Origin of the sequence: Limnobacter sp. UBA7229 (genome assembly GCF_002473065.1) — a bacterium.
Classification (GTDB): domain Bacteria; phylum Pseudomonadota; class Gammaproteobacteria; order Burkholderiales; family Burkholderiaceae_B; genus Limnobacter; species Limnobacter profundi.
Genome location: NZ_DKTN01000022.1, coordinates 459,737 through 517,407, shown reverse-complemented (window position 1 = coordinate 517,407; position 57,671 = coordinate 459,737). Strand labels below are relative to the sequence as shown.

Genomic DNA, 57,671 nt, shown 5'->3' with positions numbered 1-57,671 from the left:
GCATGAACATATCGGCCCGCCGATAACCATGCGCTGCCATCCAGGGCAGCACTACACGCCGGGCCGAATCAGCGCGCGCGTTGAACGCAGGGCCTGCATCGTAAATCAGCAGATGGTTTTGGGTTTGAATGCTGATGGCCGTACCTTGACCGACGTCCATCAAGGTCATCCAGAAATCATGGTGTTCGGGCCTTGGCGGTGGAAGTAGAAGCAGGGCAATCAGCGTGATTCCTGTCCACCTCGGAACCAACCCCGCCGGCAGAATCAAAATCAAGCAACCCAAGCCCACCAAGCCATTGACCCACCATGGCTGGTTGTGTATCGGCAAAGTGGCCCAACTCAATTCATTGAAGAACACAAGCCACTCGCGTTGCAGCGAAAGACTGTTGCCCGCAAGCCAAAGCAACACGGGCTGCTGTGTAAGCCCACCGAGCAGAGCCAGTGGCGTGCTCACGAAACTCATCCATGGAATGGACAGGGCATTGGCCAAGGGGCTGATCAGCGACTGCTGGTTAAACAGCATCGCGCAGGGCAGTACCAATCCGATGGTCACCGTGTATTGGGCTTTCACTGCGTTGGCGATGAATTCATGCTTCGGTTTGATGAAGTGGTAGTGTCCCTGTGTCACGAAAATAAGGACTGCCACGGCACCGAAAGAGAGAATGAAGCCCGCATCCAGCACAGCCCAGTTGTCAAAGGCAAGGGTTAAAAACAAGGCGAGAAAAAAGGTGTCCCAACTGCTTTGCATGCCACCACGTACTTGCCCAACAAACAACGCAAACAACATGAACACCGTGCGTTGGGCTGGCACTCCCCAGCCTGCAACCAGGCCGTACAACACTGCAAACAGCAATCCAAATGCGCTACCTGCCAAAGGGGCCGGTACGCGAAGGCACAACCGGGTTGATCGACGCCAAAGCGCGCCGAAAAGTTTGCCTGCAAGCATGGCGAACAGGGTAATGTGCAAACCGGAAATGGCAACCAAATGTGCAATGCCAGTGGCGCTGAACATTTCCCGATCCTCTGGGCTGATCAGGCCTTGATCACCCACCACCATTGCTAGCACCAAGGCTTGCTCAGGGTGGCTTTGTAAAGCAGTGACGATCGTGCCTGCAATCTGTAGGCGTGCCCGTTCCATCCAGACCAGCGGGTTCAATGTGGTTTGTTCAGGCAGTTGTTCAAGCTTGCTTTTGAATTGAGCTGTGCCCGCAATTCGGTTGGCAAACCAGTGGCGATGAACATCAAAACCTTCCAGTTGCAAAGGCGCCTTGGGCGATTTGATGCGAACGGTTGCCCGAAAATACTCGCCTGGCTGAAGCGCTCGATACGTAGATACCGTTTCGACAAAAGTTTGCAAGCGTGCACCTGTGACCAGGCATTGTGTCGCAACCGCATGGTCTCGCGGCGTGTGTTCGATCAACCAGGTTTGTGCGTTGTTGTCGCGAAACGCTTTTTCAAGAAGCCGAAATTCAGATTGAATGGTTTGCTTGTTGCAGGCCAGGGGCACTTGCGCTTGTTGATGTGCGGCGGCCTGAATGCCTGTACAAAGCTGCGCCATCGCAAAACCCAGAATGAACCAGCCTAGTTTTTCAGTGGCTTGTCGACTGACTCCGCCCCGAATACCCAACAACAGGAAAACTGCCGACCAAGCGAATAAAATGACGCTTTTTTCGCCGAAAGTGTCAAAGGCCATGCTCCAAATCCATGGCAGCGTGGCTTGGCCGTGAAACAGCAAAAGGCTAAGCAGGTAGGCTGTGGTGAACAGCGGCAGGGAAGGCACAACTTGAATTTGATGTGGACGCAGTTTTGCAAGCGTGCACCAATGCGCGTACGTTCACCAATGATGAACACGACCGGGTGATGCCTTTGGTTAGCCATGAAGGGCCAGGGCGGGCAAAACCCGCTGCGCGTTCAATTGTGTTTGCCTGGAGAGTACTTCCACGCTTGACTGACGCAGTTCAGCGATTGTTTCTGCAATTCTTGGCAAATGTTCGGGCGCATTGCGTTGTTTGTTGATCCACTCCGGCGCAATGTCTGGCCCATCAGTTTCAAGTACCATGGCGTCTTCTGGCAGTTTGGCGGCCAATCTACGCAACTGTAGTGCCCGAGTAAAGGTACTGGCACCGCCAAATCCAAGACACATGTTCAAGTTCAGAAAATGATCCGCTTGCTGAAAGCTGCCGTTGAATGCGTGGGCAATGCCGCTGCGTGGTTTGTAAATTCGAAGGCCTTTTAAAACGGGGTCTTGCGCTTTGCGAACATGCATCACTACCGGCACATCGAAATCACGGGCCAATTTGAGCTGTGCATGAAAAAATTGAACCTGTTTGTCCCAGTTCAAGCCAGGCACAAAGCCATCGAGTCCTATCTCTCCCAAACCCGCGAATTTTGAGTCGTCGATCGAGGCCTGAATTTTTTGCTTTAAAGTCAGCAGGTCTTCTTCTTTGGCTTTGTCGACAAACATGGGGTGTATACCTAGGCAATACACTGCACCCGGGATGCTGTGAGCCAGGCTTTTTACCTCATCAAAATTGAAAGCGCCCACGGCGGGCAATACAAACCGGGTAACATGCAATTCACGCGCACGTTGAACCACCGCGAGGCGATCGCTGTCGTATTCAGAAGCATCAAGATGAAGGTGCGTGTCGGTCCACATACTTTAAAGTTTGCCATGTTTCGTCGGAAAATTCGCAAGTACCTTCCCACTGTCGACCACTTCGAGCGTTTGCCTTGGGCTCGGCCGTTCAAGCGCTTCCTCGGGCATCCCAATATTTGGGCGTTGAATCGAAAAAGCATTGCGGGCGGGGTGGCTGCGGGTTTGTTCTGTGGGCTAATTCCCGGACCCTTTCAAATTTTTGGCTCTCTCATTTGGGTGTTGGTTGCCAAAGTCAATTTGCCGGTGGCCTTTGCGGTTACCTTGTACACCAACCCGCTCACCATTGTGCCGCTGTATTTGATCGCTGTTGCTTACGGACAGTTTTTATTAGGGGAAATTGGCGAGGCCAATATGCAGCCCTTGCCGCAATGGAACTGGTCAGCGTGGGGTGATTCCACCCACGCGATGGTGGACTGGATGTTGTCTATGGGCCCTTCGCTGGCGGTTGGTTTGCCCGCACTGATGGTGACTTTGTCGATACTCGGATATTTCAGTGTGCGTTTGGCCTGGAACATTGGTGTTCGAATTGCTGTGGTTCGCAGGCGCAGGCGGAATCTCTCCGCCATTCGCTAACCCAGCTAATTCATTCCGCTTTCAGTTCACCTTTCTCAAGACGCAACACCTTGCTGCATTTGCGGGCCAGTTCCATGGAATGCGTCACGATAATCAAGGCTGATTTGTTGGCCGCCTTGCTGTGAATCAGGCTTTCAAACACTTGGTCGGCGGTGTCCTGGTCCAGATTACCCGTGGGTTCGTCGGCCAAAATGGCTTTCGGATTGGTCACCATGGCGCGGGCAATCGCCACGCGTTGGCGTTCACCACCGGACAATTCCGCGGGGCGATGGTTCAGCCTGTGCTCCAAGCCAAATTGTTTCAGCAGCACCGCACTTTTTTCACGGGCCACCTGTTTGTTCTCACCGCCAATGCGAAGGGCCATGGCCACATTGTCCAGCGCATGGAATTCGGGCAGCAAATGGTGAAACTGGTAAATGAAGCCCAGGGTTTTATTGCGTTCCATGCCCAGTTTGCGAACAGACCATGGCTCGATGGCCTGGCCCGCCCAAAGCACTGAACCGCTGTCGGCTTTTTCAAGACCACCCAGCACATGCAGCAAGGTACTTTTACCCGCACCAGAGGCACCCACAATCGCGACGGTTTCGCCAGCCTGCACTTGAAAGTTCAGGTTTTTGATGACCTGCGTGGCTTGGTCATTCGCAGTGATCCCCTTGAATGCCTTGCTGAGGTTTTTGGTTTCCAGAACAACATTACTCATAACGCAGGGCCTCCGCAGGTTCGGCACGCGATGCACGCCAGCTTGGGTAAATGGTGCTGAGCACGCTGAGTACCAAGGCCACGGTTACGATGGTGACCACATCGCTTGCGCGAGGGTCGGAAGGCAACTGGCTGATGAAGTAAATTGATTTTGGCAAAAACTCAACGCTGAGCGCCCGTTCAATGGCGGGCACAATTGTGCCCAAATTAATGGCAAGCAACCAACCTGCTGTTACACCCAAGAAAGTACCGATCCAGCCGACCAGTGCACCTTGCAACATGAAAATTCGCTGAATGGCAAACGGACTGGCGCCCAAGGTACGCAGAATGGCGATTTCCCCGCGCTTGTCTTTCACGGTCATGACCAGCATTGACACAAGGTTAAATGCGGCTACCGCAATAATCAGGGTCAAGATAATGAACATCATGCGTTTTTCGGTTTGTACCGCGGCAAACCAGGTGCGGTTTTGCACCGACCAATCGCGAACCCACACCGTGGGTGGCAATTGGCGTTCAATGTCGCGGGCGACAAACGGCGCTGCATCCATGTCGTTCAACTTCACGCGAATACCGGTTGGTCCAAGGCTGCGGTAAAAGCGGGCAGCGTCGTCGAGGTTCATCAACACCAGGCCGCTGTCGTACTCATAGTGGCCGGTGCTCACCAATGCGGTAATTTCGAATGCTTTCAGGCGCGGAATCATGCCGGCGGGCGTCATTTGGCCGGAAGGAGCAATCAGCGTGATGCGGTCACCCACGCTGACTCCAATTTGTTTGGCCAACTCGATCCCCAGCACCACGCGGAATTCGCCTGCTTGCAAGTTGCTCAGGCTTCCGGAAATGACTTCTTTGAAATCAGATACTTCGCGTTCCTGGGCAGGGTCGATGCCACGAACAATGGCAGGGCGCAGAAGATCGCCGTGCGCCAGCATGCTTTCGCCAGCGACATAGGGCGCAGCACCAATCACTTTGGGGTTGGCCGCCTTGATTGCACCGACCAAGGCCTCGGGGTTGTCAAAGCCCTCTTGGGGCGCCAGTACCTCGATGTGTGCAATCACCGACAGCATGCGATCGCGCACCTCTTTTTGAAAGCCGTTCATGACGGACAACACCACGATCAGCGCTGCGACACCAAGCCCAATGCCAGCCATGGACAATCCGGAAATAAAGGAAATGAATTTGTCACGGCTTCTATGGCCACCACCGCGCACATAGCGCAGTGCAATTTCAACATCAAAGGGTAAACTAATCACAAATTGTCCCGAATTGTTCAAATGCGCTCTTGAAGTTTCAAGGCGCTCTCATTGTAGTGTGAATAAAACCGTGTCCAAACCTAGCAATGCGCCTTTGTGGGTGTTCGTTCCCAACATTCTTGTGCCCGAAATGGCGCTGGAACGCCTGTCTGCCAATTCGCGGGCCCAGTCTTTTGCGGGCCTGCCAGCCGGTTTGTTACAAACCATGGCCCGAAACGCTGCGCCTGAATATCAAAATGCCGATGGGCTGGACCGTATCGAAGCCTGGCTGATGCGCTACTTGGATTCCCAAGCGCAAGCAAAGTTCGACCAGTACCCGGCCTGGGCCATGCTTGAAATGCCCAAGCTTGAGGCCGACGCAGCGCAAGTAACGCCTTTCACCCGGTTTTGGAGCACGGTTGGGTGTCTTGAAATTGAGCGGGATGGTGTGCGTTTTTCGCCGCCCGAGGTATTGCTGGTGGGCCAGTCTGACCTGGATGCCTTCTGGAACGTGGTGATGCCCCTGTTGCAGCAACACGGTTGGACATTCAACACACCGGCAGGTTTTCACAGCCTGCTCAGCAACCCGACGCCAGTGCCTATGGAACAGGCGTCGCCCTGGTCGGTGCAGGGTATTCGATTGACGGACTACCTGCCCATGAACCATGAATGCAGCGACTGGCGGCGCATGTGGCTGAATATGCAGGTGGAGTTGCACAACGCCGAATTCAACAAGGTTCGCGAAGCCAAGGGTTTGAAGCCCCTGAATGCGTTGTGGTTTTGGGGTGGCGGTGAGGCTTGGCAAACCGATGTCGCCTTGCCACGTGTGAAATCCGTTTCCGAAGACGGTGTATTTGATGCCGTAAAAATGACCGATGGCGCAGATGAGGCCGTGAATCGATTTGTGTTCTGGACCCAACTGTTAAGTCAGCTTGGTACGGGCACGGATGTAAAACCCGACCATGTCTACTGCGTGAACTTTCAAGGTTGGGGCGGCAATATTGGCGTGTTCAAACTGCTGGAAAGCGAGGTGCTGCAACCCATGCGCCTGGCCGGTCTGGCCTTCAACTGGGTGCTGTTGGGCAACAATGGCTGGAAAACTTTAAAAAGCAACTGGATGAATCGATTCAAGTTTTGGCAAAACAAACCCGATTGGGCCTTACTGGGCGAGCCTGAAATGCAGGAAGGTCCTTCCGAGGAAGACCTTCAAGCCGCTTGGCAACAGGGTCAGCGAGACCAAGACAGCATTCAGGCTGAATGGGAGGGCCGGTAATGAATACCAATATAGTTCAGCACCGGGTTAGAACCCCTCGCCCTCAAGTTGAAGCAGTACTTCGCAGCCAGGGCATGCACCCCTTGATGGCACGCCTCATGGCAGCGCGGGGCGTGGATTCTCAGGCCGAAGCTGAAACCCGGCTGGCCGATTTGATTCCACCGGCTCAGCTCAAGGGCATTGAGCAGGCCGCAGAAATTCTGGCAGACGCGCTGGAAGCTGGAGCCCGCATTGTGGTGGTGGGTGATTACGATTGCGATGGCGCCACAGCCACGGCGGTGGGTGTTCGTGGTTTGCGCATGTTGCTGCAAAGCCTGGGTGCTGACGAAGAAGCCGCCAAGTACCACATCGATTTTTTGGTGCCCAACCGGTTTGAATACGGTTACGGCCTGAGTCCTGAAATTGTTCAACTTGCTGCTCAGCAGTTTGAGCCCGATTTGCTGGTGACCGTGGACAACGGCATTGCCAGTGTGGAAGGCGTGAACGAAGCCAATGAACTGGGCATTGGTGTCATTGTGACCGATCACCATTTGCCCGGCGACCAGTTGCCCCAAGCACTGGCCATTGTGAACCCCAACCAGTCTGGTTGTGAATTTCCGAGCAAGTCGATTGCCGGGGTGGGGGTGATGTTTTATGTGTTGTTGGCCACCCGTGCAGTGTTGCGTGAGCGTGGCGTTTTTGATGCGGCCACTCAGCCCCGTATCGATTCTCTGCTTGATTTGGTGGCTTTGGGCACTGTGGCTGATGTGGTGAAACTGGACGCCAACAACCGCCGTTTGGTGGCGCATGGTTTGCAGCGCATTCGCGCGGGCCGTGCCCAGCCTGGCATGTTGGCCTTGTTTCACGAGGCTGGCCGTGACCCCCGCAAGGCCACAGCCGCTGACATGGGCTTTGCCCTGGGCCCGCGCTTAAATGCAGCTGGCCGTTTGGCCGACATGGCCATTGGTATCCGTACCCTGTTGGCCGACGACGCAGGCGAGGCCGGCGCTTTGGCTGCCCAGCTTGGGAAAATGAACGAAGAACGCAAGCGCATTGAAGCCGACATGAAACGCGATGCCTTGGAAGACATCGAAAAATTCATTAGTCAGGACGAACCTGCAGCCGGCATTGTGGTGGCGCACAGCACCTGGCACCAGGGGGTAATCGGTATTTTGGCCTCACGAATCAAAGAGCGCCTATACCGCCCCACCATTGCACTGGCCCCGGGCGATGACGGTTTCTGGAAGGGCAGTGGTCGCTCCGTGCAGGGTGTTCATTTGCGCGACGTACTGGATTTGGTGTGCAAGCGACTGCCTGAAGGCAGCATGCCCAAGTTTGGTGGCCACGCCATGGCGGCGGGTTTAACCATTGCGGAAGGCGCGATTGAACAGTTCAAAATTGAATTTGCCAAAGCCATTCTGGATTTAAGCGATCCCAGCGCGCTGACGCAGGTGGTAGAAACCGATGGTTCAATTCCCGCCGACTACATAGCAGCAAGTGCGGCCGATTTGCTGGAAACCCAGGTGTGGGGGCAGGGCTTCCCGGCACCCTTGTTCTGTGACGAATTTGAAGTGCTTGAACACCGTTTGCTGAAGAATGCACACAGCAAATTCACCTTGCGCCGCGAGGGTAAAACCTTTGTGGCCTTGCGTTGGCGTGCTGTAGAAGCGTTGCCGGCCAAAGTAAAGCTGGCTTACCGGTTTGAACGGGACACGTTCACGGGTGGTGATGCGGTACAAATCATTGTGGAACACGTGTTGTAGGGCGGCTTGCGTTACAATATCGGGTTACGCACATTGAATTTGTTAGAGAAACATGGAAGCCGAACGCCTGAATGCCATCATCAACGCCCTGACTGACCTTGCCGACCGCGCTGGCCAGTTGCGGAGGTATCTTTGACGTCGACCGCAAGGCCGAACGACTCACGGTAGTTGACGCCGAACTGGAAGATCCCAACGTTTGGAACGACCCCAAACATGCGCAGGAACTGGGCAAAGAAAAAAAGATGCTCGATGGCGTGGTAGTCACCATGAACACTGTGCAAGCCAACATTAGCGACGCGCAAGAACTGGTTGAAATGGCGCAAGCCGAAAGCGACTTCGACACGCTTGAAGCAATTGAAAGCGATGTGGCCGAATATGAAAAGATCATTGCCGATCTGGAATTCCGCCGCATGTTCAGCAACCCGGCCGACCCGGCCAATTGCTTTATCGACATCACCGCAGGTGCGGGTGGCACCGAAGCCCAAGACTGGGCTAGCATTTTGTTGCGCCAGTACTTACGCTACTGCGAACGCAAAGGCTTCAAAGTCGAGGTGATGGAACAATCCGACGGCGATGTGGCGGGTATCAAATCGGCCACAGTCAAAGTGGAGGGTGAATATGCTTTCGGCTATTTGCGCACCGAAACGGGTGTGCACCGCCTGGTTCGCAAATCACCTTTCGATTCCTCCGGTGGTCGCCATACCTCTTTCGCATCGCTGTTTGTGTACCCGGAAGTGGACGATTCCTTTGAAATCGAAATCAACCCAGCCGATGTTCGCACCGACACCTACCGTGCCAGTGGTGCAGGTGGCCAGCACATTAACAAAACCGATTCTGCGGTTCGCTTAACCCACATTCCAACCGGTATTGTGGTGCAGTGCCAGAACGACCGTTCCCAGCACCGCAACCGCGATGAAGCCTGGGGCATGTTGAAAGCCAAGCTGTACGAGTTTGAAATGCGCAAGCGCATGGCCGAGCAACAGGCCTTGGAAGACACCAAAACCGATGTGGGCTGGGGCCATCAAATTCGCAGCTATGTGCTGGACAACAGCCGCATCAAAGACCTGCGAACAGGTGTGGAAATTTCCAACACCCAGCGCGTACTCGATGGCGACCTCGACCCATTCATTGAAGCCAGCTTGAAGCAAGGTATCTAAACCATGAACGACAAAATACAAGCCGCTGGTGACGAACAGCCAGTTGACGAGAATCAGATTATTGCCGAGCGCCGTGGCAAGCTGGCCAAATTGCGTGAGAAAGGCCAGCCTTTCCCCAACAGCTTCAAACCTGAGCACCGCGCTGCCGATTTGCATGCCAAATATGGCTTGCTGGACAAAGAAACCCTCGATCCGCAGGGCATGGAAGTGTCTGTTTCTGGTCGCATGATGTTAAAGCGCGTGATGGGCAAGGCCAGTTTTGCAACCGTGCAAGATGGCACCGGCCGCATTCAGTTTTACATCAACAACGAAGGCGTTGGCGAAGACGTTCACGGTGAATTCAAGCACTGGGATTTGGGCGATATTATTGCGGCCAAAGGCAAGCTGTTTAAAACCAACAAGGGCGAGTTGAGCGTGCACTGCACGGAAATTCACTTGCTGGCGAAAAGCCTGCGCCCGCTGCCCGACAAGTTTCATGGCTTGGCCGATCAGGAAATCAAGTACCGCCAGCGTTACGTGGACTTGATCGTTTCCGAGCAAACACGTGACACCTTTGTTGCGCGTTCACGGGCCATGTCGTCTGTTCGCAATTTCATGGCAAACCACGGCTTTCTGGAAGTGGAAACACCCATGTTGCACCCCATTCCTGGCGGTGCATCGGCGAAGCCTTTCATTACCCACCACAATGCGCTGGACATGGAAATGTACCTGCGCATTGCACCTGAGCTGTATTTGAAGCGCCTGATTGTGGGTGGTTTCGAGCGTGTGTTCGAGATTAACCGCAATTTCCGCAATGAGGGTGTCAGCCCACGCCACAACCCGGAATTCACGATGATGGAATTCTATGCGGCGTACTGGAACTATCGCGACTTGATGGACTTCACCGAGCAGGTGATTCAGCATGCGGCCACCACTGCAACCGGTAGTGCGAAGTTGACTTATCAGGGCCGTGAACTGGATTTGTCCAAGCCTTTTGCGCGCCTGACGATTGTTGAAGCCATTCAAAAGTACTTCCCGGAATATGGCACAGAAGATTTGCAAAACATCGACTACCTGAAAAAGGCCCTGGCCAAGAAAGGTGTACATGTGGACAAAGAACCCGCGTTGAAAAACGCAGGTATTGGTGCCTTGCAGTTGGCCTTGTTTGAAGAAACGTCTGAAAGCCTGTTGTGGGAACCCACTTTCATCGTGGACTACCCGGTTGAAGTGTCGCCCTTGGCGCGTGCCTCGGACGCCAATTCACAAATTACTGAACGGTTTGAATTGTTCATCACTGGCCGTGAAATTGCCAACGGTTTTTCTGAGTTGAACGATCCAGAAGACCAAGCCGACCGGTTCAAAAAGCAGGTTGAAGCCAAAGAAGCGGGCGACGACGAAGCCATGTTCTTTGACGCCGACTTCATTCGTGCACTTGAATACGGCATGCCGCCCACCGGTGGTTGCGGCATTGGTATCGACCGTTTGATGATGCTGATCACCGATAGCCCCAACATTCGCGATGTGATTTTGTTTCCGCATCTAAGGCGCGAAGACTAATCAAGTTTGACTCACCGTGCATGCGTGTTCACACCACCGTGCGCGGTTTGTATTCGATGTACTTGTTGGTTCTCCCCACTTGTAAGTTCACCACACGTGTCGCACCGTTCCGCCTTGGCGGGCTTTATCCCTTCTTGATTGCTGGCTCGGTTCATGCGAAACGCAAAAGCGTGTTCGCATCGATTGCTTTCGCAATCGCCCCTCGCTGCGCATCAAGCGGGAAGCCCACCTGAAGTCGGCAGAACGGCGCGACACATGCGGTGAACCTTTGTCTGGTGACACAGAACTGAGCATTTAATTTGCTTACTGCGGTCATGCCAGTACACTGAGCACCCAGAATATTTCCCGGCTCACTATGCGTCGTTCAGCCTTTGTTGTATTCCTTGCTTCCCTTCCGATTGTTTCTGCATGTTCCGCGTCAGATCAACGACTTTCAACTCAACTGTTTGTGCATTCGAAAACAACATGCGAGTTGACATTCAAATCTCATGAAATGCTAATCATCGAGAATTTTTGGGACACTGATCAGAGACCAATCTTAATCAAGACGGCTGATCACGAAATCAGGTCTGACTGGATCGATGAACGGACTAGCCGCTTTCTCTTTCAGGAAGGTTGCGCCAGTTCAGATGAATGTTTCTATGAGTTGAGTACAAACGAAGCCGGGGTGCGTGGCCGCTTCTCATATCGAATCAACATGACTGAAGGTGAATACAGCTTTGAGGTAGGCGCATCTGGGCAACCGAAGGTGTTGTCCGAGTCATCGAAGGACAGCGCATCCTGAATCTAAAGGTCTATGCGCTTTGTTGCATTCATCTCGCCGAGTTCAGGTGGGCTGCCCGCTTGATGCACAGCGAGGGGCGCTTCCGCCAGGAAGCGATGCGAACACGCTTTTGCGTTTCGCATGAACCGAGCCAGCAATCAAGAAGGGATAAAAGCCCGCCAAGGCGGGATGAAGCGACATGCGCAGAGGCCGTCAAGAAACCGGCGGGATTATGCAACATACGCAGAGGCCATCAAGAAACTGGCGGGATGAAGCGACATACGCAGAGGCCATCAAAAAACTGGCGGGATGAAGCAACATGCGCAGAGGCCATCAAGAAACTGGCGATGCCTAGAACACCGTCACCGCCACCTTCAAGGTATGTTCTCCGCCCCCATGGACCACACCCCGCATCGGCGGCACATCCGCGTAGTCTCGCCCAACTGCCACGGTCACATACCTGGTATCAGGCAACTGGTTGTTGGTCGGGTCGAAGTCTACCCACCCCACATCAGGACCACACCACAGCGAAACCCAGGCATGGCTTGCATCTGCGCCCAACAGCTTGGGTTGACCGGGCGGTGGTTCCGTCAGCATGTAGCCACTCACGTAGCGAGCTGAAAGGCCCAGCGAGCGTAGCACCCCCAACATCACATGCGCGAAGTCCTGGCAAACGCCCTCGCGGCTTTGCATCACTTCTTCCACAGTGGTGTGGATGGTGGTGGAACCACTTTGGTAGCTGAATTCCCGAAAAATACGCTGCATCAAAGCCTGCCCGGCGTGCACAACCTGGCGCCCGGGCCAGAAATCGAGACTGCCGTAATCGCGCAGCGAATCGAGCAAGGGCACATGCTTGGATTCAAACCTGAACTGGTAATCGTCGGAAATGGCCTGGCCTGCCTGGTAACGCAGTTGGTCCACCAACTCATTCCAGCTTGGGCTGATCAAATCGTCAATTGGCCCTTTGTGCAAAAAGCTGCTCACCTCGACTTCGCTCTCGCTATGCACTTCGAGGTGATCGTGCGGGTAATTCATCTCGAAGTGGTGAACCACATTGCCGAAGGAATCGGTATTGCTTTGCACGGTCGACGGGTTCGGGCGAATTTTTAGCGTATGCGAAATCAGCCTTTGGCCCTTGCGCAATGGGCCCGCTTCCATGCCTTCGCCTTCTTGCGGTTGCAAAATGCAAATTTGCTGCGAGCATTCCGCAGGTTGTTGATAGTCGTAGTCGGTGACATGGGTCACCTTTCTTCTTTCCGAGAAGGGCATTGATTTATCTTCCCTGAATGACTTGGTCGGGCAACTCTGCCAGTCTGAAATATTGGGCACCTACCAGGTCTGAAACCTTGTAAGCCGTGTCGAGTAATTCTTGCAGCCAGGCGCGCAATTTGCGCCCGGTATCGGCCGGGAAGGGCGGTTGAAGTCCTTCCAGGCTAAGACCATCCGGCATGTCGCCATTGCGGTACACGCTGTCGAACAGTTGTCGAATCTGGCTGGTGTCGCCAGGCAAACGATCAATCACAATGTCCAGCTTATACAGAATTCGGCGAATGGCATAGGGCGCATCTTCGTCAAATATCAACAGGTCAAGCGTGGGCAACCATTCAAACCGGTGCTGGTAGCGCGATCGGTAAGTAATGGTGCTGTCCGCCAGTGCAATGGCCAAAGCAAGGCCATGTTCACCGGCACGCCCGGGCATGCTGGTTAGTGACAGCAAACAATCACAGGCACCGCACAGGCGTTCAAGCTGGCGGCCCAGTTGCAAAAAGCGCCAGCCGTTGTCGCGCGTCATGTGATCGCTTTGCTCGCCATGCATGGCCAGCAAATACAACTGTACCTGCTCAAGCGAGGCGGTGGGCAGCGTGCGTTGAAAACGAACCCACTCGGGTTCGATCAGCACTTTGGCGCAGTCATTCAACAGTCGCCAGTGGCCGCTGCTAAGCCGTTCACGCAATTGGCCAGCCACATTCGCCAAGCCATTCAGTTGCCCCGCCAGGCCCACCGCAGCGGATTCGTCCACACCGGTTTTGTACCAAAGGCGTTCAAGAATATTCGCCTCTAGTTCATCTTGGGTCAGTGGTTCGGCTGGGTCAAACTCGGTGCTCAATCCCTGCTTTCCACACAATTCATGCAACAAACCCAGGGTGGTGGTGTCCAGGTATTCCTCTTCGTTCAGCAGCAATTGCGCACGCATCAACAGGCGCAATGAAAAACTGGCGCGCTCGGTGTAACGCCCAAGCCAAAACAAATGCTCGGCAGCCCGGCTAGACACGGGCCTGCGCAGCGCCTGCAAATCTTTGGCTTGCAGTTTCTCTTTCAGGTTAGTTGTGCGTTCAACAGGTTCGCCACTGCGCACCCAGGTGTCCAGGCTGGTGCCACCCTTTTGCATGCTCACAATGCCGTGCTGGTCACCGGCCACACGGGTCAGCCCACCCGGCATCACCGTGTAGTTGCCTTGCCCGTCGGTTACAGCAAACAGACGCAGCATCATGGCGCGTTCTTCAATACCGCCCGCACCGGTCCAAATGGGCACGCGCGAGAGCGGTATCAATTCTTGCAAGGTGTATTGTGATGGCCTTTGGCTGATCTTGGATAACCAGGCGCGCTTTTCAATTTCATCCAGTTCAGACCCCATGATGGAATCCATGGTGCGCCCGCGGCGGTTTGGCCCGGTCGATTTGATCACCAGATTGTTCAGCCGCTCGCTGGCTTGTGCCCAGGCAGGCGACTCACCGCACCACCAACTGGGCACGCTGGGCAACAGCAAATCTTCTTGAAGGTAATGTTGTCCAAGCCCCGGCATGAAGCCATGAATGGCCGGGCTTTCCAGCCAGCCCGAGCCTGGCATGTTCGCCATGACAACGCCACCTGTGCGGATGGCTTGCAATAAGCCAGGCACGCCCAGTTGGGAGTCCTCGCGCAGTTCAAGCGGATCTAGCCATTGGTCGTCTGTTCGGCGAATCAAACCGTCAATTGGCTCAAGTCCGTTGACTGTTTTCAGAAACACACTGTTGTTGCGCACGGTGAGGTCGCTGCCTTCAACCAGCGAAATACCCAGGTAACGCGCAAGGTAGGTGTGTTCAAAGTAAGTTTCGTTGTATGGCCCCGGAGTCAGCAGGGCAATGCGCGCGCTGTCTCCCTTGGGCGAAAGCCTGCGTATGCCATCGATGTAGTCGCGGTAAAAACCGGCCAAATGCTGAATGTGCATTTCACGAAAACCGCGCGTGAAGCTGCGCGAAATACTCAGGCGGTTTTCAAGGGCATAGCCAAGGCCCGAGGGTGCCTGCATGCGATGGGTGATTACCCACCATTTGCCATCTGGGCTGCGGCCAAGGTCGAACGCTACCATGTGCAGCCACACCTTGTTAGGTGGTTCCGTGCCTTGCATTTGCGGCAAGTAGCCAGAATGCCCATAGACCAGGTCTGCGGGCAGCAGGCCTTTGGAAAGCAATTCGCGCTTGCCATACACATCGGCCATCATGGCATTCAACAGGCGCGCGCGCTGGGCAATGCCGGTTTGCAGCACCGCCCAATCAGCCTGGTCAATGATGAAAGGCAGCAAGTCGAGCGACCAGGGGCGTGAAGTGCCCTGTGCGTGGTCAGCGTACACATTGTAGGTAATGCCGTTGTCGCGAATTTGCTTGGCCAGGGCATTGAGCTTGCTGTCCAGGTGATCGCTAAGCCCAGTGGTGGGCAATCGGCTGAGAAAATCTGCCCAGGCTGGGCGCAGAACACCTTTGACCGCCAGCTCGCTGTAGTACGCGCTGGTGCCTTGAAGGATGCTCTGCTGCCAGGGCACCTCGACATTTGCTAGGGTGGTGTTCGGGTTCGCGCTCAAAGCGGTCACTGCCTAAAGTTCGGTGCCCTATTGTAAATGCCTAACACCATCTTAGGTCCAGTGTGATGGGGAACTCGGGTCTTCCACTTGGGCTTTTTACACTAACCTTGCCATGGGTATGGCCCATGCGGAAGAAGCGGGTTAGGCGTCGGCTTTCTGCTTCGAAGGCATTCACCGGAAATAGGTCATAATTGCGCCCGCCCGGGTGGGCCACATGGTACTGGCAACCGCCCAGGCTGCGGCCATTCCATGTGTCGATCAAATCGAACACCAAGGGGGTGTGTACGCCAATGGTGGGGTGCAGGGCATTGGGTGGTTGCCAGGCCCTGTAGCGCACGCCAGCCACGTATTCGCCCTCGGTGCCAGTGCTGTGCAGGGGCACTTTCACACCATTGCAGGTCAGGGTGTAGCGTTCATCTACAAAGTTTTTTACTTTCACTTCCAGGCGTTCAAGTGAAGAATCGACATACCGCACAGTGCCACCGGGTGCGCCTTCCTCGCCCAATACGTGCCAGGGCTCCAGCGCGCTGAATAGCTCCACTTCAACACCACGGCTGGAAAAGTCGCCCATCTTCGGAAAACGGAATGCAAAGTGCGGTGCAAACCAGTCCATCTGGAACGGGAAACCGGCAGCATTCAGATCGGCCACAACATCTGCGATGTCGTTTTTGACGAAGGTGGAGAGCATGAACTGGTCGTGCAGGCGGGTACCCCATTTCACAAGCCTCGCCGTGTAGGGCGTTTTCCAGAATTTCGCAATCAGGGTGCGCAGCAGCAGTTGCTGTGCCAGGCTCATTTGCGCATTGGGTGGCATCTCGAACGCACGCAACTCAAGCAGGCCCAGGCGGCCTGTGGAGGTGTCGGGGCTGTACAGCTTGTCGATACAAAATTCGCTGCGGTGGGTGTTGCCAGTCGAATCGATCAAAATGTTGCGCAAAAGGCGATCGATAATCCACGGCGGCGGGTTGCCTCCATGCTTTTGCATTTGCCGATCCAGCTCAGTGAGTGCAAGTTCAAGTTCGTGAACCTGATCGCTGCGTGCTTCGTCTACGCGCGGGGCCTGGCTGGTGGGGCCAATAAACAGGCCTGAGAACAAATAGGATAAGCCTGGGTGGTTGTGCCAGTAACGCAGCAGGCTGCCCAGCAAATCAGGGCGACGCAAAAAAGGGCTGTGTTCGGGTGTTTCACCGCCCATCACGAAATGGTTGCCTCCACCCGTTCCACTGTGCCTGCCATCCAGCATGAATTTTTCGGTAGAAAGGCCAATCAGTCGTGCTTCTTCATACAAATTCGTGGTCAGGTGCAGCAGTTCACCCCAGTTTTTGCTGGGTTGAACATTCACCTCGAGCACGCCGGGGTCGGGTGTGACCTGCAGCATGGTCATGCGCTTGTCGCGTGGGGGCGGGTACCCTTCCAGCACCACAGGCTGGTTCATTGCCTCGGCGGTGTCCTCGATGCGGGCCACCAGTTCCAGGTAATCGTCCAGTACTTCCAAGGGTGGCATGAACACGTACAAGTGCCCGTTTCGGGCTTGAACGCACATTGCAGTGCGCACAATGTGCGTGGCCGATTCTTTCAATACCGGGGCTTTGTCATCGGCTACACTTGCTTTGGCCCCGGGCTTTTGCAGGGCCACGCGTGAAGGTGCTTCTGGTGCAAAAGGGTCGGCAGGAATTGTGTAGGGAAAATCTTTCTTGGCCACCCACGGTTGAGAATCCAGTGGCAGGCGGTAACCCATGGCTGAATCGCCCGGCACCAGATACATGCGTTCATCGCGCAAAAACCATTGCCCTGTGCGCCATTGACCTTTCGCCGATTGAATGGGCAGGCAATAGCCCACTTCCTCGGTCAGCCCTTGGGTAAACACCTTGTTCAGGCGTTTGCGTTCAAGTGGGTCGTCCAGCCTTGAGTCGAATGGATCGACGTTCACAGGCAGTTTGCGCTCTCGCCACATGTAGTACCAGGCATCTTCGAAACCGGGCATGACATAGCGTGGGTGAAGCCCCAAGCGGCTGCACAACCCTTCGATGAATTGTTTGGCAGTGGCATTGCCGACTTTGCCATGCGCTTGTTCATGGCTGAGCAGTTTCGGATTCTTCCAGATGGCTTCGCCACTTTTCAGCCAGTACATCGACAGCGCCCAACGCGGCAGTTGCTCGCCGGGGTACCACTTGCCTTGCCCAAAGTGATACAGGCCTCCCTTGCCGTAATACTTGGCCAGCTTGTTCAGCATCTTGATGCCGTATTCGCGTTTGGTGGGGCCCAGCGCGTCGATATTCCACTCGGCAGCACCTCGATCAGTGTTGGCCACAAAAGTGGGTTCGCCACCCATGGTCAGGCGCACGTCGAGCGAGTCCAGTGCCTTGTCCACTTCGAAGCCCAGCGCCTCAATGCCTTTCCATTGTTCTTCGTTGTAGGGCTTGCTGGTGCGCGGCGACTCATACACCCGCTGCACGCTCATTTCATGTTCAAATTCAACTTCACATTCATCCAGCGTGCCAGTGATGGGGGCTGCACTGCCAGGCTCGGGAGTGCACGCCAAGGGTATGTGCCCTTCGCCAGCCAGCAAACCAGAAGTGGGGTCCAGCCCTATCCAGCCGGCACCGGGCAAATACACCTCGCACCAGGCATGCAGGTCGGTGAAATCTTTCTCCGGGCCATCAGGGCCGTCGATGGCTTTGACATCGCTTGTGAGTTGGATCAGGTAGCCCGAGGCAAACCTTGCCGCCATGCCCAGCCGGCGGAATATTTGTACCATGAGCCATGCCGTGTCACGGCAGGAACCCGACCCACTGTTCAGTGTTTCATCCGGCGTTTGCACGCCCGGTTCCATGCGGATCAGGTACTTGATTCGTTTCGCCAAATCCTGATTCAGGGCCACCAGAAAGTCGATGGTTTTAACCCGGCTCAGGTTCATCTCGGCCATGTAGGCGTTGAATGCCTTGCCCGTGTGGCAGGGCACCAGATAAGGTGCAAGTTCCTGGTCCAGTGATTCGTCGTATTTGAAGGGGAAGAATTCGGCCGCTTCTTCGAGGAAAAAATCGAAGGGATTCAGCACCGACATTTCAGCCACAAGATCCACCGCGATTTCCAGCATCTCGGTGCGCTCTGGAAATATCAAGCGCCCCATGTAATTGCTTTGCGGGTCTTGTTGCCAATTGATGAAGTGGGTTTGCGGCAACACCTTCATGCTGTATGAAAGGATGCGCGTGCGGCAGTGCGGGGCTGGGCGTAAACGCACCACTTGGGGGCCCAGGTTGATCAGGCGATCGTAGCGGTAGCGTGTAATATGGCGCAGAGCAACGTGAATAGACACTGTGTAATCCCAAAAATGAAGCCGAACAAACAAAACCTGTTTACGGCATGGAGAGAAGCATGAACCATGCCGAAGAAATCTGGAAAACTTTGGTGCGCGCCACGGTGGACAAAAAACACCCTTGGCGTGTCGTGGGTTTCAGCACGGCAGGCCCGAAAGGCCCCCAAGTACGCTCGGTCATCTTGAGGGCCGTCAACACTGACAGTCATCAACTGGTGTTTTACACCGATCGCCGAAGCCAGAAAATGGCCGATATTGCCCACGATTCACGTGTGGCGCTTTTGTTTTGGAACCCACGAAGCAACACCCAGCTTCGAGTATGTGGCATTGCAGCGCCGCAGACCAGTGAATTGATTGTGAACAGTCTTTGGGCACGTATCCCCGAATACGCCCGAAAAGACTACGCAACCCTGAGCGCCCCCGGTGACGCACTCACAGGGGGAGATCTGGTTTACGACCTTGATAGAGCGCGTGCCAACTTTGTGGTGTTGAACGTGAAAGTATTGAGTCTTGAACTGCTGGAATTGAAACGGGAAGGGCATGTCAGGTTTCGTTGCGATCTTGACGAAACTGGACACTGGGTTCATCAAAACATGATCCCCTAAGGGTATCCTGAACCTTGAGTTTTTTTGAGTAGTCAGCAAAGTGAGGTTTTAGCCATGAGCGACACGAAATATACACCACCCAAAGTTTGGGTTTGGGACAAGGAAAGCGGCGGCAAGTTTGCCAATATCAATCGCCCGATTGCCGGTGCTACACACAACAAAGAATTGCCTGTGGGCGAGCATCCCTTGCAGCTTTATTCACTGGCCACGCCCAACGGCGTGAAGGTCACAGTGATGCTGGAAGAATTGCTCGCTCTTGGCCACACAGGTGCTGAATACGACGCCTGGTTGATCAATATTTCCAACGGCGACCAGTTCAGCAGTGGCTTCGTGGACGTGAACCCCAACAGTAAAATTCCAGCCCTGCTGGACCGCAGTACGAACCCGGCGACGCGGGTTTTTGAGTCGGGCTCAATCCTGTTGTACCTCGCCGAAAAGTTCAAGGCATTCTTGCCCACTGACCCAGCCAAGCGAACAGAAACCTTGTCTTGGTTGTTCTGGCAAATGGGCAGTGCGCCGATGCTGGGTGGTGGTTTTGGGCACTTTTACGCCTATGCACCCGAGAAGTATGAGTACCCAATCAACCGCTACGCAATGGAAGTGAAACGCCAGCTTGATGTGCTGGATCGTCAGCTGGCCAACCACGAGTACATTTCTGGCAGCGAATACACGATTGCGGACATGGCCATTTGGCCTTGGTACGGTGCATTGGTCACCAACAAGGTGTACGAGGCTGCCGAGTTTCTGGAGGCCCACACTTACACCAATGTGCTGCGCTGGACCCATGAAATTGCCAAACGCCCAGCGGTTATTCGCGGGCGAATGGTGAATCGCGCTTGGGGTGAACCCAATGAGCAGGTGCTTGAGCGGCACAGTGCCAGCGATTTCGACGGCAAAGCCATTTAACGGCCGCCGGCTGGGGCACAATGTGCCCTTTCTTTGATTGGCAGTGGAGTTTTATTGTGTACAAACTTGCGTTTGCATTGGTAGTGGCTGGTTTGGCGGGTTGCGCGTCAACCCATGACTTGTCCAAAGGCAGCAACATGCTGGGTGGTGGTTACAAACAAGAGGAAATGGGCTCAGGCTTGTTTTACATTTATGCGCGTTCTAATCACGCCCCTTGGACCAATCTTGAAGCCGCCCGAACAACTTGGCGTACCGGAGCGGAGCGGGCTTGCGCGTCTGCTGAATACGATGAACTCGCCATTGAAGAAAACGAGAAAGACACCGGTCTGCAAAACAGCAGTGGCGTGCGTTACCTGGTCACTGAGCGAACCGGGTATGCCAAATGCGATTCATCGACGTTAAGCAGCGCAGAGATCAATCAGATTATCGGAAAGGACTCCGCAGTTCGATAATCACCGGGGAGAGTGAATGCGTTTGTTCAGCGCAGTTTTCGTTGTGTGCTTCATGTTAGTAAGCACCGTGCATAGCGCATCCACACCCGTGGTGCATGAACGACAGGACTGGAAAACATTTTTCGATCAGCACGATGCCGTGGGCACGCTCGTCGTGTTGGACCAACGCAGCGCCAATGCTGTTTTCCAGGTTTACAACTCCAAGCGAGCCAGCACCCCTTACCTGCCAGCCTCCACTTACAAAATTCCTCATGCCTTGTTTGCACTGGAACATGGTGTGGTGAAAGACGAGTTTCAGGTTTTTAAGTGGGATGGAAAAAAGCGCGATTTCGACGTGTGGAATTCTGATCACAACTTGCGCTCGTCCATGCGTGGCTCTGTGGTGTGGGTGTATCAGTGGATGGCGCAACAAATTGGTGAACAAGCCGCCAAAACCTATCTTGAAAAAGCAGACTACGGCAACGCAGACCCCAGTGGTGGAAAAGACGGTTACTGGCTGGATGGAAACATTCGAATCAATGCTTTTGAGCAAATCAGTTTTCTACAAAAACTGTATGCGAACAGTTTGCCTTTCAGGGTAGAGCATCAGCGCCTTGTGAAAGACATCATTGTTGTCGAGGCGGGACGAGACTGGATACTGCGCGCAAAAACAGGCTGGGAGGGCAGCTTTGGCTGGTGGGTCGGTTACGTTGAATGGCCTAACGGCCCGGTATTTTTTGCTTTGAACATCGACACACCCAACCGTATAGGCGACCTGCCCAAGCGAGAAGCGATTACCCGGGCAGTGCTGCAGTCGATGCAGGCCTTGCCTGCAACAGACCGGTAAGTGTCGAATCAGCCCAACTCAGGGTTGATCAGTCCTGTTCTTCAATCCAGGTCATCTGGATTGCTTCCAGAATTTTCTCATTCGATTTTTCTGGATCATCGTTGAAGCCTGGCAGGGCGCATACCCACTTGTGCAAATCCGTGAAGCGAATGTACTGCGGGTCAACATCAGGATGAGCGTCAATCAGCTCCAGCGCAATGTCCAGCGTGTCGGTCCATTTCATGTTGCTGCCTCCTTGATCAGTGATTCTCACGTGCGTGGTTGATCGTGTACTTCGGCAATTCAACCACCAGGTTTTTGTCAGCCACTTTCACCTGGCAAGACAAACGGCTTTGAGGTGTCAGGCCCCAGGCCATGTCCAGCAAATCATCTTCGTCATCATCGCTTTCGTTCAGGCTGTTGAAGCCCTCCTTGATCACCACATGGCAGGTGGTGCAGGCACAGCTCATTTCGCAGGCATGTTCCAGTGCAATGTCGTTTTTCAGAATGGCTTCGCAAAGCTGTGCGCCCACCGGCACTTCAAATGTTTTGCCTTCCGGGCACAAACTTTCATGGGGCAAAATTTTAATAATCGGCATTTCTCAATCTCTCGTGTTCTGTTGTGTTGCGTTTATTTCGCAGCGCCACCCAGGGTGGTGCTCACAGTGTCAATGGTTTTACCTGTCAATGCTTTGCGTATACCAGCGTCCATGCGGCGCGCTGCAAAGTCCTCTGTCAGATGGCTCAAGTCTTCAATGCCCTTTTCAATGGCGCGTAAATCGTCTGTTTGCGCCAATTCACGCAATGCATTCACACTGGCGTTGATCGTTTCAAGCTCGCTGGCGTCAAGCAGTTCACTGTCCTTGCCAATCGCAGCTTCAACCGATTCCACCAAGCGCATGGCCTCAACTTGTTGCTCGCGAAGCTGACGTGCATTCATGTCGGCTTCGGCGAATTCAAAGCTGTTTTTCAGCATGCCTGCGATTTGATCGTCGTCCAACCCGTAGGAAGGTTTCACGGTGATGTTGGCTGAAACACCTGAACCGGTTTCCATGGCATTCACAGCCAGCAAGCCGTCGGCATCCACCTGGAAGGTGACGCGAATGCGCGCAGCACCGGCCACCATGGGTGGAATACCCCGCAATTCGAACCTTGCAAGTGAACGATTTTCAGACACAAGCTCGCGTTCGCCCTGAACCACGTGAATGGCCATGGCAGTTTGACCGTCTTTGAAGGTGGTGAATTCTTGCGCACGCGCCACAGGAATGGTGCTGTTGCGGTTGATCACGCGCTCGGTTAAACCACCCATGGTTTCAAGGCCAAGGCTTAAGGGTATTACGTCAAGCAACAGCAGCTCATCGTCGCTGCGGTTGCCCGCCAAGGTGTCTGCTTGAATGGCAGCACCAATGGCCACAACCTCATCCGGGTTCAAATTCACCAGCGGGTCTTTGCCAAAAAATGCTTTCACTGCTTTGCGAATGACTGGCATACGGGTAGAACCGCCCACCATGACCACACCATCAATTTCCTCGGTACTTAAGCCAGCATCTCGAAGGGTTTTGCGTGCGGCCTGAATGGTGCGTTTCACCAGCGGTTCAACAATGGTCTCGAATTGCTCGGCGGTCACTGTTTCAGCGATGGTTTCGCCGCTTTTGAATTCAACACTGAGAAAGGCAGTGTGCTCATGCGAAATTTGTTCCTTCACTCGGCGGCAAGCCATCACAAGGCGCGAACGTTGTTGTGGGTTCAGTTCCTGAAACCCGTGCGTGGCAATAAAGTGATCAGCCATTGCGCGATCGAAATCATCGCCACCCAAGGCAGAATCGCCACCCGTGGCCAGCACCTCAAATACACCACCTTGCAATCGCAAAATGGATACATCAAATGTGCCGCCACCCAAATCGAACACCACAAATTGCCCTTGCGCTTTTTGATCAAGGCCATAAGCCACAGCGGCGGCGGTGGGTTCGTTGATTAGTCGCAGTACGTTCAAGCCGGCCAGTTGAGCAGCGTCTTTGGTGGCCTGGCGTTGGGCGTCGTCAAAGTAAGCGGGCACAGTTATCACAGCGCCCACCAGCTCACCACCCAAGGTGGCCTCTGCACGTTTGCGCAAGTTGCGCAGAATATCGGCAGACACTTCAACCGGGCTCTTGGTGCCGTAATCAGTTTCAATTTCAACCATGCCGCCTGAATCTTTGACACGGTAGGGCAGGTTCAAGCCTTCTACGTCCTTGAAGCCGCGACCCATCAGGCGTTTGACGGAGAACACCGTGTTGAACGGGTCGGTGTCGGCGCAGGCCAAAGCATCTTCGCCCATGTTTTTTACGCCGGTTTCGCCGTAGCGAACCACGCTGGGCAAAATAACGCGGCCAGAAGAATCGGGTAAACATTCGGCACTGCCGCTTCGCACGCTGGCCACCAGCGAGTGCGTGGTGCCCAGGTCGATGCCCGCAGCAAGCCTGTGCTCGTGGGGCGCAGTCGACATGCCGGGTTCGGCAATTTGTAACAAAGCCATTAGCTGGCGTCCTCCAGTTGCTCCAATTTCTTGGTCAACTCAATCATGAATTTGTCGATAAACAGCAAGGCCTGCGCGGTGGCGTTGGCCGCCTGCGCATTCTTCTCGCTGTCAATTTGCTGCGCAATCAGTGCAAGACAACGTTTCTTTTCTGCAGCCACTTCATCCAGCAAGTTTTCGAGTGCCTCAACGCTGTCAATTTCTTCCAGTGCTTCACGCCACTCCATTTGCTGCATCAGCAGGGCGGGTGGCAAGTTGCTTTGCTGCCCACGCGGGTTTTCACCGTTTAGCTCACACCAGTAAATGGCGCGTTCCATGGGGTTCTGCAAGCGCTTGTATGCTTCGTTAACCCGTGTGGCCCATTGCACCGCCAGCCGTTTTTCTTGAGCGCTGGAATTTGCAAAACGGTCGGGGTGAGTTTGACTTTGCAGGCGCAGGTACGAAGCAGAAAGGGCTGCGCTGTCCAGATCAAACTGGCAGGGCAACCCAAAAATTTCAAAGTCGTTGTCGCTAAGCTTGATTGCTGACTTATTTGCCGAATTAGCCATTACACTGTGAAGCTTTCACCACAGCCGCAGCGCGCCTTTTCGTTGGGGTTGTTGAATTTGAAACCCTCATTCAGACCTTCGCGTGCGAAGTCCAGTTCAATGCCCTCAAGGTAGGGCATGCTTTTCGGGTCCACAAACAGTTTTACACCATGGGCCTCGAACACATTGTCCTCAATGGCTACAACATCGACAAACTCAAGTTTGTAAGCCATGCCGGAACAGCCGGTGGTGCGCACACCAATACGCAAGCCAATTCCCTTTCCGCGTTTGGTCAGGAACTTGCTGATGTGGTCGGCGGCGCGCTCAGTCAATGTAATCGCCATGGTGTTCAATTCCTTTTCAACAACTTTTCAACGATCAAGCATGCTTCTTTTTGTAATCTTCAACTGCGGCCTTGATGGCGTCTTCAGCCAAAATGGAGCAGTGAATTTTTACAGGCGGCAATGCCAGTTCTTCGGCGATGGCGGTGTTCTTGATTTCCAAAGCCTGATCCAGAGTTTTGCCCTTGACCCACTCGGTTACCAATGAAGACGATGCAATGGCTGAGCCACAGCCATAAGTTTTAAACTTTGCATCGGTAATTACGCCATCTTCACCCACCTTGATTTGCAGCTTCATTACGTCGCCGCAAGCAGGTGCACCCACCATGCCTGTGCCCACTTCGTCGTCGCCCTTTTCGAACGAACCTACGTTGCGGGGGTTTTCATAGTGGTCCAAAACTTTTTCGCTGTATGCCATGGTACTTCTCCTCAATCTTTAAATATTTCAGTGCTCTGCCCATTGAACGGTGCTCAAATCGACGCCGTCCAGGTGCATTTCCCACAGGGGCGACAATTCGCGCAACTTCGCCACTTTGGTTTTCATCAGTTCGATGGTGAAATCAACATCCGCTTCGGTGGTGAAACGGCCAATCGAGAAACGAATGGAGCTGTGCGCCAATTCGTCGCTGCGACCCAAGGCGCGCAACACATAAGAAGGCTCCAGCGATGCCGATGTACAGGCTGAACCGGAGGACACAGCAATGTCTTTCACGGCCATGATCAGCGATTCGCCTTCCACAAAATTGAAGCTCACGTTCAGGTTGTGTGGAATACGTTTTTCCAGGTCGCCATTCACATAAATTTCGTCAATCACTTTCAGGCCGTTCAGCAAGCGGTCACGCAGTGCTTTCATGCGGGGCAGTTCGCTGGCCATTTCTTCTTTGGCAATTCGGAAAGCTTCCCCCATGCCCACAATTTGATGGGTGGCCAAGGTGCCGGAGCGCATGCCGCGCTCGTGGCCGCCACCGTGAATTTGTGCGTCGATTCGAATGCGGGGCTTGCGACGCACATACAATGCACCAATGCCTTTGGGACCGTATGTTTTGTGGGCGCAGAAGCTCATCAAATCGACTTTCAGCTTTTGCAGGTCAATTTCAACTTTGCCTGTGGCTTGTGCGGCATCCACGTGGAAAATGATGCCTTTCTCGCGGCACAGTTCGCCAATGGCTGGAATGTCTTGAATCACGCCAATTTCGTTGTTCACGAACATCACTGAAATCAATACTGTATCGGGGCGAATGGCGGCTTTCAAAGCGTCCATGTCCAACAATCCATTTTCCTGAACGTCCATGTAGGTGGCTTCAAAGCCATGGCGTTCCAGGTCGCGGAAGGTGTCCAGCACGGCCTTGTGTTCAGTTTTTACAGTAATAATGTGCTTGCCTTTGGTTTCGCCGTAAAACAGCGCCGCACCTTTGATGGCCAGGTTGTTCGATTCGGTTGCGCCAGAGGTCCACACGATTTCACGTGGGTCGGCATTCACCAAAGCGGCAACATCTTCACGGGCTTTTTCAACTGCTTCCTCGGCGGTCCAGCCATAGGCATGGCTGCGAGATGCCGGGTTGCCAAAGCTTTCACGCAGGAAAGGGATCATGGCGTCGGCTACACGCGGATCCACAGGTGTGGTGGCGCTGTAATCGAGGTAAATCGGCATCTTCATAGTGTGTGTGCTCCAATCAACTGCTGTTTAATGTGTGTGCTGTGCGGCTGCCGCATTAGATGCTGCTGGCCTTTCACGAAACTGAATGGTTCGTTCCGCGTCTTTCTGTTTGTGCTTTTCAACCAGGCATTGCAAGGTCACCGAGCCCAGGTATTCAAGCATTTTGGTATTCAGGCTGCTCCACAGGTCGTGCGTCATGCACTGGCCTTCGTCGGTGCAGTTTTCCTTGCCGCCGCATTGCGTGGCGTCCAGAGGTTCGTCCACTGCCAAAATAACGTCGGCGACGCTGACTTCCTTCAGGGCGCGGGCAATATGATAACCGCCACCGGGACCTCGAACGCTTTCGACCAGCTCGTGGCGGCGCAACTTGGAGAACAACTGCTCCAGGTACGACAGTGAAATGTTCTGGCGCTGGCTGATGCCGGCGAGCGAAACCGGCCCCGTGTCTTGCTGCAAGGCAAGATCAATCATGGCTGTGACGGCAAATCTGCCTTTCGTGGTCAATCGCATGGCAACCCTTTTTAATTCCTACTATTTTGGTCAAGTATAGCAAAGTTGACTGTTTTACTCAAGTATTCAAGCGGTTTGAAAGGCTAGGGGAAACCTTGATTTGACGCGGGGAATCGACAAACAAAAACCGCCAGCCAAGGCCAGCGGTTTTTGATTTCAGCGCCCGCCAATGGCGGTTTGTGCCGTTTTATGCGGCAGCGAACTGAAACACGCGCTTGCGCAACACCTCCAACAAGCCCGTGCAGCTGTCTTCAATGTAGTTCAGTACGGTGTCGAAACCATCGGGGCCGCCATAATAGGGGTCGGGCACGGTGGCTTCGTCGTGTTCAGTGGCGTAGCGCATCATCAACTGAATTTTGTGCGCGTACTGGCGTGGGCACTGCTGTTGCAGCAGGCTCATATTGTCCCAGTCCATGGCCAAAATCATGTCGCTGTCGCGGAAATCGTCTGCTGTGACCTGGCGTGAAATCAGGCCGGAAATGTCGTAACCACGCTTGGCAGCGGCAGCAACCGCGCGGGGATCGGGCGTTTTGTCCAAATGGTAGGCATGCGTGCCGGCTGACTCAACAGAAATTTCATGGTCAAGACCCGCTTCGCTTACCATCTGCCTGAAAACGCCTTCCGCTGTTGGTGAGCGGCAGATGTTTCCCATGCACACAAACAAAACTTTGCTTTTCATATTGGCTTCCTATTGTCCTGAACCCATTAAAGTAAAACTCTTAAAACCTGTACGACGCGCTGCATCACCTTGTCAGGCGCTGCGCTTGGCATCCAGCGATGTCACATTCGAATCGCCCTTGCTGCCAAACAACTGTTCTTTCAACAAACCCAACTGGTCGCGGGCCTGGGCTGCTTTTTCAAACTCCAGGTTCTTCGCGTGGTCCAGCATGAGTTTCTCAAGCCGTTTAATTTCTTTTGCCAACTGCTTTTCACCCAGCGGTGCAACTTCCATGGCCTTGTCGGCCTTGCGTTGCCTTGAAGCATTTGGATCAAACACGCCGTCAATAAGTTCCTTGATCTGCTTGTTCACGCCCCGTGGGGTAATACCATTGGCCGTGTTGAACTCAATTTGCTTGTTTCTGCGGCGGGTGGTTTCGCCAATCGCCAATTCCATGGAATTGGTAACCCGGTCTGCATACAAAATGGCTTTGCCGTTCAAGTTGCGGGCGGCGCGGCCAATGGTTTGAATCAAACTGCGTTCACTGCGCAAAAAGCCTTCTTTGTCGGCATCCAGTATTGCAACTAGGGACACTTCCGGAATATCCAAGCCCTCGCGCAACAAATTAATTCCGACCAGCACATCAAATTCACCCAAACGCAGGTCACGGATAATTTCAACGCGCTCTACGGTGTCGATGTCAGAGTGCAAATAGCGCACGCGCACGCCATTGTCGCTGAGGTAATCAGTGAGGTCTTCGGCCATGCGCTTGGTCAACGTTGTGACCAATACTCGATCGCCAGCTCGAGTTCGTTCGTGAATCTCGCTGAGCAGGTCATCGACCTGGGTGGTGGCAGGGCGCACCTCAATCACAGGATCAATCAGCCCTGTGGGGCGCACCACTTGTTCAACCACTTGGCCAGAATGCTCTTTCTCGTAATTCGAGGGCGTGGCTGAAACAAACACTGTTTGCCGCATTTTGGACTCGAATTCTTCGAAACGCAAGGGGCGGTTGTCCATGGCAGATGGTAGACGAAAGCCGAAGTTAACCAAAGTTTCCTTGCGAGACCTGTCTCCACGGTACATTCCGCCCAGTTGGCCAATGGTGACGTGGCTTTCGTCAATGATCATCAAGCCGTCTTTGGGCAGGTAATCGATTAGCGTGGGGGGCGGCTCACCTGGTGCTGCGCCTGACATGTGGCGGCTGTAGTTCTCGATGCCTTTGCAAAAACCAAGTTCGGCCAGCATTTCCAGGTCGAAACGGGTGCGCTGTTCAAGGCGTTGGGCCTCGACCAGTTTTCCGGTTTTCACAAAGAAATCAAGCTGTTCGCGCAATTCGTCCTTGATGGTTTCAATTGCACGCAGCACCGTGGCGCGGGGCGTCACATAGTGGCTGCTTGGGTAAATCGTGAAACGGGGCAGCTTTTGGCGAATTTTACCGGTGAGCGGGTCAAACAGCTGAATACCGTCAATTTCATCATCAAACAGGTCAATTCGAACCGCCAGTTCAGAATGTTCGGCTGGGTATACGTCGATCGTGTCGCCTCGAACCCGGAAGGTGCCTCGTGTGAAATCCAGGTCGTTGCGCTTGTACTGCATGGCAATCAAGCGCTTCAGAATATCGCGCTGGCTGAGCTTGTCACCATGGCGAATGCTCAGAATCATGGCGTGGTAATCGGATGGATCACCAATGCCGTAAATGCAGCTTACAGTGCCAACAATAATGGTATCGCGGCGTTCCAGCAGGCTTTTTGTGGCTGAAAGCCGCATTTGTTCAATGTGCTCGTTGATCGAGCTGTCTTTCTCGATGAACAGGTCGCGGCTGGGTACGTACGCCTCGGGCTGGTAGTAGTCGTAATAGCTGACGAAGTATTCCACCGCGTTTTTGGGGAAGAATTCGCGCATTTCGGCATACAACTGGGCAGCCAGTGTTTTGTTGGGGGCCAGCACCAGGGCAGGGCGTCCAGTTTGGGCTATTACATTGGCCATGGTGAAGGTTTTGCCTGAACCCGTTACACCCAGCAGGGTTTGGAATACCTCACCGTCGTTAACGCCCTCAACCAGTTTTTCGATCGCAGTCGGTTGGTCGCCAGCCGGGGAATAGGGCTGGTAAAGCTCGAACGGACTGTTGGGGTAACTGATAAATCCAGGGGCCATGTTAAACTGCAAGTCTTGATGCGAGGCAACCACAAAGCACACAGGTTTTAGCCAATGATTAACCCAACGGGTTGAACCTTCTGGCCAATCCCGTAGAATTACGGAGTTGCATCATTGGGCTGATGGCTGCAGAAATTTCGCAGCATTTTGTGATAAGCCAATCCTGCATTATCGTCGGAAACTAGTTTTATTTCCAGACTTGACTTTTTCTTTTTCCACTCCCAGACAACGGAATCATGCTTTCAAATCGCGCACTTACGATCAAACCTTCCCCTACACTTGCCGTGACAGCCAAGGCGGCCCAACTGAAAGCCGAGGGTAAAGACATTATCGGCTTGGGCGCAGGTGAACCCGACTTCGATACCCCTGACCACATCAAGGAAGCTGCCAAGAAAGCGATTGACGCCGGTTTTACCAAGTACACCGCAGTGGGCGGCACAGTTGGTTTGAAAAACGCGGTGATCGCCAAACTGAAGCGCGACAATGGCCTTGAATACAAGCCCAATGAAGTGGTGGTGGGCGTGGGCGGCAAGCAATGTATTTTCAACATGATTCTGGCCACCATCAACGATGGTGACGAGGTAGTAATTCCTGCCCCTTACTGGGTGAGCTACGCAGACATCGTTGAGATTGCCGGTGGCGTGCCCAAACTGGTGTTTGCCGGCATTGAGCAGGGCTTCAAAATGACAGCTGCCCAACTGGAAGCTGCTATTACCCCCAAAACAAAGATGTTCATGATCAACAGCCCGAGCAACCCTACAGGCGCTGTTTACACCAAAGAAGAACTGGCTGCATTGGGCGAAGTGCTGTTGAAGCACCCCAATATTTTGGTGGCCACCGATGACATGTACGAGCACATCAACCTGACTGGTACACCGTTTGTGAATATTGTGAACGCCTGCCCAGCCCTGAAAGACCGCACCATCGTGTTGAATGGCGTTTCCAAGGCTTACAGCATGACCGGTTGGCGCATTGGTTTTGCCGCAGGCCCAGCCAAGCTGATTGATGTGATGACCAACCTGCAAAGCCAGTCCACTTCCAACCCCACTTCAATTTCACAAGTGGCTGCGGAAGCTGCCTTGAATGGCGACCAGGATTGTTTGAAGCCTATGGTGGCTGCATTCCGTGAGCGCAACGAGTTTGTGACCAAGGCTTTGAACGCTGTTCCCACCATTCAGTGTTTGAAAGCGGAAGGTGCTTTCTACGCGTTTGTGGATGCGCGCAAGGCGATCGAAAAGTTGGCTGCTGAAGGCAAGATCAAGGCTGCAAACGACCTGGAGTTGACGGCTTACCTGCTGGAAGCCGGTGTGGCGGTGGTGCCTGGTTCTGCTTTTGGTGCGGAAGGTTACTTCCGTATTTCATTTGCAACCAGCATGAGCAACCTGGAAAAAGCCTGCGATCGCATTGCGAAAGCATTGGGTTAAGGGTCAGAAAGGGTCAGATTGACTAAGGATTAGGCAAGCGGGAAGGTTTTTGTCATTGATTTGCCTTAAATGGCCACTAAGTGTTTATTTAGGGTTGCGCAAAAAAATTTCGCTGCTATAATCTCGGCTCTTTCCCCGATAGCTCAGTCGGTAGAGCGACGGACTGTTAATCCGCAGGTCCCTGGTTCGAGTCCAGGTCGGGGAGCCAAATAAAACAAGGGCTTGCAGCGATGCAAGCCCTTTTGTTTTGGTGTTTTGGTCATTTGATAGCGCAAATGATAGCGATTGATAGCGCTATCAACAACCAAGTGTTGCGCATGCGTGCGCTTCACTGCGGTGATGGTGCTGGGTTGAAAAGTCTGCCATCGCAACTTGGATGGTATGAAGTTCAGTCGATATCACTGACTCAAAAAAACACATCAATCATTTTTTGCATTTCCAGTTTTTCAATTCGACTGGAGTTCAATGCAAGATGTCTAAATCCACAAAACCATTTCGATACCGAGGCCGCTGGCGTGCCACTTTGACGCTGCCCAACGGCACGCGTCCCACGAAAGATTTCGAGTCGTACGATGACGCGCTCTTGTTTCTTGCAGAACAGCGCGCCATTGCTTCAGACATGAACGCGCCTGAGTTGGGCGGCCCCACCATGGCCACCCTAGCGCAAGCGCTTGGGCATTATGCGCAGCTGATGACAGTGGCCAAGAAAGGCGCAAGGGCAGAGCTGAATCGAATCAACCATTATTTAAAAGCGGATGGTTCGCCAATCTTTAAGCTAGTACTGAATGGAGAGAATTCCTGGGCCTTGCAAGCGTATGAACCAACTGTGCCCAAAGGCTTTACAGCGCATCTAAAGCGCCGTCAGGCTCAAGGTAACTTGGTTACCCAGGTCATCAAAAAATTGGCAGTGCTGCGGTGCAGTCAATTGAATGGCGTTCGCTTTCGCGAACTCATGACGGCGATGCGGGCATCGGGTCTATCAGAGAGCACCATACAAAAAGAAATTGCCTTGATTCGCCACATGTTCAACGTTGCACGCACGGAGTGGGGCTGGCGAGGTTTTGAAAATCCAACTCTGGGATTGAAACTGGGTAAATCAGAGATTCGTTTTGTGAAGCTCACTGACGCCCAGCGCCAAGCTGTTTTTAAGGCTCTTCAAGAGTGTAGGAGCCCTTACATATGGCCCATGGCGCAAATTGCGCTAGAGACCACCCTGAGGGTGGGCAGTCTATTAAGTATGCGGTGGTCACAAACTGATTTAGAAAATCGCGTTGTAGTGACTGAGAGCAAGACAGGGCCAGTGGCCATCCCGTTATCGATTCATGCCGTCCAAGTCTTGACTGATTTATATGAACGCCCAGGTCGAGACCGAGAGGACGACCGCGTGTTTCCGATGACGTACAACGCGGTTCAAATGGCTTGGGAGGGTGTGCGAGAAAAAGCCGGTGTGCCCACCTTGCAGTTCAAAGACCTTCGCCATGTGGGTGCGACGGATTACGCGAAACTTGGACTGAATGCTCATGAGCTGAAGGTCATTCTTGGTCATAAGTCTACAAGGATGGCTGAAGTGTATGTGAATCTTGCTGCGGTGGATTTGCTTCAAAAATTAGACCAAGCCGCGCCCCGCGGGCCGAGCACACGTGTTTTAGGGCAGGGTACGAATTCAGGGCCTAAAGTTCTGCCCTTTGGTAGGGTTGCCAAAAGGCGGTAGGCGTCACCATTAGCTCACTTTATTGTTAATTCGAACAGACAATTTAAAACTCAAAAGCAAACAGAGGTTTGGGGTTGTACTTGGCGCCCTTGGTCCACCACCAATCGCTTTGGTGGTGATGGCCACCAGGAACTTGTACCAAATCAGAAACGAGAAGGGGCGCGCCACAGCGTTTTTGCAGTCCCAGCTTTTTTGTTGAAGTACTACTTGGTCATTTGTTCGTCATGGGCGTGGCAAGAAAGCATGTTCTTGGAGCCTTCAGTTTCCATGTGGTCCATGGAGGTGATTTTCTGGTGTCAGATTGCTGTCGTGTTGCTGTCGTGTTGCTGTCGTGTTGCTGTCGTGTTGCTGTCGTGGTCTCAAATGCTCACAATCAAGATACTAAGGATGTCTGAATTTAAAAAAGGAATCCGGGAAAATGTCTAACACCACACACCATGCAGAGCCACGTCTTTTGACTGATGCTGAAATCGGACGGTTAATCAAACTGTTGAGAGAAATAAGGCAGTGGTCTCAAGAGCAGCTTGCAGACATTGCCAAAATACATGTGAGAACCGTTCAGCGCGTTGAGAACGGAAAAGGTGCCAGTTCTGTCACGCGGCGAGCTTTGGCTGTTGCGTTTGATTTTGAAGACATCGATGCGTTGAACAAACCGTTTGCCATTCCGACCCAGGCCCAAGCGGAAGAGCAGAAAAGAAAGTTTGAACAAGAGAACATCACACTGAAAGTTGAAACGTTGTGTGACGGTCGTCAGCTGGGTCGGTTAGTGGAGGGCGCGATGGGGCTACAAATGACCGAAGCCGCAGAGCTCAGTGCGCAGGCGGCAGCCTCTTTTGCTCAGCTTACAGACTATCTTACTGACTATGCCGATTGCCATGAGCTATATTCCGCGACTGATAAGCTGACTTTTTATGAAGAGTTGTCCAACATGTTGACAGAACTTTCAGAGCAAGGATTTTCAGTTGTGGGTGGACTAAGAAATATGGCTTTAAAGAGCACCCAGGACCAACCAGAGATGCCCATCAAAGTGGCTTATTTGGCTGCGTTTGCTAAAGGGTCCGAACCCAAGCAATTCGCGGTTTCACGGCATGTGCGCTTTGGATGAGAAATTTGCTTAATGGCTCAGTGATGGGTTTGGCCAGGGTTGCCGTTTGCCAGCCCCAATCCAATCCTGGGGACTGGCAAACAAGGCTGTGACAGTTGACGCTGTTTAGCAAACTTATCACGAGTGATAATTGATTGAACTTCGGGCGATTTCTGTTTGCATCAATCTCAACTAAATTTTGAACTTGGCGACAAGTGCGACAAATTAAGGTGATTGATTTTATTGGGAAAATGTAATTATTCAACAGGTGTTTGCTGGCGACACTATTAATTTGATTTGGCTGGGTTTTGTTAATTTATCACTTGCGATAACTGAAAGAGAGTTTGAGTTTTTTGTTTTGTTTACCTTGCCATCTCTACACATGTTTCAACTTAAAAAGGAACGTGTGATGACCAAGACAGCCCAACCCCAGCCTTTCAAATTTCGTAACGGCTACCGCGCACAAGTTACAAATCCAACCACAAAAAAGCGTGAGACCAAAGATTTTTCAACTCGTCGCGAAGCTCAGCTCTGGATTCATGAACGCCTGCATGCGTTGGCCACATTGTCAAAAGGTCGCCTGGGCGGGCCCGAGATGTGCACGCTGGCCGAGTTCTTGATTGAATATGCACACAGCAACATCCTTGCAAACGCGGGTTATGTTCAAGAATTAAATCGCGTGAGCTGTTATCTCGAAGCAGCCGGGCTGAAGCGCATCAAGGCTGTAAAAATTGGAGAAGTCGTTCGTATCGAAGAGCAAGAGGAAGTCAGCGAGAAAATGGCTGAATACCTGAAAAAAGCGCGTGAGTCGATTGAACCAGTCTGGGAATTGCGCGCTGAACTCGCTTCGAAACTCTGCAGCGAGTTGACTCGGGACGATTTTGCACAGTTGCAAAGTACTATGGCTCTTTGTGGCAACAGCCCAAGCACTATTCAAAAAGAGATTGCACTTATTCGAGCAGCGTTTAACGAAGCGATTGCCAACTGGGGTTGGACTGCGTTTAAAAACCCAACCGCGGGCTTCACATTAGGGAAGTCTAAGGTCGTGATTCCGAAGTACGAGATTGAACAAGTCGCCGACCTGGTTGTGAAGGCCAAAGAGCACAGCAACTCCCACATAGCCCCAGTTATTGAGTTAGCGCTGGAGACTTTGGTCCGCAAAGGCCAGCTTGTGTCTTTGAGATGGAGCGATATTGACTTTGCGAATTCATGCTGTACTGTCCGCATAAAGAAGTCCGCTCGAGCTGGAGGCGAGACGACAACTATTCCATTGACTCGTCATGCGGTTGGTGTCCTACGTTCAGTTCATGCTCAGAATCCAGACTCCAATCTTGTGTTCGAAGGTTTAACTGCTGAAATGCTAGACAACGCATTTGAGTCTTTACGTGAAAAGGTTGGTCTGACAGCCCTTCGATTCCACGACCTACGGCATATTGGCGCGACCTTATGCGCGAGGGCAAATATGAGTGCTCATCAATTAAGGCTTATGCTAGGGCACAAGACTCTGAATATGGCGCTCGTATATGTGAATCTCGCAGTGCAGGATGTGAAGAATTTTCTAGATGGTCATATGGGGGGTGCAGTTTTCAATCTCGAGCGCACCTATGCTGCCTAGGGCTGCCCTCGTTCTTCTTCTCACAAAGCAATTTGCGTTGAGTCAAAAGTGTCACAGCGCAGATTGCCCAAAGTTGATTTCTAACTCTCGCACTTGGTTTGGATGGACGTTCCAGAAACGCCCTGCATTCGCCAGGTAGCGCAGTATTTCTGTCAAGTTGTTCCCTGGTGTTCTAAGGCCTACCTTCTATTTTGACGGATGCGCTCTTTCGCTGGGTTCAGCTTTAACCGTCACTGTGTCTCCTTTCCACTCCCGGTAACGGCCGCTTTTGGGGATTCTGAGCGTGCATTAATCATGCACCTTTATGCACATATTGTGTATATGCAACTTATTGTAATTATTATAAAATCGGATATTAGAAGGATAGAGTGAACAGGTATTGGTCTAAAAGGTCACCTGATGAAGTTGGAAGATAGAATGGTTCGGTCGATTGCGCTTCGCAAAGGGTTTGTTGTGCTGCGTTCAGATTTTACTGACATGGGTGTGAGCGATTCTCAAATTACCCGTGTGCTTAATAAGTTGATTGCGCGGGGATTCATTCAGCGAGTCAGCCATGGGGCTTTTGTGAAAACTAGACTCAACAAGTTCACTGGGGAGTTGACACCAGCTGCCTCGCTCGAAGTGGTTGCAAAGGAGCTTTTTGAGAAACTCAAGGTTGATGTTCTGCCAAGTAATGGCTTGGTTGAATACAACTCCGGACTCACCACGCAAATCCCGCCAGGGGGCGCCGTAAGAGTCAAAGGCCGCAGAATAAATAGAAAGATTGTAGTCGCTGGACGAGAGATTCGTTATGAGAAAAGTCCCCGCAAGCCACTAGCTCATTTATGAGTGCCTCGAATCAAAAGAGTATTGTTTAGTGCTTGATGGTCAGGAGACCTGAAATTTAAAGATGGGGTGTTGATTGTGAGTAAGCAAATCAAAAAACAGCCAGAAACCGACGAAGAATTCGCAGACAGGGCAAGAATAGCCGCATCAAAAAGGCTTCGTGATGCCCAAACTCCTTTTAATTTAGAGGCTGTAGAAGCGGCGATATCAATGTCTGACGAAACTCATTTTGGAAACCTAAGCAAAAAAGTAGACAAAAAGGCTAGGTAGTATTTTCTATCATTTCTCTCGCTCAACCGTCCCTTGAAAGGACTTGGGCACCTGCCTAATAAGGCCCCTGTACAAGAAAAATCCGCCCATGCTGCGGCGGATTTTAAATCAATCATTGTTCAGTGGATTCATCTTTATTCTCGATACTTTGGCCGTGCTATGTGCTGCCTTCTTTCGTTTCGAGGTACTCCCGCAGGATTGCTGTGCGCACGGAACCACAGAGTATCAAGCTCACAATCATGTCGAGTTTATCTTCCGTTGATTCTGAGCTTTGGCTCAAGATTTCGTAAGTTAAACAAGCAATCAGTTCAAGTTCGTTCTCGGGGTCGAATGGCCTAGAATTCTTCTCATGAATTAAGCGGTGACCGTACTGGGTCAGCTTTAAATAATGTTCGACAATGCCCAGCTGCTTGCCTTTGGTTCGCAGTTGCTTGAAAAACCGCACTGCTCTGTACCGTTCTGATTTCATATAGCCTCCTTATTTGTGAGTCACTTATTTGCTCACTTGCGGTATAGGAAGCCCGTTTACAGGGGGTACCAGGTGTATTCAGAAAGTTGAGATTGCATCTCTTATACGTATTTCCAACATAACTACATTTAGGAAATACGATGACATCCAACAGAATTCCAAAAGCACCTTTCTATCGTTCTGGTGATTCGGCTGAAGAACTGCGTAACGATTATTCATCTGACACGGGAGCTTCAACAAACGTGGACGATTCCCAGGCTGGCTCAATTCTAGACTTTCACCTTCGCCAATCTAACGTTTCGGCTTTAACCCTTGGCAAAAGTAAATCACTCAACACACGCTATGGCCACGAAAGTCGTTTGTTAGCACAGCATGTTGAATCGGCTAAAAGCGGATTCTCTTGGGAGAATCCCCGTCCGCTTGATGCATTACTAGACACCCAAATTGAATTTCCAGTGGAAGCTTGTGGTGAGTTTCTGTCCCCGGTCGTGGCTGAAATTGCTGAGATTTGTCAGGCGCCCGTGGGTCTCGCCGCGAACGCTGTGTTGTCAGCCAGTGCTTTTGCCGTGCAGCGTTTGTACAACTGCGGACAGATGGGGCCATTGCCCCCTGAACCATGTTCCTTGTTTGTATTGTCTATTGCTGAGTCGGGTGATAGGAAAAGTGCTGTAGACGGGATGGCTTGCAGAGCAATTCGCCGCTGGGAGGAGAATTGCGTACGCAGCGGCGGTTATCCATTTGTCCGTCCCGCTGATGAAAAATTGCAAGAGGCTCAAAGTGGAAATTGGCCAAGTTCATCAATTGTCTTATTCACCGATGTTACATATGCAGATTTCAGTTCGCGCCTTATAAAAGGTAACTATCCAGCCGTCGGGATTTTTAGTGACGAGGCGGGTACGTTTTTTGGTAACTACTCAATGACTGCAGCGACACGACAATCTGCGGTCAGTGGTTACGTGACTCTGTGGAACAGCGGTGAGGTCTCACGTTATCGTCTAACCGACGAGAAAGGTAGCGGGAAGATTTTCAACCGACGGTTGACAATTAACCTTATGGCCCAGCCAATCTCCATGAAAGACACGCTTGCTGACCCTTACCTGCAGGCTCAAGGATTCCTGCCGCGTTTTTTAATTACCAACCCACCTTCACGAGCAGGTGGCCGATTTTTGCAGTACGAACAGTTTTGTGGCCAGCGAAAACTGTCCAAGAGTCTTCAAGATTACGAGTCGCGAATTCAGATGTTGCTTGAAACCCCGGTGTCAATCAATGGTGGGGCTGGGTTGATTACAAGAAATATTGAGGTTTCTGATGCCGCTCAATATCAATTCGTCAATCTTTACAACGAGTTTGAGAAAGACCTGAGGACAGATGATTTGGCTTTTCCTGCACAGCTTAGGCCATTCCAAGCGCGAGTAGCTCAACATGCGAGACGAATCGCTACTGTCTTGGCGGTCATGAATGGTGAACAGTCAGTCAGTGAAACCACCATGGTTTCTGCTTTTCAAATTGCTGAACATTCTCTTGATACCTGGAGAAATTTAATCGGCTGTAATAATGCCGAACGCATTTATTCAGAGGCACAGCAACTATTGAATTGGATGGCTCAAAAACCCAAATACAGAACCATCAGGGACCTACAGCGTTATGGTCCGCGATTTGTACGCGAATGTTCTTCTCGATTAAGAAGTCTTGTGGAGTTGTTGGAAGAGTATCATTGGATTCGATATGATATTAATAGTAAATCACTGGATATTAATTTAACTGTATTAAAAAATTAATTTTAAAATGTTTCTATTTTATAGTTTAAAAATATACATTTATTTTTAAAAAATTTATAAAAATAAACGTATGTATAAAATAATTTTCTATACTCCAAGCAATTTTGCAAAGAAAAATTGCTTGGATGTTCACGACATTTTAATCTATAGGTTGATAACCGGAAGTTTTTCTCTGTGAGTTATTTATTTTTTATTTTCAATGTGTTATAAAAGTATCGTTAATTTATTTGGTATTTTTATTTTGATTGAAAAAAATGTAAATAAGATTTCTGATTCATACCGATTCGGCTCGTTATCAGCGCCTAGTAAAGTGTCGTTTTCATTGTCCAAGCTACATATCGTGGACGATAAAATGATAGCTATGAAATATACGACGCTGCTGTCTGTGGCGCTCAATGTTGTGCGGAACGATTCAGACTCTGACGCTCCTGAAAAGACTGCTGCTAACTTTGCTTCAATCGTACGAAGCTGGTTGACTTTTATAGGAAAAGATGAGTACAAGCACAATGTTGGCGCTGAACTGAATACTTCTTTTGAGACTGTGCTCGCCGAGTACCTCAACGATATGGTGGCTTCTGGCTTTTCACCAAACACTATAAGGGACAGAAAAAGTGCTGTTCGTCGACTTCATACGATTTATCAAACTCAACTTTCAATTGCAAGAAATGAGCGAAGTTCTGAATTAGGCGTAGAGCTCAGGCGAATTTTGCTAAAGGCTGAGTTGACCGGAAAAGATTTGGCGAGGTTAGCCAAGGTTAGCCCATCTTTTATTCAGCGTGTTTTGAGTGGAGTGCGGCCACAAAAAGAGGCTGGTTTAAAGAACTTTCGCCGTATTGAATCAGTGCTATTATCATTAGGAGTGATTAGTTCAAAGGGGCATTTTTTAGATTTACTCCGACTAGACACTTCAGAGAAGAGTTGTGATAAGAAAAACTCAAGCCTTAGTTCAATTAGCGTTGAAGAGGCTAATAAATGTTACTGCAGGAAATCGAAAAGTCCGTTACGCCTCTGGAGTCTTGAGGAGTTAAAAAAAAATACTCCAGAATTAAACTCATTTCTTGAACGCTATGTGCAGCATAAGAATCGGGAGCGGGCTTGGTCTTTAAAACGACCCTCTAGAAAAGAACTGGCGGCCCCACGTTTATGGGCGTTTAAGTATAATGGAAAAACCGTACATTCACCCACCTTTGAAAGATACTTATCCGATGTTGTCTCCATTCTCGCTTTTAAGAGCGATTATCAAGATATACCGTTATCAAAGTTGAATGACCCATGCATCTTCGCAGACAAAGAAACGTACTTATCGTATATTGACTTTCTAGCGGAACGTAGAGGGGGAAGAATAGGTAAAGCTGGTGCTAGTGTTGTAACGCTCGCCGGGGAGTTTGCAAAGGAAATTGCGCGACAAGAAGGGGATGGAACCCTGCCCAAGCTAGCTCGACCTATCAATGTTAATGATGTTGTTTCTTCTGTGAAACAATACTTTAAGCGATTTGCGAATTCTGGCCGAGTCCGCGACCCCTGGAAACGAGCAGCGCCTTTTTTAGAGCTTGATGACCCGGCAAGGCCGTTAGCTGAACTTTCCATGCAGTTGCAGAAGGGTGCTTTGATTCCGCATACCTTCGTATCTCATGCGGTAGATTTAAGGGATTCCTTTTTAATTGCGCTTTTGCTGGCGGTGCCTCTTAGGGAGAGGACTTGCATACAGTTAACTTACAAATCGGACGGAACTGGCCATCTGCGGTACTCTAAAAAGGACCAGGCTTGGCGCATCGAATTGCCCGCAAATCAGGTGAAAAACCAAAGAATTATCTCTCGAACGTTACCGGTTTTTCTAAATGCGAGCATAGAGCGTTACTTAGGTGAAGCTCGTCCGAGGCTTTTGAATACCTGGGGAAGCGACGCAGAAAACATCGATTTTCTCTTTATAAGTTCCTACCGAAAATGTGATTCGACCAAAGTGATTGATGAGTTGACCGGTGACTTGTACGAGTTGACACAAGGGCAAATGTCAGTCTCCTCTCGACTTGGATTCATTACAAAGAAGCATCTTGGTTTGTCGGTCAGGGCACATGCGTTCCGTCACATTACAGCCTCCCGGTTTTTAAAACTCAACCCAGGGCAGTACCAAGCGTGTGCAGACCTACTTGCAGACTCCGTGGAGACTGTGATGAAGCACTATGCCTACCATGACGCTTCGTGGAATGAAAAAATGTTGAATGACAGTATTTCTAAAGCATTTGCTTGCGAAAACAATTAGGTGGGGATGGCTTCTCGTTAGCCCTTTTGATGTCAGCGATTTTATAAAAGTCTTGAAAGGCTGGTAGACATCCCCCAAATTGCGGGGTGGATATTGAAGAAATATATGCAATGAAGTACCTTGATGCAAAGCGCAAGCGTTTTGCATACATTAAAGGGAAAAAATGTCTTCAGCAAAGTCCGAGGCTGTCAGCGTCAGAGTTGAGCCCGAAATCAAAGCTGCCCTACTCAAAGCAGCCGACCGTGAAATGCGCAGCTTGGCCAATATGGTCGAGGTGATGGTCATAGCTTACTGCCGCAGTCATGGCTACCCGCTGGATGGAATCCCAGAGGACAAGCTTCCTGGCATCGCTACTCGGAAGGTTTGATTCGATGCCCAATTCGAAAGACCTACTCAAGAAGCTCGGCTTCAAGTTCGGTATCAATGGCGTTCATGCGGCTCGTACGATGATGTTCTCTGACATCCAGAAGTTGCTGCGTCACGCCTCATCTCAAGCCACACGTGATGATTACAAACAGTTGGTCGTCAGTGAAAATCTGCTTGGGAAACCAAGTAGCAAAGCCCGTGAGCTTGCATTTCGGCACCTTGTCGATTTGTACGACCTTGATTTAACGAATCCACTTTTCCGCATGTTGTTGCAGGTGTGGCATTTGGATGAGTCCGCTCAGCCAGTTTTAGCGCTGCTAGTTGCCCTGGCTCGTGACCCACTTTTGCGCAAAACCAAAACTCTGATTTTGGAAAAGCAGTTGGGCGAATCGCTTCATCGCGAGGAGATGGAGGCACTTTTGGAGAAAGAGTTCCCCCAGCGATTTAGTGAAGCCTCTTTAAAGTCATTCGCACAAAACGTGAATGGCACCTGGACTGATGCTGGTTACCTTGTTGGCAGAAACCGTAAACACCGCTCCACGCCAGTTTTAACGCCAGAGATTCTGACTTTTGCGCTTTTTCTAGGGCACTTGGAAGGGCGTAGTGGCACCCGGCTTTTTAGCTCGACCTGGATGTCAATTTTGCCTGGCTCACCGGATGAGCTAGAGTCGCTAGTAAAATCGGCATCTGACCGAGGTCAGCTCGTGTTCATGAATGCTGGCGGTGTCAAGGAGATTCGCTTTCCTGGGGCATTAAGCAAAGAAGAAGAACTATTGAGACAAGAGGTCAGCAATGTCGTCTAAATTGACACGACTTATCGGTGCTTACCGAAATCACATCACAGTGCCTTGGCAGTCTGGCTTGGCCGCTATTCAGCGCGTCATTTTCGCGGTTTACGACAAAACTGATGAACTCAAACTGCGTGCGCAGGTTGAGGAGTTTTCACTTGTCACTCAGGATGCCGGGAAAAAGTGGTTGCTCATCGACATTACCAATTCTTTCCCGAAATGGATGATGGGCTTGGAATACAGAGACGCTTATTTCGAATCACCAGAGGACCTGGCTGGATATCAGGCAGGTGAGCTTACTGAGTTCGTCAATCATCTGGTGGCTGAACTAAAAGCCAAAATTCACAGCGAAGCAGATGAAAACACCGTGGTCGCAATCATGGGTGTGGGAACCTTGTTTGGTCTTGCCCGCGTGTCGTCAGTAGTCGAGGGTATTAAAGACAATATTCCAGGTCGCTTACTGGTATTTTTTCCGGGCGAGTATCACGCAGAAACACACTCTTACAGATTGCTTGATGCGCGGGACGGGTGGAATTATTTAGCAGTACCCTTGCTGGCCAAAGAGGCTTAGACCGCGCAGTTAAATTTAAGAATATTTTCAATTACAAAACAATATGCAGGTTGATGTGATGCTAAACAAAGAGATATACAACAAGCTTCCCCAGGAAAACAGGCTTGCCAACAATGGCGTGGCTGAGGTGTCAGAAGACCATTCCGAGTCCGCACAGCAAGTACTTCGTTATGAATTAGAGTCGTTCGTTTGCGATGGCCAGTACGAAAAAGGTCTTGAAACAATTCTAGATAAGTTTTTGTTGAACCTGGATTCGCGAACTGAGCAGCCAGGCGTCTGGATTTCTGGATTCTACGGCAGTGGTAAATCTCATTTGGCCAAGATGCTACGTACCCTATGGACTGATTACAAATTCAGCGATGGTGCGACGGCGAGAGGTTTGGCAAGTATCCCTGAATCAGTGTTGCAGCACTTCAAAGAGTTGACGGTTCAATCCCGAAGGTTTGGTGGTCTTCATGCCGCAGCCGGTAAGTTGGGCGCTGGTGCTGGTGACAAGGTACGTATGGCCCTGCTGGGCATTGTTTTTAAGTCAGCTGGACTCCCTGAGCAATACAACCAAGCTCAATTAATGATGTGGTTGAAATCAGAGGGGCTGTTAGAAACCGTCTCTTCTGAGCTTCATGCGGTGGGTCGTACATTGGCCCAAGAACTTCCTCACATGTATGTATCTCAACACTTGGCAAAGGCAATTCTGAATGCCAGACCTGGTCTTGCCAATTCTGAGCCCGATATGCGAAAGCTGCTTAAAGAGCAGTTTCCTCAAACGGTAGACGTTACTAATGAGCAGATGACGCAGGCCATCGAACGAGCGCTCATTAAAGACGGTCAGTTTCCCCTGACCCTTGTTGTCCTGGATGAGGTACAGCAGTACATCGGTAATGATGCTGAAAAAGCTTACCAAGTGCAGGAAATCACAGAAACGCTTTCTAAACATTTCAACGGCAAACTTTTGTTTGTTGGCACAGGCCAGTCAGCCCTATCTGGAATGCCTGCTTTGCAGCGCCTTCTGGGCCGTTTTCCGGTTCAAATTCAACTGGGTGACTGGGATGTTGAGAACGTTACACGCCAAATCATTCTTGCAAAAAAGCCTAGCTTGCAGCCCCAAGTTGAAAAGGTGTGGCGAGATAATTTGGGTGAAATCTCACGGCACCTGCGTGGTACTAAGCTTGAGCACGTGACTGATGATGAGTCAGTTATGACGCAAGACTATCCACTGTTACCGGTGCGCCGACGTTTCTGGGAGCGAGTTCTTCGCACAATCGACAGCACGGGAACTGTGTCTCAGCTCCGAAGCCAATTGCGTGTTGTGCATGAAGCCGTACTAGCCACGGCCGAAAAGCCAGTCGGCCATGTGGTAGCTGGTGATTTTTTGTACGACCAGATTTCAAGCAGTTTGGTGTCAACGGCTCAATTGTCAAAAGAAGTGTATGAGAATGTGCAGCGCTTCGCAGCTGGCGATGAGTCTGAGAAGCTGAAGTCCCAACTTCTCAAATTGATTTACCTCATCAACAAGCTTCCTACTGACGCTGCTTTGGATATTGGCCTTAAAGCGACTGAGCATGTATTGGCTGATTTGTTGGTTACGAATTTATCTGAAGGCTCAGCTCAACTGCGTGGAAAAATCCCTGCCCTGCTTGAGGAACTTCAAATCACCGACCGATTGGTCATGTCCATCAATGGGGCTGATGGTGTTGAGTATCGCTTACAAACCCGGGAATCTAGTGCTTGGTACGATGAGTACCGTGCGCAAGAGGCAGAGTTTAAAGCTGCACCACAGCGGGTGGAGCAAAAGCGCGTGGACCTGCTCAAGGCGCGTGTTGGTGAGTACATGCGCAAAGTCCGTGCGGTGCAGGGCAAAGAGAATATCGAACGCAGTTGCTCTGTTTCCTATGACGACACCTTGCCACGAGACAGCGACAAAAACCTGTATGTGTGGGTTCAGGATGGCTGGCAATCAGAGGAACGCTCAGTGATTGCTGAGGCCTCAGCCAAGTCCGCAAACAACCCGACCATTTTTGTTTTCATTCCAGCGCAACACAAAACAGAGTTGGCTAATGCAATCGTTTCACTTGAAGCTGCTAAGACAACATTGCAACGTAAGGGTCGGCCGCAGCCCGGCAGCGAGGCTGAGGACGCAATGCGTTCTATCGAAAGCCGTCAGATTTCTTCTGAACGCGATTTAAAAGAGCAATTAGACCTTCTGTTTGCCGGCGTTCGAGTCTTCCAAGCCGGTGGACAAGAAGTCACTGAGGGCTCAGAACTCTCAGATAAGGTTAATTACGCAGCCAAAGTCTCAGTGGCCAGGCTTTATAACGAGTTTGGGACTGCTGACCAAGCCAATTGGGGAAAGGCGCTTGAGGAAGCCCGAAAAGGCAATCAGGAGTGTTTGAAAGCGATTGCTCATGAGCGTGAAGTGGACCAGCATCCTGTATGCGCTAAGTTGTTGGCCTTTATCGGACCGGGTAAGAAAGGTTCTGAAATTCGAGACAATTTCAACGACCCGCCTTATGGCTGGTCTAGGGATGCAATCGACGGGGCCATTTACGCGTTGTTGGTATCAGGGCATATCAAGGCTCAGGATGCCAGTCTTCGCGCTGTGGATGCTAAAAGCCTGGACCGAGCCAAGCTTACGCAGGCGTCATTCCAGCGCGAATCTGTCACGCTATCGGTGCCCCAACTGCTTAAGATTCGCGGAGTGTTTTCCAAAGCAGGGGTTTCTTGTCAGCCAAAAGAAGAACTCGCCAAACTTCCGCAACTGTTAGCCAGGCTGAAAGAACTTGCCCAATCGGCAGGTGGTGTGCCACCTGCTCCCCCTGCACCCAAGCTGGACTCAATACCTTTGATTGAAGGGCAGAGCGGTAATGCGCAATTGTTTGAGGTTTTTAACCATGCACAAGCGATTGCAGATTTTGTCGACCAGTGCCAAACCCAAGCGAAAGAGCTTTCGAAGCGACAGCCTGCATGGGCCTCTTTAAGTCAGCTTATAGAGCATGCAAAAGACTTGCAGCCCTACACTTCGCTAAAAGCTGAAATAGACGCTGTTCGAGCACAGCAATCTCTTTTGGTCAACCCTGACCCCGTTAAACCACTCTTAGATTCCGCTGTTGAATTACTTCGCGCTTCGCTCAATAAGCGAGTTCAGGATTTCAATGACAAGTTTGAGGAGTTAACTCAACAATTGGAGTCGGATGCCGATTGGCGGAAGCTCAGCCCGGAGCAGCAGCAGACGCTTTGGCGTTCGCACAACTTGGGTGAAAAAGCGGCAGTGGACACATCCAGTGCCGAAAGTCTTCAAGACTGTCTAGACGCCTGTAATTTAGAACACTGGGGTTCAAAAACCCAAGCATTGGGGTCACGGTTTGATGCAGCTAGACTGTCTGCTGTTCAATTGTTAAAGCCCAATGTCGTGTATTTTACTCTGCCGAAACGCACATTGAACAATGAAGATGAATTAGCCGTATGGCTTGCTGAAACTGAACAGCTACTGAAGGAAAAGCTTAAGCAAGGGCCTGTGAGTTTGTCCTAAGAGGTGCGGTTGTGCAGTGGGAAGTTTGCCCAGAAGCATCTCACTCCACTTGGATGTGAATACAAAAAAATTAATTGGCTATAGACAATGAATCAGCAACCCCTTGAAAAGTCACTACGAAGCAAACTTGAAAACACTGTAAAAGCGGCCCGCGAATTGGCCGAAGGTGCAGCGAAAGCTGTTATTGAACAATTGGGAGTAGGGCAGCTAAAGCCGCCAGCGTATCTCGATGAGAATCAGAAAGCCCTTCGCCGTAGGCTGCGAGCGCATGGTAGGGCGCTGGGTGATGTAAAACACCTTGATGATGCTCAAGGTACCCAACACTTGGTTTGGGAGATTGCTTACGAACATTGGCACCGCATGTTGTTTGCCAGGTTCTTGGCAGAAAACGGCCAGCTGCTTTGGGAAATTGGCTCCCCGGTTTCTCTTGAAGACTGTGAGGTATTAGTCGCCGACCCAGACCCCATCAGTAATTTAGGTGCAAAGTCAAAATGGGAACTCGCGGGAAAGCTAGCGGCACGAATGCTGCCACAAGTTTTCAAGCCGCAAAGCCCTGTATTCGAGATTGCCTTTGCGATTGACCAGCAGCGTGCCTTAGAAAAGCTTCTGGATGACCTGAGCCCAGAAGTGTTCAAGGCTAGTGACAGCCTGGGCTGGGTTTACCAGTTCTGGCAGGCCAAGCGCAAGGACGAGGTCAACGCCTCGGAGGTGAAAATTGGCGCTGACGAGCTGCCGGCGGTCACTCAGCTCTTCACAGAGCCCTACATGGTGGACTTCCTGCTCCACAACTCGCTGGGTGCGTGGTGGATTACACGTCATCCTGGTAAGCCTTGTCCGGTGCAGCTGACTTATCTGCGTACACTTGAGGACGGCACGCCGGCAGCCGGCAAGTTCGAAAGCTGGCCGGATGAACTTAAAGACTTCAAACTACTTGACCCATGCTGCGGCTCAGGCCACTTCCTAGTGGCGGCCTTCCTGCTGCTGGTGCCCATGCGCATGGCGGCTGAGGGCCTGAGCGCGATGGACGCGGTGGACGTCGTTCTGGCTAATAACCTGCACGGCCTGGAGTTGGACGCCCGTTGCGTGGAAATCGCAGCATTCGCATTGGCCCTGGCTGCTTGGCGCTTTCCAGACGAAGAAGGCGACCCGCTGGGCGTGCGCGCCGATATGCCTGCGCCGCAAGTGGCCTGCTGCGGATTGAAGGTGGCTGCTAAGCCCGAGGACTGGATGGCCCTGGTGCCGGATGACGTCGCCAACGCTGCTTACCTGCGGCAGGAACTGCGCGTGCTGCACGCCAGCTTCGCCCAAGCACCGCTTCTTGGCAGCCTGCTGGACCCGGCGCGCAGCCTAAAAAAGGACCTGGCCCACTCCCAATACGGAACCAGCGTTGACACCTTGCGCGACCTGCTGGGGCTGGCGCTAGCCACCGAGCGCCCAGCCACGCTGTGGGGGCAGGCCAATGAGTTGCAGGACGACAGCTGGGATTTGGTGCTCACCGCCAAGGGCTTGCTGGATGCGGCCCGACTACTCGATGGGCGCTACCATTTAGTGGTCACTAATGTGCCGTACCTGGCGCGCAGCAAGCAGCATGACTTGCTGAAGGACTATTGCGAGGCTCACTACCCCGAGGCCAAGAATGACTTGGCCAACGTATTCCTGGAGCGCTGCCTGGAACTCAGTCGAGACCAGGGGAGCGGCGTTGTGCAAATTGTCATGCCACAGAACTGGCTTTCACTATCCGGGTACACTAAGCAAAGGCACTCGCTGTTAAAACGTGTACGGTTTAACTTCATGAGCTTGCTGGGTGCAAAGGGTTTTCAAACGCCTATGTGGGATTTCAATGTTCAACTCTTAACTCTCACGAATTCCCCGGTTTCTGATACCCATGTGCTCTTCGGATTGGATGTTAGCGCCCATAGAACTCCCACTGAAAAGGCTACAAAAATTTGCACAATTCCTCTCCTCAGAGTTAGTCAGAGAGGACTTGAGTCCAACCCAGATGCTCAAATTGCCTTGTCAGAGATTCTAAAGGGACCACTTCTCGGAGAATATGCGACCTCAATTCAGGGCTTGGCAACCGCAGATAATCCAGCCTTTGTTACTCAGTTTTGGGAAATCGGGAGTATCGGTGACTCTTGGCGTTTCCTACAAGGCCCGGTCTCGCAAACACAAAACTATGGTGGACGAAGCTCACTTCTTTTATGGGAAGGCGGTCAGGGAAGATACTTAAGACACGCTCTAGCGCTTAAGCAGGAGGGGCGGTTGGGCGGGTGGAAATCTGGCGGTGAAGCCTGGGGGCAGGAGGGTATTTCGATTTCAGAGATGGGGGCGATGCCTTGTACGATATACAAGGGAGACATGTTTGACCATTCAGCTCATGTGATTGTCCCAAAGAACCCTCAACACCTTCTTGCAGTGTGGGAGTTTTGTCGCTCTGGGGCGATTCACGATGCAGTTAGGGTTACACAGCGGGGTGTGAAAGTCACCAATCATGCATTTTTGAAGGTACCTTTTGACCTAGCCAATTGGGAAGAAATCGCGAAAGAACTAAATCCTGATGGTTTGCCTAAACCGTACTCCGACGACCCCACTCAATGGTTGTTTCACGGCCACCCGCAGCCCTCAATCGACCCACTGCAAGTCGCAGTCGCCCGCCTTGCGGGTTACCGCTGGCCCGCTGAGACCGATACTGAAATCGAACTGGCCGGTGAGGCCCGTAATTGGATTACCCACTGCGAGAAGCTCACCGAGCACACCGACGACGATGGCATCGTCTGTTTGCCCTCGGTGCGAGGCGAACCGCCAGCGCACGACCGGCTGCTCAAATTGCTGATTGCCGCCTGGGAGACGGTTCAGCCCGGCAGTTGGAAGCCCGCCGTACTCGACAGGCTGCTTACTGACGCCGAGTGCGCTGGCAAGGGGCTGGACGTCTGGCTTCGCGAGAAGTTCTTCGAGCAGCACGCCAAGCGCTTTCACCACCGTCCCTTTATCTGGCACGTGTGGGACGGACAGAAGGACGGCTTCGCCGCGCTGGTGAATTATCACAAGCTTGACCAAAAGAAGCTGGAGCGCCTCATACACACCTACCTTGGCGATTGGATTCGGCAGCAGGAGGCCGGCGTTCGCTCGGGCGTTGATGGCGCCCCAATACGCCTCGCTGCCGCGCAAGACCTTAAACGCCGGCTGGAGCTCATCCTTGAAGGCGAGCCACCTTACGACATTTTTGTACGCTGGAAGAAGCTCTCGGAACAGCCCATCGGCTGGAACCCCGACCTCAACGACGGTGTGCGACTCAATATCCGCCCCTTCATGATTGCTGAAGTCCTGCGCCACAACAAGAAGCCCAAGCTTAATATCACTTGGGATAAAGACAGAGGTAAGGATGTGGAAAGTGCGCCTTGGTTCAAAGTGTTTGGGGGTGACCGAATTAACGACCATCACCTAACGCTCTCTGAAAAACTGGCCGCACGAACAGAACAGGACAAAGTCAATGGGAAGTAAGCTGTTAGATGCGATTATTGGCGCAATTCGTTCTTCCCATCACGGGAACTCCTCTCTCTCGACTCAAGCGGCTGCAATACTGTGGACAGACGGAGACTCGCAATGGAAGTCCGTTTTTTCTCAGCTTCAAAATGTTAAGGGTGAGTTTCTGACACTTGGTGATTATCAACCTGAGAAAAATTCGGGACCCGCGATTTGGGTGAAAACGGCGATTACCGGCATGGTGCCAGAGCTTGAGATGAGGGGAACTTCAATAATTTACTGTCCGGGGGTCAGCCGCTCAGACCTTCGCGCAATCGAAACTTGCCCCCGGGACCTTCAACCACTTGCAGAGCTTCAATATCGAGGCACTTTCTGGAGTCAAGCAAATGGTAAGGATTGGACTGTAAACGCGTTTCTCACTTCTGCGAACGGTGGTCTCGGCCTAAATGTTGCTCAAGATAAGGAAACGCAAGAATTGCTCCTTGAGGTATTGAAGGCTGGCCTACTGTTGGATATGTCTGTTGCAGACCTCAAAGGGCGGCAAATAAATGCTGCTTGGTTAAACAGCTTACTAGCACCAAACCCATCGCGGGATTTGCTCGTTTGGATGAATAATCCCAAGGCAGCTCAAGACGGCTGGAAAGGTCCGAAGTGGGATGCCTTTTGCAAGTGGAGTAAAAAAGATTTTGGCTTTGACCCCCTGGCCGATGGCGAGTTGGCTGCTGCGGAAAAGCTTGCCAGTCGCCAAGGCAAATGGCTATCCGTTTTTGAGCTGTATCAGGATTCATATACGAGTTTTCCCAATATTCTTGGCTCATTAAAACGACTGACCCCACCTGGGCTTGACGGGTTATTCCCTGAATTTGCAGCGTATGAAACTTATCCCGGTGCTAATTTAAAATTCGAAAATGATTTGCGCAACGACCTCCACGCCCATGGTGCGCTCACTGCCGGCGAATGCCGAGCCGCTGTGCTCAAGAGTGAGGAAGTTCACGGATTGAGGAGACAATGGTTATGGGCTCGTATTGGCCATTCGCCAATGGCTCAAGCGCTTTTACATTTGTCGCACCTGGCTAAGCTAACTGCGACGTTACCTGTTGGCGAGTCTGCTGAAGAACTTGCGAATACTTATCAAGAATGGGGTTGGAAGGTTGACGATGCTGTAATTAAGGCCCTTGCGTGTGTGTCAGCCGCGCCGGATAAAGCTGCGGTATCAGCAGTGGTTCGTTCGATGTATTTGCCCTGGTCGAATGAATGCGCAATTCGGTTGCAAAATGTCGTCTCTAAAGAGGGCGGTTTCAGTCCTTTATCTACAGGCGTAATGAACACCGATGCCTCACCAGGCACTTGCTTTGTATTTGTTGATGGTCTGCGATACGACGTTGCTGTGGATTTAGCCACAAGATTTGAGGAACTCGGTAAAGTCGACTTAAGTGCTCAGTGGACTTCCTTACCCTCTGTTACAGCATCGGGTAAAGCTTGGTGTTCTCCTGTTGCAAATAAGGTGGCTGGAACTTCCGAGGATATGGAGTTTCAGCCCCGCGTCGCGGGGACTGATAAATCACTGAGTGGCTACAACTTTCGCAAACTTTTGGAAGATGAATGGGTTCAACCATTATCAAAAGAGGAAGTTGGCGCTCCAAGTGGTATTGCTTGGACAGAATGTGGCGACCTGGACCACTACGGCCATGAGCATGGTATTCGGCTTGCGAGGGACCTGGGTCTTCAACTCGATACGGTGCAAGAAAGGATAGCTGAGCTGATTGCCGCAGGTTGGAAAAAATTCCGAATCGTGACTGACCATGGCTGGCTCTTGATGCCAGGTGGATTGCCCAAAGCTGAGCTTGCCAAGCATCAAGCGGAGACGAAGTGGGGGCGTTGTGCCGTTCTCAAGTCGTCAGCTCAGTCCGATGGGCTTACGTTTGGTTGGGATTGGTGCAAGGAAGTTCAAATTGCATACCCACCTGGAATTGCCTCGTTTAAAGCTGGTGAAGAGTACAGCCATGGTGGAATTTCATTTCAAGAATCACTGGTTCCAATTATTGAATTGCAAGTGGAGTCCAGCACTGTCGACTTCGCGAATATCAAGTCGATTGGTTGGCGTGGATTACGTTGCAATATTGAAGTGGTGTCCGATGCAGTTGGGTTGCGTGTCGATTTGAGAACAAAACCTGCTGTCGCGGATACGTCCATCGTGGCTGCGATGAAGGCAGTAGAGGATGGAAAGGCAAGTCTAGCCGTGGCTGATGATAGTTATGAGGGCCAAGCGGCGGTTGTTGTGGTGCTTGACCCAAGTGGAAACATTATCCAAAAGCAGGTAACCACAGTTGGTGGGTAAGAATAATGATTTGGTATAGGGCGAAAACTTTGGCCCCCAAAAGGACGTGCGATGCAATTAGATGAATTAGACAGAAAGTCAGCCTCGGTATTTGAAGGCTATGTTGTGCGCAAAGACCTGGTGCGAGCGTTCAGCCGCCAGTTTCCAGTACCAACATATGTTGTGGAGTTTTTGCTTGGTCGCTACTGTGCAACGACTGATGAAACAGAAATTCAAGAAGGTATCGATATTGTCCAGAAGCAGCTGAGTTCGCGCACTGTGAAGGCAGGGGAAGAGGAGCTCTTCAAGGCTCGTGCCAAGGAATCTGGTAGCGTAAAAATTCTCGATATCATCTCGGCCCGACTGGACTCAAAGGCAGATTGTTATGTGGCAAGTCTGCCCAGCCTGCGGCTAAACGACGTTCGAATCGCGCCAGAGATGATTCGTGAAAACGAGCGGATGTTGACTGGTGGTTTCTATGCTGAAATTTCGTTGGGCTATGACGCCTCAATCGCGCAGGAAAATGGCGGACGCCCGTTTGGTATCCAGTCGCTTCGGCCCATACAGCTATCCAAGCGCGAAGTGCTGGATGTGATGGCCAAGGGTCGGGAATCCTATACCACGGCCGAGTGGAAAGACTTTTTACTCCGCAGTGTTGGCTTCGAGCCAGAGACATTCTCCGACCGAGCCAAAGATGCATTGCTGCTTCGAATGGTTCCATTCGTGGAGCGTAATTACAATTTGGTTGAATTGGGCCCACGCGGTACTGGTAAATCACATCTCTTTCAGCAGGTTTCTCCATACGCTCATTTGATTTCTGGCGGCAAGGCCACTGTGGCACGCATGTTTGTGCACAACGGTACCGGGCAGAGAGGGCTGGTCTGTCAATACGACGTCGTGTGCTTTGACGAAGTCTCAGGTGTGTCATTTGACCAAAAAGATGGCGTGAACATCATGAAAGGCTATATGGAAAGCGGCGAATTCTCTCGTGGTAAAGAGAGTATTCGCGCTGATGGCTCAATTGTGTTGGTAGGTAATTTCGATGTGGATGTTGAACATCAGCAGCGCATAGGTCACTTGTTCGGTCCATTGCCACCGGAAATGCGAGACGACACCGCATTCATGGACCGTATTCATTGCTTCCTGCCTGGATGGGATGTTCCGAAGCTGAACCCAAGTTTGTTCACTGGGCATTTTGGGTTAGTTAGCGACTTCTTGTCGGAGTGCTTTACTCAGCTTCGGAACCAAAGCCGCATGAGCCACTTTCAGGGCAAGGTGTTCTGGGGAGGGGCACTTAGCGGCCGTGACATAACGGGTGTAAGCAAAACCGTCAGCGGTTTGTTGAAACTGTTGTATCCAAATCCTGATTCACCAATTGCCGATGAAGACCTTGAGTGGGCAGTGCGCCTTGCTCTTGAAGTACGTCGTCGCGTGAAGGAACAGCAAAAGCGCATTGGTTCGGCTGAATTCCGCAATACCCACTTTAGCTACACAATCGGTACCGAAGGAGTAGAGAAATTCGTATCCACTCCAGAACTACAAAGCCAAAGTGGAATAGGGGACGAACCATTGGATTGCGGCCAAATCTGGGCGCTAAGCCCAGGTGGGCAGGACGAGTATCCTGGACTATTCCGTTTAGAGGTAAACGAAGGCCCAGGGAGCGGTGTGAAAATTCTGAACAATCCAGTTCCACCCGCGTTTCGCGAATCTGTTCGCTGTGCGGAGCAAAACCTGTATGCCAGGGCTCAGCAGCTTGTTGGCGATAGAGACCCAAGGTCGCACGAGTTCTCGGTTCAATTGCGCGGTTTTGATGCGGCTAAGTCTGGTGCGAAAACCAGTGTGGCCACATTGATTGCGCTCAGTAGCGCATTGCTCCGTAAATCTGTCCGTGGTGGATTGGTGGTGGTAGGTGAAGTGAGCCTGGGAGGCACCATTGAGCCCATTCACAATGCGGTGTCATTGGCAGAACACGCAGTGGAGAAGGGGGCCAAGGCGCTATTGCTCCCGGTTTCGTGCCGTCGGCAGTTGTTTGATTTGTCGGATGACATGGCGACGAAGCTGGACATCGAGTTTTACCAAGATGGGCGGGATGCGTTGTTGAAAGCATTAGCAGACTAGTGCGATAAGAGGATTGCACAGTTGTAATTGAAACAAAAGAAGACGTGGGGTGATTAGTGTCGATTGTAAAAGAGGAATATGAAAACCTCACGCCGCAAGGTGAAAGACTATGTGATGTTGTAGTTCTTGCTCAGGCCTGGAAGAAATCGCATACCTACATACGTCGTCATAACTGGTATTCAGACGTGCTTGAGCTGGACATGTCCACAATCGATTTAGAAAATAAATTGGCTGAATGGGCTGAGGCGTTAAAAACCCCAGAATTTCGCCCTGCTGAGCTGATGCTTGTTCCCGCACCGAAGAACACACGTTGGATTTTTCGCCAAAAGCAGGAGCCCCAAAATTTTGATGAGCTCGCCAAATCAAACTGGAATGGGCTGTTCGGTTTAACACCACCTTTTGAATATTGGGTACCAGCTAAGACTAAGGTTTCTTACAATGAGTTCGGATTCCCTCAGTCTAATGAATACGAGCGGAATGCGAAACTAAGACCCTTAGCTCACTTATCTATCCGGGACCAAACGTTGATGACCGCCGCGATGATGTGTCTTGCTGAGGCTGTGGAGTCTGCGCAGGGTGACACGATGGGCGATGACGTCAGTACGATGCGCAAAGCTGGTGTTGTGAGCTATGGCAACAGATTGGATGGGTCGTGGTTATCTAGTACTGGCGGCGCATCACGATTTCGTTTTTCATGGGGCAACAGTCGGACGTATCGCCAATATTTTCAGGATTACAGAACGTTCCTCGCTCGTCCAAGACGAGTGTGCGCAGAACTAGTCTCAATTTTGGATAGTAAGACCGATTTGTATGTGGTCTCACTCGACATCAAGTCATTTTTCGACCGAATAGACCGCGATGCACTGATAAGCGAGTTAAGAAAACTAGACTCTGAGCATTCTGTAGTGCATGGACTTCCCGACCAAATCAAGTCAGATTCGATGTTTTGGGACAGACTTTCGAAACTGTTTGCCTGGGAGTGGCGTAAAGAGGACCATCAAAAGGCATCATTAATCTCGTCTGAGAATGAGGGGTTACTGGACCTTGGGTTACCGCAAGGGTTGATGGCATCCGGTTTTTTTGCAAACGCTTACATGGTTCGTTTTGACCGTTCAATTCACCAGGCTACCACAGAAGGGGTAGTCATAGACCCTAATATAAAACTGCTTGACTACTGTCGGTATGTCGACGACATGCGTATCGTCGTTGAAGTCAAAAAGACAAGTTATTCTTTCGATAAGTCATCAGTTCTTGAAGCCGTAAAAAAATTCATTGAGAAGGAATTACGGCACCATTGCAAGATTATTGGCGCAAATGTGAATCTCGAATTGTCTGAGGATAAGTGTGTTGCGACTCCTTACAAGGCAATCTCGACACAAAGTCATGTTTCAGCGCTCATGGAAACCTTAAATGCTGAGTTGAGTGGCACGTTTGATATGGAGTCGCTCACACAGGCTGCTGGAGGATTGGATGGGCTTCTTTGGATGTCTGAACAGATTGAAACTTCAATAGAACCACTGGATTCGCCCCTATCCCTGGCGACTATTGCTGTACCAAACACTGATGTACGCGATGACACTGTAAAACGATTTGTGGCAACCAGAATATCGCAGTTGATGCGGCAGCGGCTTGCGATGACAGATTTGGAAGGACCTGTCAGTAATTCAGAAGCATTGACTGACAACGTAACCCAAGGAGTTTTGCTATCTCATGAGTTCGAGTCCACTGGTCGTAAGCTAATAAAGTGCTGGGCGGAGAATCCAGCACTTGTTCTCTTATTGCGTTGTGGGTTGGACCTGTTCCCTCACCCAAAATTACTTAGACCGGTAATTGAGGCGATTAATACAAAATTGTTCGATGTTCCTGAGGAATCTAATATTCCACAGAAAAAAGAGGTTTTAGTTGCCGAGTACGTTCTTGCTGATTTGTTTCGGGCTGGTGCGGTCGAGACTGGTTTTCGACATACAGAGGAGTACCCAGAAGGCGTAGACATTGCTGGGTATCGTGAGGAGCTAGGTGCCGTAGCTCGGTGCATATTGACAGACCGACCGACTTCGCCCTGGTATCTTCGCCAGCAAGCGCGTCTATTCTTAGCCTCCATCGGCGATGTGTCTTTGGCAACCTCGAAAGAGACTCTACCAGAGGTCAAGATTTATGCAGACCTACAAAGAGCTGCATTGTATGAACCTGTTGAAGGTAAAAAATTATCGAGTGCCATTCCATTGGCTCTGGTTACACAGCAACTTCAACCCAATCCTCGACGTTTTGGTGTTTGGTTTTCAGAAGCGATGGGCAAAAGCAAGCTAAGTGAAAAAGAGGAGGAGCATATCGTACTCACCGTGGCTTCTAGCAGACCCGATTTACTCCTAGCAGCGTTGAATGTTAAGCGCTCGGTGGCTTGGAGAGGATACGTACCTGCTGCTCTTATTGAAGCAAGCAAAAAATCAAATTCACGTGGAAAACAACTGAGGTCTCAGACACTACTTCAATTAATTCTTGGACCGAACAACCTGTTTGACCAAGAAAATTCCTTGCTAATGCTGGCGTCAGCCTTATTACGGTATTCGGAAATTCAAAACTTATCCGCTTGTGGGGTAAGCGCTGCCGAAATTGTTTTGGAATGCGACGATTGGTCACGGTTGGTAGAGTTACCAACTGACGTGGATTTTTTGAAAGTGGCAAGAATAAACCCAGTTGATAGAATTAATCCGTTGTATTCCTGTCCGCCCTGGGTCACCGAGCAAAAGGCATGGCTTTATGGCTTGGGTCGAATTTTGCGTTCAGCTTTGACCGGTGAGTTCGATTTCACTAGCCGCCGTTATCTCGTAACCGAAGATATTGGCCGTTACAGTGGGTTACGTAGTACCTGGTTTAAACGCAGATTTGGAATGTTAAATTCAGGTCAAGGTCTGCTTGATGAACCAGGTCCGGTGTCGCCATGGCTATCGGGTTTGTTGTCCACTCTTCTTCAATGGCCGGGTGTGGAATTCCGCGCGAACTCGGTATCCAATGCCGGAATGGTAAGAACTCCATCAGAGCTTTTAATGCTGATAGACGAGCGAATGACCACTCAACGAAAACTATTTGGGTACCGTAGCAAAAGTCCAATGTATGTAGTACCAGTTGACGACCATCAGCCATTACAAGACCG

43 protein-coding genes and 1 tRNA gene (2 of these 44 running past the window's edge) are annotated in these 57,671 nt (G+C 51.5%); 25 read left to right on the top strand and 19 right to left on the bottom strand.

All coding sequences use genetic code 11. From position 1 onward, the window contains the following. Together B4C79_RS14110 and B4C79_RS14105 are read right to left on the bottom strand one after the other, a co-directional pair. Window positions 1–1,780, bottom strand: the 5' portion of a protein-coding gene (locus B4C79_RS14110; RefSeq protein WP_291751503.1) for a DNA internalization-related competence protein ComEC/Rec2. It extends 656 nt beyond the left edge of the window; 1,780 of the gene's 2,436 nt are visible here — the first part of the coding sequence; it begins with the start codon at window positions 1,778–1,780; its stop codon lies beyond the left edge, outside the window. A gap of 90 nt (window positions 1,781–1,870) precedes the next feature. Continuing rightward, the gene (locus B4C79_RS14105) at window positions 1,871–2,656 is read right to left on the bottom strand and encodes a TatD family hydrolase (protein ID WP_171098353.1); all 786 of its coding nucleotides are present in this window, start codon (window positions 2,654–2,656) and stop codon (window positions 1,871–1,873) included. A 15-nt stretch (window positions 2,657–2,671) separates the two neighbouring features. Between B4C79_RS14105 and B4C79_RS14100 the strand changes: the two genes are divergently transcribed. Continuing rightward, window positions 2,672–3,229, top strand: coding sequence for a DUF2062 domain-containing protein (locus tag B4C79_RS14100; protein WP_171098355.1), 558 nt, complete (start codon window positions 2,672–2,674; stop codon window positions 3,227–3,229). A 10-nt stretch (window positions 3,230–3,239) separates the two neighbouring features. On the opposite strand, the gene B4C79_RS14095 is transcribed toward B4C79_RS14100, so the two are convergent. Together B4C79_RS14095 and B4C79_RS14090 are read right to left on the bottom strand one after the other, a co-directional pair. Continuing rightward, window positions 3,240–3,929 carry an ABC transporter ATP-binding protein gene (locus tag B4C79_RS14095; RefSeq protein WP_008251880.1) on the bottom strand — a complete coding sequence of 230 codons (690 nt, stop codon included), beginning with the start codon at window positions 3,927–3,929 and terminating at the stop codon, window positions 3,240–3,242. Next, window positions 3,922–5,175: a lipoprotein-releasing ABC transporter permease subunit gene (locus B4C79_RS14090; protein WP_171101390.1), complete on the bottom strand. Its 1,254-nt coding sequence runs from the start codon at window positions 5,173–5,175 to the stop codon at window positions 3,922–3,924. The genes B4C79_RS14095 and B4C79_RS14090 overlap by 8 nt, the downstream gene beginning before the upstream one ends. Before the next feature lie 73 nt (window positions 5,176–5,248). On the opposite strand from B4C79_RS14090, the gene B4C79_RS14085 reads away from it, so the two are divergent. The 4 genes from B4C79_RS14085 (at window position 5,249) to lysS (ending at window position 10,865) form a co-directional block, all read left to right on the top strand. After that, the gene (locus B4C79_RS14085) at window positions 5,249–6,430 is read left to right on the top strand and encodes a hypothetical protein (protein ID WP_171098357.1); all 1,182 of its coding nucleotides are present in this window, start codon (window positions 5,249–5,251) and stop codon (window positions 6,428–6,430) included. Next, entirely contained in the window at window positions 6,430–8,172 is a 1,743-nt protein-coding gene (gene recJ, locus B4C79_RS14080; RefSeq protein WP_414673441.1) for a single-stranded-DNA-specific exonuclease RecJ, read from the top strand. The genes B4C79_RS14085 and recJ overlap by 1 nt, the downstream gene beginning before the upstream one ends. Before the next feature lie 52 nt (window positions 8,173–8,224). Next, window positions 8,225–9,329, top strand: a protein-coding gene (gene prfB, locus B4C79_RS14075; protein WP_171098359.1) for a peptide chain release factor 2 whose coding sequence is annotated in 2 segments (ribosomal slippage) — window positions 8,225–8,305 and window positions 8,307–9,329 — 1,104 coding nt in all. Because the reading frame shifts where the segments join, the coding sequence is not laid out codon by codon here. A 3-nt stretch (window positions 9,330–9,332) separates the two neighbouring features. Continuing rightward, a complete protein-coding gene (gene lysS / locus B4C79_RS14070) occupies window positions 9,333–10,865 on the top strand; it encodes a lysine--tRNA ligase (protein ID WP_291741171.1) in 1,533 nt (510 codons plus the stop codon). 826 nt (window positions 10,866–11,691) lie between these two features. Here the strand turns inward: lysS and B4C79_RS14065 are convergent. From B4C79_RS14065 to B4C79_RS14050, 4 genes are all read right to left on the bottom strand, one after another. Further along, window positions 11,692–11,829, bottom strand: coding sequence for a hypothetical protein (locus tag B4C79_RS14065; RefSeq protein WP_291751508.1), 138 nt, complete (start codon window positions 11,827–11,829; stop codon window positions 11,692–11,694). A 150-nt stretch (window positions 11,830–11,979) separates the two neighbouring features. Further along, on the bottom strand, window positions 11,980–12,897 hold the full coding sequence (locus B4C79_RS14060) for a transglutaminase family protein (protein WP_291741169.1): 918 nt from the start codon (window positions 12,895–12,897) through the stop codon (window positions 11,980–11,982). Window positions 12,898–12,901: 4 nt separating this feature from the next. Beyond that, window positions 12,902–15,427: a circularly permuted type 2 ATP-grasp protein gene (locus B4C79_RS14055; RefSeq protein ID WP_291741167.1), complete on the bottom strand. Its 2,526-nt coding sequence runs from the start codon at window positions 15,425–15,427 to the stop codon at window positions 12,902–12,904. 79 nt (window positions 15,428–15,506) lie between these two features. Then, window positions 15,507–18,782, bottom strand: coding sequence for a DUF2126 domain-containing protein (locus B4C79_RS14050; protein ID WP_291751510.1), 3,276 nt, complete (start codon window positions 18,780–18,782; stop codon window positions 15,507–15,509). 59 nt (window positions 18,783–18,841) lie between these two features. Here B4C79_RS14050 and B4C79_RS14045 point away from each other — a divergent pair, with 59 nt between their 5' ends. The 4 genes from B4C79_RS14045 to blaOXA are packed head-to-tail and all read left to right on the top strand — an operon-like array spanning window position 18,842 to window position 21,571. Further along, entirely contained in the window at window positions 18,842–19,387 is a 546-nt protein-coding gene (locus B4C79_RS14045) for a pyridoxamine 5'-phosphate oxidase family protein (RefSeq protein WP_291742908.1), read from the top strand. A 54-nt stretch (window positions 19,388–19,441) separates the two neighbouring features. Next, window positions 19,442–20,293 carry a glutathione-dependent disulfide-bond oxidoreductase gene (yghU, locus tag B4C79_RS14040; RefSeq protein ID WP_291742910.1) on the top strand — a complete coding sequence of 284 codons (852 nt, stop codon included), beginning with the start codon at window positions 19,442–19,444 and terminating at the stop codon, window positions 20,291–20,293. Between the two features lie 56 nt (window positions 20,294–20,349). Next, complete coding sequence (locus tag B4C79_RS14035) at window positions 20,350–20,745, top strand: hypothetical protein (protein WP_291742914.1); 396 nt, start codon at window positions 20,350–20,352, stop codon at window positions 20,743–20,745. A gap of 16 nt (window positions 20,746–20,761) precedes the next feature. Further along, entirely contained in the window at window positions 20,762–21,571 is an 810-nt protein-coding gene (gene blaOXA, locus B4C79_RS14030; protein ID WP_348677505.1) for a class D beta-lactamase, read from the top strand. Between the two features lie 28 nt (window positions 21,572–21,599). Here the strand turns inward: blaOXA and iscX are convergent, their stop codons facing one another. The 10 genes from iscX to uvrB all read right to left on the bottom strand — a co-directional run bounded on the left by iscX (window position 21,600) and on the right by uvrB (window position 29,915). Further along, window positions 21,600–21,794: a Fe-S cluster assembly protein IscX gene (gene iscX, locus B4C79_RS14025; protein WP_105029833.1), complete on the bottom strand. Its 195-nt coding sequence runs from the start codon at window positions 21,792–21,794 to the stop codon at window positions 21,600–21,602. Between the two features lie 16 nt (window positions 21,795–21,810). Further along, a complete protein-coding gene (fdx, locus tag B4C79_RS14020) occupies window positions 21,811–22,149 on the bottom strand; it encodes an ISC system 2Fe-2S type ferredoxin (protein WP_291742918.1) in 339 nt (112 codons plus the stop codon). Window positions 22,150–22,181: 32 nt separating this feature from the next. Then, the gene (gene hscA, locus B4C79_RS14015) at window positions 22,182–24,065 is read right to left on the bottom strand and encodes a Fe-S protein assembly chaperone HscA (protein ID WP_291751513.1); all 1,884 of its coding nucleotides are present in this window, start codon (window positions 24,063–24,065) and stop codon (window positions 22,182–22,184) included. Then, a complete protein-coding gene (gene hscB, locus B4C79_RS14010) occupies window positions 24,065–24,613 on the bottom strand; it encodes a Fe-S protein assembly co-chaperone HscB (RefSeq protein WP_291743357.1) in 549 nt (182 codons plus the stop codon). Before hscB ends, hscA begins: the two co-directional genes overlap by 1 nt. Then, window positions 24,613–24,936 (bottom strand): iron-sulfur cluster assembly protein IscA, encoded by a 324-nt coding sequence (gene iscA / locus B4C79_RS14005; RefSeq protein WP_291743354.1) that lies wholly within the window; start codon window positions 24,934–24,936, stop codon window positions 24,613–24,615. Before iscA ends, hscB begins: the two co-directional genes overlap by 1 nt. 34 nt (window positions 24,937–24,970) lie before the next feature. Continuing rightward, complete coding sequence (iscU, locus tag B4C79_RS14000) at window positions 24,971–25,351, bottom strand: Fe-S cluster assembly scaffold IscU (protein WP_008251917.1); 381 nt, start codon at window positions 25,349–25,351, stop codon at window positions 24,971–24,973. 27 nt (window positions 25,352–25,378) lie between these two features. Further along, window positions 25,379–26,590: an IscS subfamily cysteine desulfurase gene (locus B4C79_RS13995; protein ID WP_291743351.1), complete on the bottom strand. Its 1,212-nt coding sequence runs from the start codon at window positions 26,588–26,590 to the stop codon at window positions 25,379–25,381. Between the two features lie 27 nt (window positions 26,591–26,617). Next, the gene (gene iscR / locus B4C79_RS13990) at window positions 26,618–27,100 is read right to left on the bottom strand and encodes a Fe-S cluster assembly transcriptional regulator IscR (RefSeq protein ID WP_171098392.1); all 483 of its coding nucleotides are present in this window, start codon (window positions 27,098–27,100) and stop codon (window positions 26,618–26,620) included. A gap of 187 nt (window positions 27,101–27,287) precedes the next feature. Then, complete coding sequence (locus B4C79_RS13985) at window positions 27,288–27,779, bottom strand: low molecular weight protein-tyrosine-phosphatase (RefSeq protein WP_105028673.1); 492 nt, start codon at window positions 27,777–27,779, stop codon at window positions 27,288–27,290. Window positions 27,780–27,851: 72 nt separating this feature from the next. Then, the gene (gene uvrB, locus B4C79_RS13980; protein WP_291743347.1) at window positions 27,852–29,915 is read right to left on the bottom strand and encodes an excinuclease ABC subunit UvrB; all 2,064 of its coding nucleotides are present in this window, start codon (window positions 29,913–29,915) and stop codon (window positions 27,852–27,854) included. A gap of 236 nt (window positions 29,916–30,151) precedes the next feature. Here uvrB and B4C79_RS13975 point away from each other — a divergent pair, with 236 nt between their 5' ends. From B4C79_RS13975 to B4C79_RS13945, 7 genes are all read left to right on the top strand, one after another. After that, entirely contained in the window at window positions 30,152–31,339 is a 1,188-nt protein-coding gene (locus B4C79_RS13975) for a pyridoxal phosphate-dependent aminotransferase (RefSeq protein WP_291743344.1), read from the top strand. Between the two features lie 132 nt (window positions 31,340–31,471). Then, window positions 31,472–31,547 (top strand) — tRNA-Asn (locus B4C79_RS13970). A gap of 264 nt (window positions 31,548–31,811) precedes the next feature. Beyond that, a complete protein-coding gene (locus tag B4C79_RS13965) occupies window positions 31,812–33,050 on the top strand; it encodes a tyrosine-type recombinase/integrase (RefSeq protein ID WP_291762663.1) in 1,239 nt (412 codons plus the stop codon). A gap of 418 nt (window positions 33,051–33,468) precedes the next feature. Beyond that, window positions 33,469–34,155: a helix-turn-helix domain-containing protein gene (locus B4C79_RS13960; RefSeq protein WP_291751522.1), complete on the top strand. Its 687-nt coding sequence runs from the start codon at window positions 33,469–33,471 to the stop codon at window positions 34,153–34,155. A gap of 247 nt (window positions 34,156–34,402) precedes the next feature. Further along, window positions 34,403–35,749 carry a tyrosine-type recombinase/integrase gene (locus tag B4C79_RS13955; protein WP_291751525.1) on the top strand — a complete coding sequence of 449 codons (1,347 nt, stop codon included), beginning with the start codon at window positions 34,403–34,405 and terminating at the stop codon, window positions 35,747–35,749. 399 nt (window positions 35,750–36,148) lie between these two features. Beyond that, window positions 36,149–36,577 carry a DUF6088 family protein gene (locus B4C79_RS13950; RefSeq protein ID WP_291751527.1) on the top strand — a complete coding sequence of 143 codons (429 nt, stop codon included), beginning with the start codon at window positions 36,149–36,151 and terminating at the stop codon, window positions 36,575–36,577. Window positions 36,578–36,652: 75 nt separating this feature from the next. Beyond that, a complete protein-coding gene (locus B4C79_RS13945) occupies window positions 36,653–36,844 on the top strand; it encodes a hypothetical protein (protein ID WP_291751529.1) in 192 nt (63 codons plus the stop codon). Between the two features lie 157 nt (window positions 36,845–37,001). On the opposite strand, the gene B4C79_RS13940 is transcribed toward B4C79_RS13945, so the two are convergent. Further along, window positions 37,002–37,313 carry a hypothetical protein gene (locus B4C79_RS13940; protein WP_291751531.1) on the bottom strand — a complete coding sequence of 104 codons (312 nt, stop codon included), beginning with the start codon at window positions 37,311–37,313 and terminating at the stop codon, window positions 37,002–37,004. 140 nt (window positions 37,314–37,453) lie between these two features. On the opposite strand from B4C79_RS13940, the gene B4C79_RS13935 reads away from it, so the two are divergent. The 9 genes from B4C79_RS13935 to B4C79_RS13895 all read left to right on the top strand — a co-directional run. Beyond that, window positions 37,454–39,091, top strand: coding sequence for a DUF3987 domain-containing protein (locus B4C79_RS13935; RefSeq protein WP_291751532.1), 1,638 nt, complete (start codon window positions 37,454–37,456; stop codon window positions 39,089–39,091). Between the two features lie 340 nt (window positions 39,092–39,431). Next, window positions 39,432–41,351: a helix-turn-helix domain-containing protein gene (locus tag B4C79_RS13930; RefSeq protein WP_291762661.1), complete on the top strand. Its 1,920-nt coding sequence runs from the start codon at window positions 39,432–39,434 to the stop codon at window positions 41,349–41,351. A 371-nt stretch (window positions 41,352–41,722) separates the two neighbouring features. Then, entirely contained in the window at window positions 41,723–42,520 is a 798-nt protein-coding gene (locus B4C79_RS13925; protein WP_291751541.1) for a BrxA family protein, read from the top strand. Continuing rightward, the gene (locus B4C79_RS13920) at window positions 42,510–43,076 is read left to right on the top strand and encodes a BREX protein BrxB domain-containing protein (RefSeq protein WP_291751544.1); all 567 of its coding nucleotides are present in this window, start codon (window positions 42,510–42,512) and stop codon (window positions 43,074–43,076) included. The genes B4C79_RS13925 and B4C79_RS13920 overlap by 11 nt, the downstream gene beginning before the upstream one ends. Before the next feature lie 43 nt (window positions 43,077–43,119). Further along, the gene (brxC, locus tag B4C79_RS13915; protein ID WP_291751548.1) at window positions 43,120–46,602 is read left to right on the top strand and encodes a BREX system P-loop protein BrxC; all 3,483 of its coding nucleotides are present in this window, start codon (window positions 43,120–43,122) and stop codon (window positions 46,600–46,602) included. 87 nt (window positions 46,603–46,689) lie between these two features. Next, window positions 46,690–50,103: an Eco57I restriction-modification methylase domain-containing protein gene (locus B4C79_RS13910; protein WP_291751551.1), complete on the top strand. Its 3,414-nt coding sequence runs from the start codon at window positions 46,690–46,692 to the stop codon at window positions 50,101–50,103. Then, the gene (gene pglZ / locus B4C79_RS13905; protein WP_291751553.1) at window positions 50,093–52,423 is read left to right on the top strand and encodes a BREX-1 system phosphatase PglZ type B; all 2,331 of its coding nucleotides are present in this window, start codon (window positions 50,093–50,095) and stop codon (window positions 52,421–52,423) included. Before B4C79_RS13910 ends, pglZ begins: the two co-directional genes overlap by 11 nt. Before the next feature lie 51 nt (window positions 52,424–52,474). Then, the gene (brxL, locus tag B4C79_RS13900; RefSeq protein ID WP_291751556.1) at window positions 52,475–54,520 is read left to right on the top strand and encodes a protease Lon-related BREX system protein BrxL; all 2,046 of its coding nucleotides are present in this window, start codon (window positions 52,475–52,477) and stop codon (window positions 54,518–54,520) included. Between the two features lie 56 nt (window positions 54,521–54,576). Next, window positions 54,577–57,671, top strand: the 5' portion of a protein-coding gene (locus B4C79_RS13895) for an RNA-directed DNA polymerase (RefSeq protein ID WP_291751557.1). The gene runs 877 nt beyond the window's last position; 3,095 of the gene's 3,972 nt are visible here — the first part of the coding sequence; its start codon is at window positions 54,577–54,579; the stop codon falls past the right edge of the window.

Coding starts and splice junctions, on each gene's coding strand:
- B4C79_RS14095 (WP_008251880.1), bottom strand. CDS start 3,929: ATGAGTAATGTTGTTCTGGAAACCAAAAACCTCAGCAAGGCATTCAAG.
- B4C79_RS13965 (WP_291762663.1), top strand. CDS start 31,812: ATGTCTAAATCCACAAAACCATTTCGATACCGAGGCCGCTGGCGTGCC.
- B4C79_RS13935 (WP_291751532.1), top strand. CDS start 37,454: ATGACATCCAACAGAATTCCAAAAGCACCTTTCTATCGTTCTGGTGAT.
- B4C79_RS14045 (WP_291742908.1), top strand. CDS start 18,842: ATGAACCATGCCGAAGAAATCTGGAAAACTTTGGTGCGCGCCACGGTG.
- uvrB (WP_291743347.1), bottom strand. CDS start 29,915: ATGGCCCCTGGATTTATCAGTTACCCCAACAGTCCGTTCGAGCTTTAC.
- iscA (WP_291743354.1), bottom strand. CDS start 24,936: ATGGCGATTACATTGACTGAGCGCGCCGCCGACCACATCAGCAAGTTC.
- hscA (WP_291751513.1), bottom strand. CDS start 24,065: ATGGCTTTGTTACAAATTGCCGAACCCGGCATGTCGACTGCGCCCCAC.
- B4C79_RS13920 (WP_291751544.1), top strand. CDS start 42,510: ATGTCGTCTAAATTGACACGACTTATCGGTGCTTACCGAAATCACATC.
- brxC (WP_291751548.1), top strand. CDS start 43,120: ATGCAGGTTGATGTGATGCTAAACAAAGAGATATACAACAAGCTTCCC.
- iscU (WP_008251917.1), bottom strand. CDS start 25,351: ATGGCATACAGCGAAAAAGTTTTGGACCACTATGAAAACCCCCGCAAC.
- lysS (WP_291741171.1), top strand. CDS start 9,333: ATGAACGACAAAATACAAGCCGCTGGTGACGAACAGCCAGTTGACGAG.
- B4C79_RS14100 (WP_171098355.1), top strand. CDS start 2,672: ATGTTTCGTCGGAAAATTCGCAAGTACCTTCCCACTGTCGACCACTTC.
- iscR (WP_171098392.1), bottom strand. CDS start 27,100: ATGCGATTGACCACGAAAGGCAGATTTGCCGTCACAGCCATGATTGAT.
- B4C79_RS13985 (WP_105028673.1), bottom strand. CDS start 27,779: ATGAAAAGCAAAGTTTTGTTTGTGTGCATGGGAAACATCTGCCGCTCA.
- B4C79_RS13995 (WP_291743351.1), bottom strand. CDS start 26,590: ATGAAGATGCCGATTTACCTCGATTACAGCGCCACCACACCTGTGGAT.
- fdx (WP_291742918.1), bottom strand. CDS start 22,149: ATGCCGATTATTAAAATTTTGCCCCATGAAAGTTTGTGCCCGGAAGGC.
- B4C79_RS14065 (WP_291751508.1), bottom strand. CDS start 11,829: ATGTCGCTTCATCCCGCCTTGGCGGGCTTTTATCCCTTCTTGATTGCT.
- yghU (WP_291742910.1), top strand. CDS start 19,442: ATGAGCGACACGAAATATACACCACCCAAAGTTTGGGTTTGGGACAAG.
- B4C79_RS13960 (WP_291751522.1), top strand. CDS start 33,469: ATGTCTAACACCACACACCATGCAGAGCCACGTCTTTTGACTGATGCT.
- B4C79_RS13975 (WP_291743344.1), top strand. CDS start 30,152: ATGCTTTCAAATCGCGCACTTACGATCAAACCTTCCCCTACACTTGCC.
- blaOXA (WP_348677505.1), top strand. CDS start 20,762: ATGCGTTTGTTCAGCGCAGTTTTCGTTGTGTGCTTCATGTTAGTAAGC.
- B4C79_RS13950 (WP_291751527.1), top strand. CDS start 36,149: ATGAAGTTGGAAGATAGAATGGTTCGGTCGATTGCGCTTCGCAAAGGG.
- B4C79_RS13940 (WP_291751531.1), bottom strand. CDS start 37,313: ATGAAATCAGAACGGTACAGAGCAGTGCGGTTTTTCAAGCAACTGCGA.
- iscX (WP_105029833.1), bottom strand. CDS start 21,794: ATGAAATGGACCGACACGCTGGACATTGCGCTGGAGCTGATTGACGCT.
- B4C79_RS13925 (WP_291751541.1), top strand. CDS start 41,723: ATGCCCAATTCGAAAGACCTACTCAAGAAGCTCGGCTTCAAGTTCGGT.
- brxL (WP_291751556.1), top strand. CDS start 52,475: ATGCAATTAGATGAATTAGACAGAAAGTCAGCCTCGGTATTTGAAGGC.
- hscB (WP_291743357.1), bottom strand. CDS start 24,613: ATGGCTAATTCGGCAAATAAGTCAGCAATCAAGCTTAGCGACAACGAC.
- B4C79_RS13910 (WP_291751551.1), top strand. CDS start 46,690: ATGAATCAGCAACCCCTTGAAAAGTCACTACGAAGCAAACTTGAAAAC.
- B4C79_RS14060 (WP_291741169.1), bottom strand. CDS start 12,897: ATGCCCTTCTCGGAAAGAAGAAAGGTGACCCATGTCACCGACTACGAC.
- recJ (WP_414673441.1), top strand. CDS start 6,430: ATGAATACCAATATAGTTCAGCACCGGGTTAGAACCCCTCGCCCTCAA.
- B4C79_RS14105 (WP_171098353.1), bottom strand. CDS start 2,656: ATGTGGACCGACACGCACCTTCATCTTGATGCTTCTGAATACGACAGC.
- pglZ (WP_291751553.1), top strand. CDS start 50,093: ATGGGAAGTAAGCTGTTAGATGCGATTATTGGCGCAATTCGTTCTTCC.